48 protein-coding genes and 1 pseudogene are annotated in these 47,289 nt (G+C 65.1%); 26 read left to right on the forward strand and 23 right to left on the reverse strand.

The window, feature by feature from the left end; genetic code table 11:
- Window positions 1-219 (forward strand): transposase (locus METUNV1_RS15315; RefSeq protein WP_043360101.1); only part of this gene is annotated, 219 nt, incomplete at its 5' end.
- Window positions 220-394: 175 nt separating this feature from the next.
- Window positions 395-1,126 carry a tetratricopeptide repeat protein gene (locus METUNV1_RS15320; protein ID WP_206760080.1) on the forward strand — a complete coding sequence of 244 codons (732 nt, stop codon included), beginning with the start codon at window positions 395-397 and terminating at the stop codon, window positions 1,124-1,126.
- A gap of 527 nt (window positions 1,127-1,653) precedes the next feature.
- Here the strand turns inward: METUNV1_RS15320 and METUNV1_RS20245 are convergent.
- From METUNV1_RS20245 to METUNV1_RS15350, 7 genes are all read right to left on the reverse strand, one after another.
- On the reverse strand, window positions 1,654-1,887 hold the full coding sequence (locus METUNV1_RS20245; RefSeq protein WP_008063333.1) for a helix-turn-helix domain-containing protein: 234 nt from the start codon (window positions 1,885-1,887) through the stop codon (window positions 1,654-1,656).
- Window positions 1,888-1,992: 105 nt separating this feature from the next.
- On the reverse strand, window positions 1,993-2,484 hold the full coding sequence (locus tag METUNV1_RS15325) for an antitoxin Xre/MbcA/ParS toxin-binding domain-containing protein (protein WP_008063334.1): 492 nt from the start codon (window positions 2,482-2,484) through the stop codon (window positions 1,993-1,995).
- A 182-nt stretch (window positions 2,485-2,666) separates the two neighbouring features.
- Window positions 2,667-3,524, reverse strand: a complete 858-nt coding sequence (locus METUNV1_RS15330; RefSeq protein ID WP_139026389.1) for a hypothetical protein — start codon at window positions 3,522-3,524, stop codon at window positions 2,667-2,669.
- Window positions 3,525-4,092: 568 nt separating this feature from the next.
- On the reverse strand, window positions 4,093-5,190 hold the full coding sequence (locus METUNV1_RS20250) for a TniQ family protein (protein ID WP_081471376.1): 1,098 nt from the start codon (window positions 5,188-5,190) through the stop codon (window positions 4,093-4,095).
- A gap of 15 nt (window positions 5,191-5,205) precedes the next feature.
- Window positions 5,206-6,087: a TniB family NTP-binding protein gene (locus METUNV1_RS15340; protein WP_008063336.1), complete on the reverse strand. Its 882-nt coding sequence runs from the start codon at window positions 6,085-6,087 to the stop codon at window positions 5,206-5,208.
- Entirely contained in the window at window positions 6,084-8,018 is a 1,935-nt protein-coding gene (locus METUNV1_RS15345) for a Mu transposase C-terminal domain-containing protein (RefSeq protein WP_081471377.1), read from the reverse strand. Before METUNV1_RS15345 ends, METUNV1_RS15340 begins: the two co-directional genes overlap by 4 nt.
- Window positions 8,000-8,668 carry a TnsA endonuclease N-terminal domain-containing protein gene (locus METUNV1_RS15350; RefSeq protein WP_008063337.1) on the reverse strand — a complete coding sequence of 223 codons (669 nt, stop codon included), beginning with the start codon at window positions 8,666-8,668 and terminating at the stop codon, window positions 8,000-8,002. Before METUNV1_RS15350 ends, METUNV1_RS15345 begins: the two co-directional genes overlap by 19 nt.
- A 100-nt stretch (window positions 8,669-8,768) precedes the next feature.
- Here METUNV1_RS15350 and METUNV1_RS15355 point away from each other — a divergent pair.
- A pseudogene (locus METUNV1_RS15355) lies at window positions 8,769-9,443 on the forward strand (ATP-binding protein); the annotation flags it as partial.
- A gap of 24 nt (window positions 9,444-9,467) precedes the next feature.
- On the opposite strand, the gene METUNV1_RS15360 reads toward METUNV1_RS15355, so the two are convergent.
- Window positions 9,468-10,094, reverse strand: coding sequence for a hypothetical protein (locus METUNV1_RS15360; RefSeq protein ID WP_008063341.1), 627 nt, complete (start codon window positions 10,092-10,094; stop codon window positions 9,468-9,470).
- Between the two features lie 43 nt (window positions 10,095-10,137).
- Window positions 10,138-10,755, reverse strand: a complete 618-nt coding sequence (gene pyrE / locus METUNV1_RS15365; protein WP_008063343.1) for an orotate phosphoribosyltransferase — start codon at window positions 10,753-10,755, stop codon at window positions 10,138-10,140.
- 53 nt (window positions 10,756-10,808) lie between these two features.
- Between pyrE and METUNV1_RS15370 the strand changes: the two genes are divergently transcribed.
- From METUNV1_RS15370 to METUNV1_RS15400, 7 genes are all read left to right on the forward strand, one after another.
- Window positions 10,809-11,603, forward strand: coding sequence for an exodeoxyribonuclease III (locus tag METUNV1_RS15370; protein ID WP_043360107.1), 795 nt, complete (start codon window positions 10,809-10,811; stop codon window positions 11,601-11,603).
- 32 nt (window positions 11,604-11,635) lie between these two features.
- Window positions 11,636-12,664 (forward strand): SGNH/GDSL hydrolase family protein, encoded by a 1,029-nt coding sequence (locus METUNV1_RS15375; protein WP_008063347.1) that lies wholly within the window; start codon window positions 11,636-11,638, stop codon window positions 12,662-12,664.
- 62 nt (window positions 12,665-12,726) lie between these two features.
- Window positions 12,727-13,047, forward strand: a complete 321-nt coding sequence (locus METUNV1_RS15380) for an ElaB/YgaM/YqjD family protein (protein WP_008063351.1) — start codon at window positions 12,727-12,729, stop codon at window positions 13,045-13,047.
- A gap of 7 nt (window positions 13,048-13,054) precedes the next feature.
- A complete protein-coding gene (locus METUNV1_RS15385; protein WP_008063352.1) occupies window positions 13,055-13,435 on the forward strand; it encodes a phage holin family protein in 381 nt (126 codons plus the stop codon).
- The gene (locus tag METUNV1_RS15390; protein WP_008063353.1) at window positions 13,432-13,719 is read left to right on the forward strand and encodes a YqjK family protein; all 288 of its coding nucleotides are present in this window, start codon (window positions 13,432-13,434) and stop codon (window positions 13,717-13,719) included. Before METUNV1_RS15385 ends, METUNV1_RS15390 begins: the two co-directional genes overlap by 4 nt.
- Before the next feature lie 194 nt (window positions 13,720-13,913).
- Window positions 13,914-14,768, forward strand: coding sequence for an HDOD domain-containing protein (locus METUNV1_RS15395; protein ID WP_008063354.1), 855 nt, complete (start codon window positions 13,914-13,916; stop codon window positions 14,766-14,768).
- Window positions 14,769-14,844: 76 nt separating this feature from the next.
- Entirely contained in the window at window positions 14,845-16,227 is a 1,383-nt protein-coding gene (locus tag METUNV1_RS15400) for an AmpG family muropeptide MFS transporter (protein WP_008063355.1), read from the forward strand.
- A gap of 49 nt (window positions 16,228-16,276) precedes the next feature.
- On the opposite strand, the gene metW is transcribed toward METUNV1_RS15400, so the two are convergent.
- From metW to METUNV1_RS15420, 4 genes are all read right to left on the reverse strand, one after another.
- The gene (metW, locus tag METUNV1_RS15405) at window positions 16,277-16,879 is read right to left on the reverse strand and encodes a methionine biosynthesis protein MetW (protein ID WP_008063356.1); all 603 of its coding nucleotides are present in this window, start codon (window positions 16,877-16,879) and stop codon (window positions 16,277-16,279) included.
- 7 nt (window positions 16,880-16,886) lie between these two features.
- On the reverse strand, window positions 16,887-18,029 hold the full coding sequence (gene metX / locus METUNV1_RS15410) for a homoserine O-succinyltransferase MetX (protein ID WP_008063357.1): 1,143 nt from the start codon (window positions 18,027-18,029) through the stop codon (window positions 16,887-16,889).
- A 187-nt stretch (window positions 18,030-18,216) separates the two neighbouring features.
- Window positions 18,217-18,534, reverse strand: coding sequence for a heavy metal-binding domain-containing protein (locus METUNV1_RS15415; protein ID WP_008063358.1), 318 nt, complete (start codon window positions 18,532-18,534; stop codon window positions 18,217-18,219).
- 18 nt (window positions 18,535-18,552) lie between these two features.
- Window positions 18,553-19,284, reverse strand: coding sequence for a YebC/PmpR family DNA-binding transcriptional regulator (locus METUNV1_RS15420; RefSeq protein ID WP_008063359.1), 732 nt, complete (start codon window positions 19,282-19,284; stop codon window positions 18,553-18,555).
- A gap of 143 nt (window positions 19,285-19,427) precedes the next feature.
- Here METUNV1_RS15420 and METUNV1_RS15425 point away from each other — a divergent pair, with 143 nt between their 5' ends.
- The 6 genes from METUNV1_RS15425 to METUNV1_RS15450 all read left to right on the forward strand — a co-directional run bounded on the left by METUNV1_RS15425 (window position 19,428) and on the right by METUNV1_RS15450 (window position 27,212).
- Window positions 19,428-20,705, forward strand: a complete 1,278-nt coding sequence (locus METUNV1_RS15425) for a porin (RefSeq protein WP_008063360.1) — start codon at window positions 19,428-19,430, stop codon at window positions 20,703-20,705.
- Window positions 20,706-20,712: 7 nt separating this feature from the next.
- Window positions 20,713-21,138, forward strand: a complete 426-nt coding sequence (locus METUNV1_RS15430; protein WP_008063361.1) for a type 2 periplasmic-binding domain-containing protein — start codon at window positions 20,713-20,715, stop codon at window positions 21,136-21,138.
- Window positions 21,128-22,726, forward strand: a complete 1,599-nt coding sequence (locus METUNV1_RS15435) for a diguanylate cyclase domain-containing protein (RefSeq protein WP_008063362.1) — start codon at window positions 21,128-21,130, stop codon at window positions 22,724-22,726. The genes METUNV1_RS15430 and METUNV1_RS15435 overlap by 11 nt, the downstream gene beginning before the upstream one ends.
- A gap of 85 nt (window positions 22,727-22,811) precedes the next feature.
- Window positions 22,812-24,344 carry a helicase HerA-like C-terminal domain-containing protein gene (locus METUNV1_RS15440; RefSeq protein WP_008063365.1) on the forward strand — a complete coding sequence of 511 codons (1,533 nt, stop codon included), beginning with the start codon at window positions 22,812-22,814 and terminating at the stop codon, window positions 24,342-24,344.
- Entirely contained in the window at window positions 24,344-25,240 is an 897-nt protein-coding gene (locus METUNV1_RS15445) for a DMT family transporter (RefSeq protein ID WP_008063367.1), read from the forward strand. Before METUNV1_RS15440 ends, METUNV1_RS15445 begins: the two co-directional genes overlap by 1 nt.
- Window positions 25,241-25,310: 70 nt before the next feature.
- The gene (locus METUNV1_RS15450; RefSeq protein ID WP_008063368.1) at window positions 25,311-27,212 is read left to right on the forward strand and encodes a M48 family metallopeptidase; all 1,902 of its coding nucleotides are present in this window, start codon (window positions 25,311-25,313) and stop codon (window positions 27,210-27,212) included.
- 3 nt (window positions 27,213-27,215) lie between these two features.
- Here the strand turns inward: METUNV1_RS15450 and METUNV1_RS15455 are convergent, their stop codons facing one another.
- From METUNV1_RS15455 to METUNV1_RS15495, 9 genes are all read right to left on the reverse strand, one after another.
- Window positions 27,216-28,802, reverse strand: a complete 1,587-nt coding sequence (locus METUNV1_RS15455) for a sensor histidine kinase (protein ID WP_008063369.1) — start codon at window positions 28,800-28,802, stop codon at window positions 27,216-27,218.
- Window positions 28,802-29,170 carry a response regulator gene (locus tag METUNV1_RS15460; protein WP_008063370.1) on the reverse strand — a complete coding sequence of 123 codons (369 nt, stop codon included), beginning with the start codon at window positions 29,168-29,170 and terminating at the stop codon, window positions 28,802-28,804. The genes METUNV1_RS15455 and METUNV1_RS15460 overlap by 1 nt, the downstream gene beginning before the upstream one ends.
- On the reverse strand, window positions 29,167-32,136 hold the full coding sequence (locus METUNV1_RS15465; RefSeq protein ID WP_008063371.1) for an ATP-binding protein: 2,970 nt from the start codon (window positions 32,134-32,136) through the stop codon (window positions 29,167-29,169). Before METUNV1_RS15465 ends, METUNV1_RS15460 begins: the two co-directional genes overlap by 4 nt.
- Before the next feature lie 82 nt (window positions 32,137-32,218).
- Window positions 32,219-33,247, reverse strand: a complete 1,029-nt coding sequence (locus tag METUNV1_RS15470) for a septal ring lytic transglycosylase RlpA family protein (protein WP_008063372.1) — start codon at window positions 33,245-33,247, stop codon at window positions 32,219-32,221.
- A 5-nt stretch (window positions 33,248-33,252) separates the two neighbouring features.
- The gene (gene rodA, locus METUNV1_RS15475; protein ID WP_008063373.1) at window positions 33,253-34,413 is read right to left on the reverse strand and encodes a rod shape-determining protein RodA; all 1,161 of its coding nucleotides are present in this window, start codon (window positions 34,411-34,413) and stop codon (window positions 33,253-33,255) included.
- Window positions 34,394-36,283, reverse strand: a complete 1,890-nt coding sequence (mrdA, locus tag METUNV1_RS15480; protein ID WP_008063374.1) for a penicillin-binding protein 2 — start codon at window positions 36,281-36,283, stop codon at window positions 34,394-34,396. Before mrdA ends, rodA begins: the two co-directional genes overlap by 20 nt.
- A gap of 100 nt (window positions 36,284-36,383) precedes the next feature.
- On the reverse strand, window positions 36,384-36,908 hold the full coding sequence (mreD, locus tag METUNV1_RS15485) for a rod shape-determining protein MreD (protein WP_008063375.1): 525 nt from the start codon (window positions 36,906-36,908) through the stop codon (window positions 36,384-36,386).
- Window positions 36,905-37,825 carry a rod shape-determining protein MreC gene (gene mreC / locus METUNV1_RS15490; RefSeq protein WP_043360110.1) on the reverse strand — a complete coding sequence of 307 codons (921 nt, stop codon included), beginning with the start codon at window positions 37,823-37,825 and terminating at the stop codon, window positions 36,905-36,907. The genes mreD and mreC overlap by 4 nt, the downstream gene beginning before the upstream one ends.
- A 103-nt stretch (window positions 37,826-37,928) precedes the next feature.
- Window positions 37,929-38,972 (reverse strand): rod shape-determining protein, encoded by a 1,044-nt coding sequence (locus METUNV1_RS15495; protein WP_008063379.1) that lies wholly within the window; start codon window positions 38,970-38,972, stop codon window positions 37,929-37,931.
- 265 nt (window positions 38,973-39,237) lie between these two features.
- Here METUNV1_RS15495 and gatC point away from each other — a divergent pair, with 265 nt between their 5' ends.
- Genes gatC through gatB form a run of 5 tightly spaced genes read left to right on the forward strand, consistent with a single transcriptional unit; the run spans window position 39,238 to window position 43,285 of the window.
- Window positions 39,238-39,525: an Asp-tRNA(Asn)/Glu-tRNA(Gln) amidotransferase subunit GatC gene (gene gatC / locus METUNV1_RS15500; RefSeq protein WP_008063383.1), complete on the forward strand. Its 288-nt coding sequence runs from the start codon at window positions 39,238-39,240 to the stop codon at window positions 39,523-39,525.
- 8 nt (window positions 39,526-39,533) lie between these two features.
- A complete protein-coding gene (gatA, locus tag METUNV1_RS15505) occupies window positions 39,534-40,985 on the forward strand; it encodes an Asp-tRNA(Asn)/Glu-tRNA(Gln) amidotransferase subunit GatA (protein WP_008063385.1) in 1,452 nt (483 codons plus the stop codon).
- A 3-nt stretch (window positions 40,986-40,988) separates the two neighbouring features.
- Window positions 40,989-41,300 (forward strand): hypothetical protein, encoded by a 312-nt coding sequence (locus METUNV1_RS15510; protein ID WP_043360111.1) that lies wholly within the window; start codon window positions 40,989-40,991, stop codon window positions 41,298-41,300.
- Between the two features lie 2 nt (window positions 41,301-41,302).
- On the forward strand, window positions 41,303-41,809 hold the full coding sequence (locus METUNV1_RS15515) for a hypothetical protein (RefSeq protein WP_008063388.1): 507 nt from the start codon (window positions 41,303-41,305) through the stop codon (window positions 41,807-41,809).
- Window positions 41,810-41,827: 18 nt separating this feature from the next.
- Window positions 41,828-43,285: an Asp-tRNA(Asn)/Glu-tRNA(Gln) amidotransferase subunit GatB gene (gene gatB / locus METUNV1_RS15520; protein WP_008063390.1), complete on the forward strand. Its 1,458-nt coding sequence runs from the start codon at window positions 41,828-41,830 to the stop codon at window positions 43,283-43,285.
- A 47-nt stretch (window positions 43,286-43,332) separates the two neighbouring features.
- On the opposite strand, the gene METUNV1_RS15525 is transcribed toward gatB, so the two are convergent.
- Entirely contained in the window at window positions 43,333-44,340 is a 1,008-nt protein-coding gene (locus METUNV1_RS15525; protein WP_008063392.1) for an integron integrase, read from the reverse strand.
- Between the two features lie 146 nt (window positions 44,341-44,486).
- Here METUNV1_RS15525 and METUNV1_RS15530 point away from each other — a divergent pair, with 146 nt between their 5' ends.
- From METUNV1_RS15530 to METUNV1_RS15550, 5 genes are all read left to right on the forward strand, one after another.
- Window positions 44,487-44,819: a barstar family protein gene (locus METUNV1_RS15530; RefSeq protein ID WP_008063394.1), complete on the forward strand. Its 333-nt coding sequence runs from the start codon at window positions 44,487-44,489 to the stop codon at window positions 44,817-44,819.
- Window positions 44,820-44,891: 72 nt separating this feature from the next.
- Entirely contained in the window at window positions 44,892-45,173 is a 282-nt protein-coding gene (locus tag METUNV1_RS15535) for a hypothetical protein (protein ID WP_008063395.1), read from the forward strand.
- Window positions 45,174-45,271: 98 nt separating this feature from the next.
- Window positions 45,272-45,799, forward strand: a complete 528-nt coding sequence (locus METUNV1_RS15540) for a hypothetical protein (protein WP_139026390.1) — start codon at window positions 45,272-45,274, stop codon at window positions 45,797-45,799.
- A 515-nt stretch (window positions 45,800-46,314) separates the two neighbouring features.
- Window positions 46,315-46,863 (forward strand): hypothetical protein, encoded by a 549-nt coding sequence (locus tag METUNV1_RS15545; RefSeq protein WP_008063399.1) that lies wholly within the window; start codon window positions 46,315-46,317, stop codon window positions 46,861-46,863.
- Window positions 46,864-46,955: 92 nt separating this feature from the next.
- Window positions 46,956-47,289: IS5/IS1182 family transposase (locus tag METUNV1_RS15550; RefSeq protein WP_043360130.1), on the forward strand; the 334-nt coding region annotated here is incomplete at its 3' end.

The following is a 47,289-nucleotide window of genomic DNA, read 5'->3' on the forward strand; positions in this document are numbered from 1 at the left end:
AGCGCCGTCGATGGACGCACCGCGCGTGGCAAGGGCTACGCGATGAGTCTGCGCAGGCGAAAGATGATCGAAGAGGCCTTCGGCTGGATCAAGACGGTGGGTGGTCTGCGCAAGACGCGGCACAAGGGGCTGGAGAGGCTCTCCGGTCAGGCGCTGTTTGCGTTCGCGGCGTACAACCTGACTCGAATGCTGAGCCTGATGCGAACGGCTGCCGCGTAGAGGGATAGATGCGTCCGCTGCCTGGCGAGCAGCCGAATACGAGGGTGAGAGAACCCCGAATCACACGCCACGGCGCACTTCCGGTGCCGGAAAAAACGAGCGGAAGGACATGATCCGGAAGGATTCAAGGGTTTCTCACCAGCCTGCTAGCGTTTCCAGCGCAGCCGAACCGACAATGAAGGAAGCCGCGATGCTGAACGTCAAGCTTGGCGACATGATCGTTCAGCAACGTGAAGGGACCTGGACAGCCTTCAAGGTACTTGCGGTAGACAACTGGGCCGATGGCACGCATACGGCACATTGCATGGCGTACGAGCCAACAGTGATCGAGCCAACCCCGGAAGCACTGAAGGGGGGAAAGGTACGTGCATGGCATGTTCCAATTGACGCTCGGACCTTCCGTGATGGTTGGCAACTCATCAGCAACGAATTGCCTTCGGCGCACGAGCTGGTGGGCTTTCACGAGTACTTGAGGCTAACTGACTTTCCGCGTTACCTCACTGTCACTGGAAAGGACGTCGACACGATCATCGGCGCGGCAAACGAACACTACAAGCGGGCGTACGCTCTGGGCGACGCCGGCAAACGTCGGGAGGCGATCATGGAGTACGACAAGGCCATTGACCTCTTCCCGCTGTTTTACGAGGCTATCGACAATCGAGCTTTCACCTACATGGAACTCGGTGATTTGAATACGGCACTTAAAGACTTCGAAGAGTCCTTGCGCATCAATCCCATCGGCGTTACCGCTTTTTTCTCAAGGGGTGAATGCCTCTTGAAGCTAGGACACCTGGAAAGGGCTGAGGCGGTTTTCGAGGAGGGAATCTCCAAGTTCCCAGAACAGCGAGACCTGTTTACCCGTTTTCGCGAAGTCGTTCGAAGTCAGAGACGTGTTCAGCCTCGCTAGCAGTCCGAAGTGTGCAAGACACACACAATGAACGCTGTTGTCAGCTGCGTGCGCGGAGACTTACCGTAAGGACGTGCCGGCCAATGAGGGCGAGAGAATCGACATCCACTTGAGGATCACGTATCAGCGGCCTCTGCGCGACGGCTATTCCTGTAGAAGCGGTCAGACGACGTGTGCGACTGCGCATATGTCTCGTGCTCCACCAGCAAAAGCAGCTGCCTCCCAAGCTCTCAGCATTTCACCCTTCGAGGTAAGAAGCTGGCGCCTTCATGGCAAGAGCGCAGCGCAAGAACCAAGCCCAATCCACCGACCCCCATCTAACTCTTCAGCGAACCTCGCCCGAACAACCGTCCCTCAGCCATCACCAACGGATCAACCATAGACAGGCGCTCCGAGCTTCTAATACCGAGTCACGCGCCCCTCGATCTTTGGTACCCAATCGAAGTGCGCGCGAGACCCACGGTCTAGACCATAGCGCAACCGAACCCACTACAGCCTCGCGGCAGTTAACGTAGCAACTCACTCCGTTACCTCTTGACGACCCTCGCCGCCAGCTTGCCCAAGAGCTTGTCGTCAACCAAGCCTTCGGCATACGCGAGAACCAGCATCGCAATAGGAGCCGGAAGCCCCCTTCCTGACTCATACCGACTTCCGCCCGACTGCGTGACCAGGAAGCGAGACCAGAACTGCGTCTGGTTCTCGCCTAGCGACTCTCGATACGCCCGAAGGTTCTTTAGCGGATTCTTCACTGCTTTAGCCATCTCATCCCCCACCTGCTGGTTTTGGCGACCTCGCCAATATTCGTCTGACGAGGCAGCATGAGTCTATATCATGCCGAAGTCATGTTTGGATGGCGTGAAGCCAGATCAGAGATAGATGCCATGCTCCAACGCACCGAGTAACCCCTTTACCAACGCGAAGCCTTCAAGTGTGTCAAAACACGATGCCGGCGACCGACCTCCGAGTGAAGGAGCAGGGGCAAGTAGCCAGGTCCCCAACCAGGCACACACATCGAAGTCCTCAGGCGCTCCTGCACGCTCTGCAATGCGTTCTGCTGCTGCCAGCAGGTCGACGAGGGCAAGCAGACGTTCGGACTGAGAAGCATTGAGTTTCTCGCCATTGGAGATCTTCTTGCGCACCGTGGAGAGTGGTAGCGCCATGGTCTGTATCAAGCGCGCCTGCGACCAGCCGAGCTTCGGGGCCAGAATAGGGATGACACGAGCTGGGATGCCCTCGCGAAGAAGGCAAACACGCGACCAAGTCGTTGCCTTGTGTGCTTGCATCAACTCGGGCAAGGAGACGTTGATTCGCCTCTGCCCTAGGGTGTCCACCTGGGTATGTGATTGCTGGCGGTGCATCTGACGCCCCTCTGTTAGATGACGGGTGGATGGATCGTAGCGCTACGTTGGCGTTGTCACTGTTCGACGACAGCTCGACATCATGTTACGTCCGGCAGTCGCCAAGATGCCCTTGCCCGGGACAAGCCGGACCGCGTCGACAAGTTGGCCAGCTGTGCGGGTTTGGCAACCTCAAACGAATATCAGGGACCACTGTTTGCTGCCCGGCCGACAATCGGCACCCAGTACTCGTCCCCTTTCCATTCAACCAACAGTCCTCCATCTCGCCTGCTGATCTGCTCAAGTTTCACCGCTCTCGCGACTGCAGCGTCCAGTCCATGAAAGTACGATAGGGCCGCCCCCAGCCAGCGTCGCGTACTGACCGCGTCAGTCAGCGGTTTATCCATGAGCCGCAACACCCTCCGTTCCTGACGGCGCCTCTTGAGTTGGTGCGCACGCGCCGGATTTGTCGGTGGAATCTGCATCTCAATCGCCGTGTGCTCAACGAGATACCGAACGAAGCGAGTCACCGCCGCCCGCTGGCCTGGCGTCCTGGTCAGATAGCTATCGAGCACCGCTTGAGTCGGCGGCATCAACTTCATCACAGACGCTCTCCTGAGCATTCCCGCTGCTGCTGTCATTGACAGGCGCACCGTCCGCATCGATGTGCCTTGAAGTTGCTGCTCGGCGATCATGACGTTGTGGAATCCGCTCAGAAGCGCGAACCCATGCGACGACCGATCAAACATCGCTAGCGTAGTCAGAATGCGTCGTCGATCAGAGCCTTCTCGCTTGACCTTCTCATCGACGACGAGGCGTCCGGTCTCCTCCATCCAGCGCAGAGCCAGCAAAGACCGACGAAGGCGAACAACTCCAAAGGCTGCCACCAGTTCTGCATAATTGGGGATATCGCCCCACCTCTGTTCGATGTCCAGAAAGAGGGGAAGAAAGCGCTCCAACTTCAGCGCGGTCTTCTGCGCTCCTGTTGTCGCTACCAACCAGGAAGTGAAGTCCTCAAATCGCTTCGCCATATGCGGCGAGGAGAAGGAATCCGCGAACACCTTGAGACGAATGGCGACGGATTTTCCCCAACCACAGCCTTCACAAAGAGCACCTCGTCCAGCAGGAGTGATACTCCCACACTGCAGGCAGGTAGTCTCAGAGCCTGAGCAGCATCTCCTGCAAACCTCCTTGCCGTCGGCATCTCGGATCAACAAGCGACTTCGACGGCAGGATGGACAGGTGCGGTGATCGGCCCGGGCGCACTTGGGACACAACCTGCGAGCGTCGCCCAGGCGGCGCACGCGTGACAGCCTGTTGGAAGAAGCGCCACAGCCCTCACATCGTTCCGGGCTGCGAAAGTAGGGCGCGCAGCTATTGCAGACAGGTCCTGACGGCGTCAGCTTGCCAATCGGTCGGCCTTTACGGGTGCATCGAATGCAGGGTCTTGCGCTTTCGCAGGCGCGACACATCGCAGATGCAATGTTGTTGGGTAACCTAGTCGAAACACCGCAATTCGGACACGGCGCGGATTTGAAGACACGCGCATAGCAGGTGGAGCAATATCGATGGCCCCGATAGACTCGGTGCGCCTTGGCGATGAGGCGCCCGCACTCATCGCAGCCAGGTTCAGGATAGGACATCAACCTTCTGAACTCGTCGTTTCCGCTCGAGCCGCGCGAACATTCTCATGACGGCTTGACGGGACCTGGGTCCGGAGGAGGCGGTAGGGGATCGCCTTCTCTTCACAGAACGTTCCGGCAGTCGATCAAGAACTTCTACGATTACTCCCTTCAGGCTCTGTCGTTCATCCACCAGCTGACTCCGTACGAGCCCCAGAGAATTCGCCTGGGACACAAACTCATCAGGGCCAACCGACAACATCGTCCAAGCAAGCGACAAAAGGGTTGTTCTTTCAGTTACCGGCAACATCTCGAGGGACAACCCTGTTGCACAACGTGCCTCTGCATGACTAGCGATACCCATTCGCTCGACAAGGCTGCGTACCGCCTCACTGACGCGCCGCTCGCGGTTCCGCAGAATCGCTATGAAGAAGCGAGCCGCATTCAGCCAATCGAAGACCGATACTTCGCGACCGCCATACGTTGTCGTTCCTCGATCGAGTGCCTCGTCAGTGACCTCCTGAAAGCGAAGCGCGTCCCGGTTTGCTGCCTCTCCTGCAACAGATCGCAAGTCGTGACGACAGGTTGCGCAGATGCCCAGATGAACATCGGAGGCATGCAACCGATGCGGTTCAAGAGGAGAGGCGCACGCGGTGCATCGATCAACGAGTTGAATCCCATGCTTGACACAGCATGTATGCCAGGCGAACCGCCACTTTCTGCGGTAGTAGGGATCTCGATCCTCCGAAATGCATCTTGGACAGTACTGGAGTCCGCCCGTGCGAAGGCGATTTCGAGATCCAATAGACAGCACCCATGGCCAAGATAAGTTCGACCTTAGTGGCGTCTCGACGTATCGCGAGACCAATTGCCTCAAGCAGGTTTGTTCTACGACAGAGCCCGTGACGCCCGTCACCTCACACAGCGGGGCGATATCCTGCTCCGTTAAACCTCTGTCCACGTCGAGCGTCCAAACGCGTTTGGCTGGCCAAAGCCACCCGGAGAGGATTAAGGGATCGCATCCCTGAGCCATAGCCAAGCGCAAAAGCCAAGACGAAAGGGACTCGTCGTAATTCGGCTCTACGGTTACAGGCCACGAGCGCACGTCTCTGTCTCCGGCTTACCGGCTGCCGAGAGCAAGTCGCGACTCGCGATCACGTACTTCCTTAATGAGGTTGACGTCTATGACCTCGGCACCCGTCTGAATGGCGTGCTTGGCACACTTCCTGAGAAACCTATGAAGATCCCCGAGATTTCCTTTGCAGAGCTCGAAGAGGAGCTCAGCAGAACCGCCATTTTTTAGATTCGAAGCATTCCTAAGGGGAAGCGTCTGCTCAAATCCGCTTAAGAGCTTCTGGAAATCCCTATTCGCCTCCCACCGTCTAAGACGACGCGTCTGAAACCTCGATTCCATTTGCTTATCGACACTCAGGAACGATTCGACATCGGACGTCCCGACCCCGACAATAGGAAGAGATAGAACGTTGCAGAGCGACTTGATGATGTTCAGAGCTTCCTGCTTTTTTAGCGGTGACCCTCTTCCCATCGAGTGAAACTCATCGATGATAAGCATTTTCACTTTGCATCGCGCGAACAGGTTCTCAACTTGATATTTGAGTTTCTCTCTGTTATCACGCCCGCTATAGGGCGCCTTCATACTTTCAAGGATCGCCATCAGCAACCCCTTCTCGCTTGGTGTTGCTGGCGATTCAACGAGAACAACCGGGAAGATCGTCTCGTCACCAGCCACATAGGGCTGCCCGTGCTCCTTAACGAACTGCCTTATCAACTGAGTTTTACCGATATTGGACTCCCCCACGATGACGAGGCAATCCATCTTGTTCCGTCGAGGCATCCTTAAAAGCTCTACGAGTTCATCGACGATCTCCTTCGCAGCAGAATAGGGAACCCATCGATCCTCATCGATGAACCTCATTCGATCTTCGTCGGGCATATTAAAGACGTATTGAAAGGCCCCTGCCACGTGAGGGTACTCGTTCACCTTACATCCTCCGGAGGCTCAATCAGAGAGTCGTCGACAAAATGTGAGCCCGCTGTCTTTGAAGCGCCAACAGGCGCCGAAATCGGTGCCAGCACCGTCCTTCTAACGACCGATTTCTTTCGATCCACTGATTTCTGTTGTTCAATTCTAGCGCTTTTCTTTTTCGCCTGAGAATCCTCAACCAACCTTCGATTTCTTTCAACGCTTAAATCTATTTTCTCAACGAAATCGTGGCTATCAGCCTCTGCGGCGAGCTCCTTCCTGGACCGATCGTACTCGGCCAGGCTGGTGCCGTGCTTTATCTTTGGAAACGATGGAATCTGAATATATTTCCTGGTCTTCTCGCAAAAGAACCATATATGCGATATATCAGCGATGTCGTATCTAAACAAGGATTTTATTTTCTCTTTTCCTTTCGGATCTGTTTGGTTTATGAAAGGATCGAGCACATCATGATAGTACGTCACATTATTAAGCGAGACCCCGGTCCGCTTAACGACCCGGTAAACAGAAGGATAGAAGTCTAACCTCAGCGTCTGGCTGTCTGCGATCCTATTTTGCATGCCAAGCGGAGGCTGGTTCTTTCCTCCGAAAATTCCAAACTTCCATTGCATGTACGGCGGAACCCCAAGCTCTGAATGTCGAGAAAGGTGGTACTGGTTACAAATGAAGTCGACTACCCACCGTTCAAACTCCGTCCTCGTCATACTGGCGTTTTTTTCCGGGTCGTCGTCACCTTTCGAAGTGTGCTTCGACCCAGTTCTGCCGGGCAGAGATTCTACATTCTGTGCAAGCGTTCTAAAGAATCGCTCAACGTGCCCGCCGTAGTGGGGTCTCTTTACAGGCCGAAATTCCAGATTAATTCCGTAGTTCTCGCATGAGCGCATAAAGCTAGTCGAGCGGAAATCCGATCCGTTATCAGCGTGAATAGTCTTCGGCTTCCCCCATACGGGCCAGTCCGCCTCCACTCCAAGCGCTTCAAGCAGTTTTTCTTTGGGCAAAATTGAAGTCGCAATACACTGCCCCACAGCATACTCCGAAGGGCTGTCCATAGAGAGGAACCAGCCCGTAACCATTCGACTGAACACGTCGATTGACAATGTCAGCCACGGTCGCCCGATCGGGAGTCGAAGATCATCGCTGACAAGTTGGATATCCATGAGATGGTGATCGATTTCAACCACTGCCAATGGAAAGGTGGCATTCGGAAATGTTCCGGGGACAGCGGCAAATTTATTGCGAGCCTTTTCTGAGAAACCTCTTTTTTGGAGCTTTTTCCTCTCTGAAATCTGGTCAATCCGCATTCGGACCGTCATATGTGACGGCGGCTCGATCTTTTGGGCTCGACAGCGCAGTTCTACTTCCCGAATCGCTTTGGCGGTCGAATGCCTTTCAGATGTCAAGTAGTAATCTTCGATTACGCCTTTGATAATGTGCTCGACTTCCGGTGAAATGCGACTAGCGCCCTTCTTCCACCCTCGCTTCTTGGGTACGAGTGCGAGTACAGTTCCGAATCGCTCGTACCTCGTAAGCCACCGATATAACGTTGACGGATCCATCTTCAGACTTTGAGCCCTCAGAACGACATCCTTTCGGGATCGATTGGGCTTGTCGGTCAAAGGCCTTATCGCCTCGAACCGCTTGTTGGCCTTCTCCCAATAAGCGTTTTCAATGAGAACCAGCTCTTCGTTCGTACCCTCACGAGATGCCGCGCCGGGCTCGGGGACGGGTTCGAGGCTATCAATCTTAAGGACCTCCTCCTCGGAACTGCTCGTATTCCGTCCAATGACGTTACTTAGATTGACGACGTAAACAATCTGATAGGTCGCCTCACCTGACTTTACGAACGATCCGACGCTCAACGGCACAGAAGACCGATCGATCTCAATCCGTTTGATCTCGCCTCGTTTTTTCACGACTCTGTTCTCCATACCGTGAGACCCAGATCCAATGGATCGAGTGGTTCGTTGACGTCGAAGTCAAGCGTCCGTATCGCTATCAGATGAAGGACCACATGACGGGGATGCTCATCAAGAAGGCGCCCTATAGAGATCTTTTGATGAACGGGAACAGAGCTCAGAACTGGTTCTGTCGTGTCAGGCGGAACTGTCATCGCCTTGTATCTCTCGAGGTAGCGCGCGTTCTCAAAGACTACGTCGTGAATGCGACTTTCATCGAAGATGCGAAACCGCCAACCTTGCTGTTTGGCATATCGCCTGGCGGCCTTCCATTTTGACTTCCACTTGCGCCAGTTCTGGCTCCACTCTGCATAAGACTTCACCTCGTAGAGTTCTGTCTGTGCGAGACCTCGTCGGTACCTGACGAGAAAGTCGGGCGTGTATGGAAACGTCCGGCCTTGATGACCAGTAAACGGGATCGTTACCGGCTGTGACCTAAGACCGTCGACCGCAAGGATGAACTCCATGCGGATGATGAAGTCCCGCTCAAGCGTCGACTCAAACGCAACCCCCTTCTTCCCTCGGAAAACGTACTGCCCAGAAACGCTTCGGCGCGTCGGGCCGATCTTTCGCGCCGGCGGGGCGTTGTCCTCCGTATGGCAGTCGTCTTTATTGATAGTCACTGTGTTGACAATCGGTCTTATTGATGTAACAGCTGATGCATTAATTTCTATATATTACTACGTAAGTTGTTGTTTTGTCTACTGTAGAGTTTTCTTTAATTCTTTATGTTACAGCGGCGCGGTGCCGCGGCCAGGCGAAGTTTCGCTGGCGCACAACGGCGTGCTCTTTCTCGACGAACTGCCCGAGTTCGACCGCCGGGTGCTGGAAGCACTGCGCGAACCGCTGGAAACCGGTCAGGTGACGATTTCGCGCGCCGCCCACCGTGCCGAGTTCCCCGCCCGCTTCCAGCTGGTGGCGGCGATGAATCCCTGCCCCTGCGGCTATCTCGGTCACCCGTCCGGCCGCTGCCGCTGCACGCCGGACCAGGTGGCCCGCTACCGGGCCCGGCTGTCCGGCCCGCTGCTCGACCGCATCGACCTGCAGGTCACGGTGCCACCGCTGCCGGAACAGGCACTGACCGGCGGCCCGGGCGAAAGCAGCGCGGCGGTACGGACGCGGGTCGCCGCGGCCCACGGCCTGCAGCAGGCGCGCCAGGGCAAGGCCAACCGGCAGCTGGATGCGGCCGACATCGACCTGCACTGCCCGCTGACCGACGCCGCCCGCGCGCTGCTGGGGCAGGCGATGGCGCGCTTCACGCTGTCCGCGCGCGCCTATCACCGCTGCCTGAAGGTGGCGCGGACGATTGCCGATCTGAATGGGCGGGAAGTGATTGCCGACGGCGACGTGGCCGAGGCCGTCAGATACCGGCGACCGCTGGACGCGGCGGCTGGCTGAGCTGCGGATTCCGGCGCGGGGCGCTCAGCGGCTGCCGGCCAGTTCGCGGAAGCGGGCGCGGTCCTCTTCGAAACGCTTGCGCGTGTCCACCAGATCGCGCTCCTTGGCGGCAATGTTCTCGGTGATCAGGCGCAGATCCTCGCTGGTGGTGTCCAGCCTGTCCTTGAGGTGGGACGGCACGCGCTTGTTCTTGCCGGTGAAGGCGGCGGCATCTGTTTCAAGCTTCTTCTGACGCTCGGTCAGCGTCTGTTTCTGCTCGCGCAGGCGGGACAGCAGTTCCTCGATATCCGCCACACGCCGGTCGCGCGCCACGTCGATCTCGCGCTCGCTGGTGTAGGTGTTGAGCAGCGTGGTGTCGCGCCGGCGCTGTTCCTGACGCAGCCGGTCGTCATCGGCCGCCTTCTTCGCGTCGGCGTCGCGCTTGGCGCGCTGGGCGTCGCTCATCGGCGCCTCGACCTGCTTCACCGTCGCGCCCTGGCTGTTCAGTTCGCGATAGCTGCGATCGGCGCAGGACGCGGGCAGCACGTCGCCGCACACCTGCTGGCCGCGTGCGTCCTTGCAGCAGTAGACGCGCGCCTCGACCGTGGCGGCCGGCAGCAGGCCGGCCGCACAGAGGGCGAGAACAAGGTAACGCGGCAATCCAGCTTTCATGTTCGGCAAATGCCTTTCAGTGGTGAGGCACGGTCTGCTGCATTCAGCTCACACCGTACTGCGCGCGATAGGCGCGTACTGCATCAAGATTGGCCTGCAGCGACGGGCTGTCCTGCAGATAACCCAGCAGGTCTTCCAGCGTCGCGCAGGCCACGACCGGCATGCCGTACGAACGCTCGACCTCCTGAACCGCTGACAATTGTCCGGTACCGCGCTCCATCCGGTCGAGGGCAATCGCCACACCGGCCGGTTCGGCACCGGCCGCCCGGATCAGCTCGACCGATTCGCGCACCGAGGTGCCGGCGCTGATCACGTCGTCGATGATGAGTACCCGGCCCCTGAGCGGCGCACCGATCAGCGTGCCGCCTTCGCCGTGGTCCTTGGCTTCCTTGCGGTTGAACGCGAACGGCAGGTCCCGGCCGCGCTGCGCGATCTGCATGGCGGTGCCGGCCGCCAGCACGATGCCCTTGTAGGCCGGGCCGAACAGCATGTCGAACTGCGGCGCCCGCTGCAAGATGGTATCGGCATAGAAGCTGCACAGCTTGAGCACCGAGGCGCCGCTGTTGAACAGGCCGGCGTTGAAGAAGTACGGCGACTCGCGCCCCGCCTTGGTGGTGAAGCTGCCGAAGCGCAGCACACCGGTTTCGACGGCGAACTTCACGAATTCACGTCTAGAATCCACGGGCTTTTCCAATCAGAACGGACAAACCGGCCATGTTACGTATCGTGTCGCTCAACCTCAACGGTATCCGCTCGGCCACCACCAAGGGCGTGTGGGACTGGGTGGCGAGCGAATCGCCCGACATGCTGTGCGTGCAGGAGCTGAAGGCCCAGGCGGCCGACCTCGACGCCACGATGCGGGCGCCGGCCGCCATGGGCGGTGCGGACGGCCACTTCCACTACGCGCTGAAGAAGGGCTACAGCGGCGTAGGCCTGTACGCCCGCCGCACGCCGGCGCGGGTGATCACCGGTTTCGGCGTGCAGGAATTCGACGACGAGGGCCGCTACGTGGAAGCGGATTTCGGCGACCTGACCGTGATTTCGCTCTACCTGCCGTCCGGTTCCAGCGCGCCGGAACGGCAGGAAGCCAAGTTCCGCTTCCTCGACCGCTTCCAGCCCCACCTCGCCGCACTGCGCGCGAGCGGCCGGGAAATCGTCGTGTGCGGTGACTGGAACATCGCCCACCAGGAAATCGACCTGAAGAACTGGAAGGGCAATCTGAAGAATTCCGGTTTCCTGCCCGAGGAGCGCGCCTGGATGACCGCGCTGCTGGGCGAGGGCGGCTGGGTGGACGTGTATCGCACGCTGCACCCTGACGCGACAGAGGACTGCTACACCTGGTGGAGCAACCGCGGCCAGGCCCGGGCCAAGAACGTGGGCTGGCGCATCGACTACCAGATCGCCACACCGGGCATCGCGGCTAAGGCCCGCGCGGCGCGGGTCTACAAGGAGGTGCGCTTCAGCGACCATGCTCCGCTCATTGTCGACTACGATGTCGACATTGCCTGAAGTCCGCTGACCGCCTCCCCGAAAGGACTGCCATGAACGCGCTGCGCCGCCTTGCCTTCGCTGCCGCCGTCGTCACCTCGCTGCCGGTTTCGGCGGCCTACAGCGAACTGGTCGTGTTCGGCGACAGCCTGTCGGACAACGGCAACTTCCTGGCACTGACCGGCGGACAGTTTCCGTCGCCCACTTTCGGCTATGCGACCGGACGCTTCTCGAACGGACCGGTCGCCGTCGAATACCTGGCGGCCAGCCTCGGGCTGACGCTGCACAACTACGCGGTCGGCGGCGCCCGCACCGGTACGCCGTACGGCGGCGGTTCGGACAACTACGTCGATGCGAGCGGTCAGGGCGCCGAGCTCGGCCTGCCGCCCGATTACTTCAACGGCACCGGCGTGCTGGCGCAGATCAGCCAGCGCGTGGCGGCCGGACCGCTCGACCCGAACGCGCTGTATCTGGTGTGGGCGGGGCCGAATGACTACTTCCTGACCGAATCGCTGCTGTCGCCGAACACGGTGCCGAACGCGATCGGCCATCTGGGCAGCGGTCTCACCCAGCTGTACAACGCGGGCGCCCGCAATTTCCTGGTGCCCAATATGGCCAATCTCGGCCTGACGCCCGCGCTGCAGGCCGAAGGTCCGCTCGCCGCAGGGCTGGCCACGCTGCGCTCGGCCGAACACAACGCCGCACTGGCCCAGCTGCTGGGCACGCTGGACCAGACGCTGGCTCTGGCGGATTTCCGCACGGTCGACGTGTTCGGTCTGCTCAACAGCGCGGCTCTTAATCCTGATCAATACGGACTGAGCAATACGGATACACCGTGTCAGACGACACCGGGCTGTGCCGGCGATCCGGCCGGCTACCTGTTCTGGGACGGCGTGCACATCACGACGGCGGGCCATCAGGTGGTCGGAGCCGCCTTCGCTGCGGCGCTGGTGCCGGAAGCCGAAAGCTGGGCCATGCTGGTCGCGGGTCTGGGCGTGCTGGGCGTAGCCCGCCGCCTACAGGCAACCGGCGTGCGGCGCGATAGGCTTGCCAGGTGTCGTGCAGCACCGGAACGCACGTAATTATTTACCCGGCCCATGCGCGGATTGACTGCCGGGCGGGCCTCTCAAAAAGGAGAAATGACATGTCCGACCTGATCGATCAGAACACCGTCACCAAGGAAAAGCTGGTCAGCGACCTCAAGGTGGTGATCGCCGACGCGGAAGAACTGCTGCGCGTAACCGCCAATCAGGCCGGCGAGAAAGTCGGCGAACTGCGCGTACGCATGCAGGAAAACCTGACTTCCGCCCGCCATAAGCTGGCCGATGCGGAAGCCGCACTGAAGGAAAAGTCGCGTGAGGTGGCGCGTGCCACCGACGACTACGTGCACGAGCACCCGTGGAAGTCGATCGGCGTGGCCGCTGGCGTCGGCCTGCTGGTCGGCCTGCTGATCGGCCGCCGCTGAGCGTCCGATGGCCGCTACGCCCCGGCCTGAGCGGCTCGGCGCATCGCTGAAGGGCTTCGTTTCCAGCCTGATCGAGATCGTTCACGTCAGGCTAGAACTGATCACCGTCGAAGCGCGCGACGAAGCGCTGCGCCTGACCGAACTGCTGGTCTACGGCGCGCTGGCCATTGCCTTCCTGACCTTCGGCATCGCCTTCCTCGCGGTGCTGCTGACGGTGCTGCTGTGGGACAGCCACCGGCTGCTGGTGCTCACGCTGTTTTCGACGCTGTTCATCACGCTGGGCGCGGTGGCGGCCGTCATCGCGCGCGCGCGCATGGCGGAAGGGACCCGGCTGTTCGCCTCCACCCTGGATGAACTGAAGCGCGACCAGGACGCGCTGAACCGGTGAACGAACGCCGTCTGCGCCTTGCGCTGGCGCGCGAGCGCCTGGTTGAGCGTTCGCGCCGGCTGAGGCGGGAAGCGGCCGACCAGTCCGCAGTGCTGGATCCGCTTTTCAATACCTTAGACAGCGTGCGCGACGGCGCTGTCTGGGTACGCGCTCACCCGCAGGTGCTGGCCGCGGCCGTAGTCGGCTTCGCGCTGGTCCGCCCGCGCCGCGTATGGCGCTGGGGCATGCGGCTGTGGGGTGCGTGGCGGGTGCTGGGTGCGCTGCAGCACCGGCTGCAGCGCTGAAGCGCGGCCTCAGCGGGGCGGACGGCGCCCTGAGCAGGGCGCGGCAGGCTAGAATGCATCCCGTCGTCATTTCCGGACGCTGAAGACATGCACCGGAACAGAAGCGGGACGAATGCCCGCGCCCGCAAGGTTTCCTCAAGTTTTCGGGCAGGCAGCCGAATTCAGCAGGACACGCATCCGCACCCGACACGATCATGACTCATTCCGCGCAGGACCTGGCGCAGCGAACGACCGAACTGGTTACGCTCCCCGCCATCTATCACCGCGTCAAGCAGGTGATCGACGATCCGGACGGCTCGGTCATCGAGCTGGCCAAGGTGGTGGCCGCCGATCCTGGCATCACCATGCGTGTGCTGCGGGTGGTGAACAGCGTTTTCTACGGCTTCCCCGGCAAGATCGAAACCATGTCGCGCGCGGTCAGCGTGCTCGGCATGCAGCAGGTGCATGACATCGTGCTGGCCACCACGGTGACCGCGGTGTTCGCCGGCATGCGCCCGGAGCGCATGGACGTGCATCGCTACTGGCGCGCTTCGGCGATGCGCGGCCTGCTGGCCCGTGCCGCTGCCAAGAGCTGCGGCCTGCTGGACGCAGAACGGCTGTTCGTCGGCGGCATGCTGGCCGACATCGGCCACATGGTCATGTACATGCACACCCCGCAGGAAGCCGAACAGGCACTGGTCGAGCACCGCACCTCGGGCGCCGCGCTGGACGAGCTCGAGCGGAACATCGTCGGCTGCGACTACGCCGCGGTCGGCGAGGCACTGCTGACCGAATGGCGGCTGCCGCGCAGTTTTGCCGTGTCCATCGGCGCCCAGATCGACCCCGCCCGCGGCGCGCCGCACGAATTCGAGGCGTCGCTGCTGCACCTGGCGCGGCATGCCGTGAACTACGACGCCCAGCTCGAGGAATCGGCGCGCATCGTCGCCAACGCCTCGCCGGCGGCCTGGCAGATCACCCGGCTGGAACCGCAGGCCTTCGAAGGCGCCTGCGCCGAAGCCTCCAGCTCGCTGGCCGCGGTGATGGGCCTGTTCTTCCCGGAATACGCCTGACCCGTCACCGCCGGGCCGCCGCAGGCCCGCCCCGGCTGGTATCTTCGCGGGCAACACCGACCTTCGCCCGCCTCCGATGTCCGCTTCCTCCGGCTGGTTAGCCAGCCTCAAGGTGTACGCGCACCCGCGCGTCGCCGGCATGTTCTTCCTCGGCTTTTCGGCCGGCCTGCCGCTCATCCTGGTACTGGGCACGCTGTCCTACTGGCTGCGCGAAGCCGGCGTCGATCGCTCGACCATCGGCTATTTCAGCTGGATAGGGCTGGCCTACGGCTTCAAGTGGGTGTGGTCACCGCTGGTGGACCGGCTGCCGCTGCCGCTGCTCACCCGGCTGTTCGGCCGCCGCCGCGCCTGGCTGCTGCTGTCCCAGCTGGCGATCGCGGCCGCGCTGGTCGGCATGGCCGGCACCGATCCGGCCCAGACTCTGGAACGCATGGCCTGGTGCGCGCTGGCGGTGGCTTTCGCCTCGGCCACCCAGGACATCGCGCTCGACGCCTACCGCATCGAGGCGGTGGAACAGCGGCTGCAGGGCGCGATGGCCGCCACCTACCAGGGTGGCTACCGCATCGCAATGATCGTCGCCTCGGCCGGCGTGCTGTGGCTGGCAGCGTCGGTGGACCTGACCGACACCGTCTACGAGCACGGACCCTGGCGCTTCGCCTATCTGGTGATGGCGGCCTGCATGGGGGTGGGCGTAGTGACCACGCTGCTCATCCGGGAACCGGATGCGCCGGTGTCCGAGGACACGGTGCAGCGCGAGGCGCGCACCCGCGAATGGCTGGCCCGCGAAGGGCTGCACGGCCCGCTGCTGGCGCTGGCGGCCTGGGTGCATGGGGCGATGGTGTCGCCCTTCGTCGATTTCGTGCGCCGCTACCGCTGGCAGGCGGTCCTGCTGCTGGCACTGATCGGCAGCTACCGCATTTCGGACGTGGTGATGGGCATCATGGCCAACGCCTTCTATGTGGACATGGGCTACACCAAGGACGAAGTGGCCAGCGTGGCCAAGGTGTATGGCGTAGGGATGACCATCGCCGGTGCGGCGATCGGCGGCGTGCTCACCGCGCGCATGGGCGTCATGAAGACGCTGTTCCTGGGCGCCCTGCTGTCGTCGGCCACCAATCTGCTGTTCGTCTGGCTGGCCGGCCGAGGCCACGATGTGAACGGCCTCATTTTCGCGGTGTCGGCGGACAACCTGTCGGCCGGCATCGCCTCATCGGCTTTCGTGGCCTATCTGTCCGGACTGACCAATGTGGCCTACTCGGCCACCCAGTACGCGCTGTTCAGCTCGCTGATGCTGCTGCTGCCGAAATTCGTCGCCGGCTTTTCCGGCGTCTATGTGGACGCCCACGGCTATGAAGCCTTCTTCACCGGCACCGCGCTGATCGGCCTGCCAGTGCTGGTGCTGGTGCTGCTTGCCGCACGGGCGAGGGGCAGGGACCAGGGAGGAGGGGCCAGGGGCTAGCGAATTCCGGGCGGCGCAGCCGCCCGCAGCTTCCCCTGGCTCCTGACCCCTAGCCTCTGGCCCCTCCCAACCGATACAGCGCAAAACTGCCGAGGAAGTTCGGCTCGTCCTGCACCGGCTGTCCTGCGTCGTCGAGCACCAGGCGCTCGCGGATCGCGATGCCCAGCTTTTCGCACAGCGCCTCGAAATCCGCGATGGTGAAGAAGCGCACGTTGGGCGTGTCGTACCACTGGTAGGGCAGGCGGTCGGACACCGGCATGCGGCCGTCCATGATGGCGACGCGGTGCTTCCAGTAGGCGAAGTTGGGAAAGCTCACCACCGCCTCGCGGCCGACCCGCAGCATTTCGGTCAGCAGCTTTTCGGTGCGGTGCAGGGTCTGCAGCGCATTGGAAATGATGACCAGGTCGAAGCTCTGGTCGACGAAGTCGTACAGTCCTTTTTCCAGGTCGATCTGCAGCACGTTGATGCCGTTCTTCATGCCGGCGATCACGCGGTCGATGTCGATCTCGACCCCGTAGCCGGTGGCGCCGCGGCTTTCCTGCAGATGGCGCAGCAGTGCGCCGTCGCCGCAGCCGAGGTCGAGCACGCGCGCGCCCGGGCTCACCCAGCCGGCGATCACGTCGTAGTCGATGCGTCCGTCCAGTGCAGTCATGTCGGCCTCACACCGTGATGTTGTCGAAATACGCGCGCAGCACCGCGTGGTAGTGCGGGTCGTCGAGCAGGAAGGAGTCGTGGCCGGCCGACGATTCGATCTCGGCATAGCTCACGTTACGGCCGTTGCGCATCAGCGCATCGACGATTTCCCGCGAGCGCGACGGTGCGAAGCGCCAGTCGGTCGAGAAGGACACCAGCAGGAAGTCGGCAGTGGCCGGCGCGAACGCTGCCGCCAGATCGCCACCGGCGTCGTGCGCCGGGTCGAAGTAGTCCAGCGCGCGGGTGGCCAGCAGATAGGTATTGGCGTCGAAACTGCCGGCGAACTTGTCGCCCTGGTAGCGCAGGTAGGACTCGACCTCGAATTCCACCTCGAAACTGAACTTGCGGCCGCCCTCGCGCAGCCGGCGACCGAATTTCTCGGCCATCAGATCGTCCGACTGATAGGTGATGTGGCCGAGCATGCGCGCCAGCCGCAGCCCGCGGCGCGGCAGCGTGTTGTGCTCGTAGAAGTGGCCGCCGTGGAAATCCGGATCGGTGATGATGGCCTGGCGCGCCACTTCGTTGAACGCGATGTTCTGCGCGGTGAGCTTGGGCGCGGAGGCGATCACCAGCGCGTTGCGCACCCGCGACGGGTGGTGGATGGACCAGCTCATGGCCTGCATGCCGCCCAGGCTGCCGCCGATGATGGCGGCCCAGCAGTCGATGCCGAGGCGGTCTGCCAGCAGCGCCTGCGCGGCCACCCAGTCTTCCACCGTCACCACCGGAAAATCTGCGCCCCAGGGCTTGCCGGTGTCCGGGTTGATGCTCATCGGGCCGGTCGAGCCATGACAGCCGCCGAGGTTGTTCACCGCGATGACGAAGAACCTGCGGGTATCGAGCGGCTTGCCCGGACCGATCAGGTTGTCCCACCAGCCGGTGTTCTTCGGCGCGTCCGCATGGATGCCGGCGGCGTGGTGGTGGCCGGACAGGGCCGGACACACCAGCACCGCGTTGGATCGGGTCGCGTTCAGTTCGCCATAGGTTTCGTACATCAGTTCGAAACCCGGCAGCACCGCGCCGCTCTTCAGCGTCAGCGGCGTGTCGAAGCGCGCGCACAGCGGGCTGACGATGCCTACGCTGTCTTCAGGAATTGCAATGTCGTTGGCCATGAAAAAACCCGGTTGACCAAAGCCAGGACCGGGTTCGCCCTCGCTTTAGCCGCATTTGTAAGGGAGTCCGGCAAGACTGCTGCCGTGGAAACCCGGGCGCCCGCAAGCTGAGACAAATCGGCGCCGTGAAACCCTGAAACTGTGCCCCATTCTCGCGAATCGGGCGGGAAAGTCAATCTGCGCCGCGTCAGACCGTGACCGCGGTCCCGCTGACGCAGACCATGAGCATGCCGTTGTCGGCACCCAGCACCTCGTAATCGATGTCTATGCCGACGATGGCGTTGGCGCCCAGCTTCGCCGCCACCTCGCTCATGTCCTCCATCGCCGCGCTGCGCGCGTCGGCCAGCGTGCTTTCGTAGGCTCCGGCCCGGCCGCCCACCACGTTGCGTATGCTGGCGAACAGGTCCTTGAAGATGTTCGCGCCGATGATGGCTTCGCCGGTCACCACGCCGTGATACTGGCGGATCGGGCGACCTTCGAGCGTGGGCGTGGTGGCGAGCAGCATCGGTGTTCTCCGGGTGGGTTACTCGGCGTCATCCATGACGGCGGTGGTGTAGACCTCCTGCACGTCATCCAGACCGTCGAGCACGTCGAGAAGTTTCTGCATCCGGACCGCATCGTCGCCGGCCAGCGGGCTTTCGTTCAGCGGCTTCATGGTCACTTCGGCGAATTCGGCCTTGAAACCGGCCTTTTCCAGCGCATCCTTCACCGCGACGAAATCGGCCTGCGAGCTCAGCACCTCGATCGAGCCGTCCTCGTTGGTCTGCACGTCCTCGGCGCCGGCTTCCAGCGCGGCGTCCATCAGCGCGTCTTCCGAAGTACCGGGCGCGAAGATGAACTGGCCGCAGTGCTTGAACATGAAGGCCACCGAGCCGTCGGTGCCGAGATTGCCGCCGTACTTCGAGAAAGCGTGGCGCACGTCGGCCACGGTGCGGGTGCGGTTGTCGGTCAGGCAGTCCACCATGACCGCCGCGCCGCCGATGCCGTAGCCCTCGTAGCGCACTTCCTCGTAGCTCACGCCTTCGAGTTCGCCGGTGCCCTTCTTGATCGCGTTGTCGATCTTGTCCTTGGGCATGTTGACCGCCTTGGCCTTGTCGATGGCCATGCGCAGACGCGGGTTGAAGCCGGGATCACCCCCGCCCATCTTGGCGGCAACGGTGATTTCCTTCGCCAGCTTGGAGAAGGCGGCACCGCGCTTTTCGTCCTGACGGCCCTTGCGATGCTGGATGTTGGCCCATTTGGAGTGACCGGCCATGAGCGACTTCCCTTAACTTGTGTAAAAGAAAGCGATTTTAGTCGACCCGGAGGCTGCTCGGGCTCAAGAGCGCGTGGCAGGCGTCGTAAGAAGATAACCGTCATAACATCGACCGATCGCGGCCGTCGCGAACAGACCGCAGCATGACTCCGAATACGCCCCAGAACCGCTATACGCTCCGCACTCCCCTTCAGCGCCTGTCCGCACTTCTGGCCCTGTGCGCCAGCCCGCTGCTGCACGCCCAGTCTGCGCCGCAGGAAGCTGAACCGACCTGGCATTTCAGCGGCTTCGGCACGCTGGGTGCCGGCTATCACGGCACCGACGGCGTGCAGGTGAGGCGCGACCTCGACCAGGCACGCGGCTACGAAGGCGACAAGCTGGGCTTCCGCGCCGATACCCGGCTCGGCGTGCAGGCTACCGCACGCTTCGGCCCGGCCTGGGGCGTCACCGTCCAGGGCCTGAGCCGGCTCTCCCGCGACAACGACTGGGCGCCGGAAGTCACCTGGGCCTTCATCCGCCATTCGCCGACCGACTGGCTGGACCTGCGCGTGGGCCGGCTCGGCGTGGACATCTACCCGAGCGGCGATTCCCGCCACGTGGGCTACGCCTTCACCGCCGCGCGTCCGGCACCGGAGGTGTATGGCATGGCCACCGACGACCGCTTCGACGGCGCCGATGTCACGCTGAGCCAGCCGGTCGGCAGCGGGATCGCTTCGTTCAAGGTCTATGGCGGGCGTGGCCGCGGTGGCTACTACCTCTACGGCCAGAGTCTGGCCAATGAAAGCCCGGTCACCGTCGGTGCCAACGCGCAGTGGAGCAGCGAAGCGCTGACGCTCAAGGCCGCGTGGGGATCGACCTACACCGCGAAGGACCCCTCGCTGCAGCCGCTGGCGAACGCCTTGCGTCAGGTACCCGCGGTGGTATCGCCGATGGCCGGCGTGCGCGCGGCGGAGATCGGTATCTCCCACCACGTGAATTTCGCCAGTCTGGGCCTGCTGTACGACCAGGGGCCGCTCACCGTGGAAAGCACGCTGGGCTGGGAGCGTTTCACCGCCTTTCCGCGCTACGAGGGCTGGGCCGGCACGGTGCTCGCCGCCTGGCGCATCGGCGCCTGGAAACCCTATGTCGGCTACGCCCGAAACCGCTTCACGCCGGACGACAAGCCGCTCGCGCTGCCCGCGCTGAACCCGCAGCTGGTGATGCTGCAGAGCGTGTACGACCGCGTGGTGGACCGGCTGCGCATCGACCAGCGTACGGTCACGCTGGGGGCGCGCTACGACTTCGGCGGCAACTACGCGCTGAAATTCCAGATCGATCACACCGACGCCGCCGCCTCGACCCTGTTCCTGGATCGCGCCGGCATGCCGGTGAGCGACGTGAGCACGACGCTGTATTCGGTCGTGCTGGATTTCGTGTTCTGACGCCACGATGATGCGATACGCACATTCCATCGTGCTGCTCGTGGCGTGGCTGCTGGCGGGCGGCGGCGCGCACGCGGCCGGCCTGGCCGTCATCGTGCACGCCTCCAGCAGCGTCGAGGCCATGACCCGGGAAGAGGTGAGCCATCTTTTCCTCGGCCGCATCAAGACCCTCCCGTCCGGCGAAAGCGCGGTGGTGCTGGACTGCCTGCCGCAGCGCGACGCCTTCTACCGCAGCCTGGTCGGCAGGGGGCTGCCGGAAATCAATGCCTACTGGGCGCGGCTGCGATTTGCCGGTCGCACCCAGCCGCCGGAACAGCTGCAGGACGGCCGGGCGGTTCTGGAAAGGGTGGCCAGCGAACCCGGAGCCATCGGTTATGTCGACCCGGTACTGATAGACAGGCGGGTCAGGGCGGTACTGAAACTTGATTACTGAGGACCGACAGGCCGATGCCGGGCCGATCCGCAAGGTGAGCAGCAGCGTGGTCAGACGTACCACGCTGCTCATCCTCTTCTTTGCCGGTCTGGTCGGCATCATGGTGGCCATGGGCAGCACCGTGCTGGTGGCGCGTGAAGAGCGCCAGCGCCTGCAGCAGAACCTGGTCGAGCTGATGCAGACGGTGGAGCGCACCGCGAGCATCGCCGCGTTCGCCCGCGACGAACAGCTGGCATCGGAGGTCGCCCAGGGCCTGCTGCGCAACCGCGCGGTGGCGCGCGTCGTCATACGCGAAGGGGGGCGCACGCTGGTCGAGCACGGCCACGACGCCGAACAGCGACCCAATCGGGTGCTGCCGGTGCTGACCCGCCCGCTGATGTCGCCGTTCTCACCGAAGGAACAGGTCGGCGAGCTCGAAGTGTGGCCCGCGATCGCCAAGATCGAGCAGGACGCCGGCGCCTATTCCCGCTTCATCGCCATCATCCTGGCGCTGCAGCTGGTGTCGGTGGTCGCCTCGGTGGCCTGGGTGGTGCTGAACGTGGTCACCCGGCCGGTCAAGAAGCTGTCGGACGAACTGCATCACCTGCGCATCGGCTCGGGTGAGCTGATTCCGCTGCCGGCCGGCCACGGCCACGACGAGATCGGCCGGCTGACCGGCGACATCAATGCCCTGATCGCCCGGATGGAGGGCATGCTGGGTGCCGAGCGCGAACTGCGGGCCGAGCGGGAGGAATCGGAGCGCAAGTTCCGGCTCATTTTCGAAAGCGCGGAAACCGGCATCTTCACGCTGGACAGCAGCGGCCAGCTGCACGACTGGAATCCGTGGATGGCCCGCCGGCTGGGGCTGGCACCCGACGGCCGCAGCGGCCCCCGTTCGCTGCGCGACATCCTCGGCGATCAGGCCTCCCGGCTGGATGCGCTGATGGTGCGGGTACTGGCCGACCAGCGGCCGGCCGGTGCCGACTTCGCGCTGACCCGGCGAGGCACCGGCACGCTGTGGCTGCAGCTGGTGCTCAATCCGCTGCCCGGCAACCTGATGCAGGGCATCGTCAATGACGTGACCGAACAGAAGCAGGCCGAAGCGCATGCGATCGCGATGGCCGAGCGCGACGCGCTGACCGGCCTGCTGAACCGCCGCGGCATCGAGCACCGGCTCGGCGATGCGCTGCGCGCGCTGGACGGCCAGAGCCTGGCGCTGATGCTGCTCGACCTCGACGGCTTCAAGCAGGTGAACGACACGCTGGGTCATGAAGCGGGCGACCGCGTACTGGCCACGGTGGCGCGTCAGCTGGAAAGCGTGGTCCGGCGCACCGACCTGGTGGCCCGCCCGGGCGGCGACGAATTCGTGGTGGTGCTGCAGTCGCTGGAAACCGTGGACACCGCCCGCTTCATCGCCGCCAAGATCGTCAGCACGCTGTCGCGTCCGATCGATCTGGGCGATGGACAGCGCGCGCAGATCGGCGCCAGCATCGGCATCGCCTACACCGAATCGCGGCAGGACAGCGGAGACGCGCTGATGCGGCGCGCCGACGAGGCGATGTACGAAGCCAAGCGCGCCGGCAAGTCGCAGTACCGCTTCGCCTCCTGAGCCGTACACCCCCACGGTTGTCCACACTGTCCGCCGGCGGCGACGCTGGTAGCATCGTCGCATCTCCGCTCACAGGACAGACGACATGGCCGAACCGCTCTACGTCGCCCGCGCCGGCGACCTCTCGCTCGCGCTGCTGCCCAATATGGCCAACCGCCACGGCCTCATCACCGGCGCCACCGGCACCGGCAAGACGGTGACGCTGCAGTCGCTGGCCGAGCGCTTTTCCTACATCGGCACGCCGGTGTTCATGGCCGACGTGAAGGGCGACCTGTCCGGCATGGGCGCCGCCGGCAGCGTCAGCCCCAAGCTGCAGCAGCGGCTGGACCAGCTCGGAATCACCGATTTCGTGCCCTACCCCAGCCCGGTGCGCTTCTGGGACGTGTTCGGCGAATCCGGGCATCCGGTGCGCGCCACGGTCAGCGACATGGGGCCGCTGCTGCTGGCGCGCCTGCTCGGCCTGAACGACACCCAGGCCGGCGTGCTCACCATCGTGTTCAAGGTGGCCGACGACCACGGTCTGCTGCTGCTCGACATGAAGGACCTGCGCGCGCTGGTGCAGCACGTCGGCGACAACGCGGCGCAGTTCAAGACCCAGTACGGCAACATTTCCACCGCCTCGATCGGCGCCATCCAGCGCGGCCTGCTGCAGCTGGAGGAACAGGGCGCGGACCGCTTCTTCGGCGAGCCCATGCTGGACATCGCCGACCTGATGACCTTCGACGAGCACGGCCGCGGCACCATCAACATCCTGGCGGCCGACCGGCTGTACAACTCGCCCAAGCTGTACTCGACCTTCCTGCTGTGGCTGCTGGCCGAACTGTTCGAACAGCTGCCTGAAGTGGGCGACATGGACAAGCCCAAGCTGGTGTTCTTCTTCGACGAGGCCCACCTGCTGTTCAACGAGGCGCCGCCGGCGCTGCTGGAAAAGATCGAACAGGTGGTGCGGCTGATCCGCTCCAAGGGCGTCGGCGTGTATTTCGTGACCCAGAACCCGCTGGACGTACCGGACAGCGTGCTGGCCCAGCTCGGCAACCGGGTGCAGCACGCGCTGCGCGCGTTCACGCCGCGCGACCAGAAGGCGGTCAAGACCGCGGCGCAGACCATGCGCGCCAATCCGAAGTTCGACGCCGAACAGGCCATCCTCGAGCTGGGTACCGGCGAGGCGCTCATTTCCTTCCTCGACGAGAAAGGCCGGCCTTCGGTGGTCGAGCGCGCCTTCGTGCTGCCGCCCGCCTCCCGCCTCGGCCCGCTGACCGCGCAGGAACGCGCGGACATGATCCGGCAGTCACCGCTGCACGGCCGCTACGAACAGGTGCTGGACCGCGAATCGGCCTACGAAATGCTGACCGCCTCGACCGCCGCCAGCCCGCAGGCCACCGGCAAGCCGGTACCGGGCGCCGCACAGCCGGGCGTGCCCGGCGCGCCGGGTGGCGACGGCGGCCTGCTGGGCGGGCTGCAGGATCTGGTATTCGGCTCCACCGGCCCGCGCGGCGGCCAGCGCGACGGTCTGGCCCAGACCGCGGCCAAGACCGTGGCGCGCACCATCGCCAGCTCGATCGGCCGCGAAATCGTGCGCGGCATGCTCGGGTCCATCCTTGGCGGGCGAAAGCGCTAGTGGGGGCATCCCAAGGCAACGATGCGCGCTTCGGCATCTGGCTGGCGGTCATCGCGTCGGCCGGTTTTTCGCTGAAGGCGATTCTGGCCAAGCTGGCCTATCCGCACGGCGTCGATCCGGTCACGCTGGTCGCACTGCGCATGCTGCTGGCGGCACCGGTCTTCGCGGTAGTGGCCTGGCGCGAAGCGCAGCGCGGCCAGCCGCTGACCGGCCGCGACTGGGCCACGGTCACCGTGCTCGGCCTGTTCGGCTACTACGGCGCCAGCATGCTGGATTTCTACGGCCTGCAGTACATCTCGGCCGGGCTGGAACGGCTGGTGCTCTTCACCTACCCGACGCTCACGCTGCTCATCGGCTGGATTGCCCACGGCCGGCGCATCACCCGGCGGGAGACCGTGGCCAGCCTGCTGTGCTACGGCGGCATCGCGCTGGCGGTGGTGCACGACATCGAGGTGAGCGGCGACAGCGCCCTCATCGCGCTGGGCTGCGCGCTGGTGTTCGGCTCGTCGCTCAGTTTCGCGCTCTACCTGACCGGCGCCGCGGCGCCGATACGCAAGCTGGGCGCCACCCGCTTTTCGGCGCTGGCCACCCTGGTATCCACGGTTGCGGTCATGCTGCATTTCGTCGCGGTGCGCCCGTTCGACGCGCTGGCACAGCCAGCGCCGGTACTGTGGCTGGCGGTGGCGATGGCCGTGTTCTCGACCGTGCTGCCGGTCTTCCTGCAGTCGGCAGCGATCCGCCGCATGGGCGCGCAGACCGCGGCGCTGGTCGGCAGCACCGGGCCGGTGATCACCGTATTCCTCGCCTGGTGGATGCTGGCCGAACCGGTGTCGGCGCTGCAGATCGCCGGCACCGTGCTGGTGATCGGCGGCGTGATGTGGGTGGGCAAGCGCTGACCGGACAGTCACGGCCGAGACATGCGAACGTGATATTTTCAGTGCCTTTTCCGGCGTACGGAGACAGGGCATGGATGTATCGCGTTTCGAACAGCTGATCCACCGTCTCGAAAGGGTGGCGGAGCGCAATCCGGCCGGCTACCGCCGGCGCGTGGCGGCGGTCGCGCTGCTCGGCTTCGTCATCCTGGCAGCGGTACTTGGCATCGCCGTGCTCATGGTGGCGGCGATGGCCGGCCTCGTACTGCTGCTGTTCAAGGGCGGCGGCGTGGTCGCGCTGGTCGCCCTCAAGCTCGGCAAGGCGCTGCTGCTGCTCGCGCTGCCCTTGTGGATGCTGTTGAAAACCTCCTTCCGAATGCTGCTGGCCCGCTTTCCGGCGCCGCAGGGTCTGGAGATCACCCGCGCCGATGCCCCCCGGCTGTTCGGGCGCCTGGACGACATGCAGCAGCGCATGCAGGGCCCGGCCTTCCACCACGTGCTGCTGGTCGACCAGCTCAATGCGGCGGTCGTGCAGCATCCGCGGCTCGGCCTGTTCGGCTGGAACCGGCACTACCTGATACTCGGCCTGCCGCTGCTGCAGACGCTGGATGAGGACGAGGCGCTGGCGGTGGTCGCCCACGAATACGGCCACCTCGCCGGCAACCACGGCCGCTTCGGCGCCTTCATCTACCGGCTGCGCAGTGCCTGGGGGCAGATGCAGTCACTGGCGCAGGGCTGGGACGACTGGGGCAGCCGTCTGGTCGCCCGGCTGTTCGGCTGGTACGCGCCCTGGTTCAACGCCTATTCCTTCGTGATGGCGCGCGCTGACGAGTACCAGGCCGACCGCTCGTCGGCCGAACTGGTCGGCGCCGGCGCTGCGGCCCGCGCGCTGCAGCGGACAGGCATCGCCGCCCGCTTCGAGGCACAGGCCTTCTGGCCCGGGATCGACCGGCTGGCCGGCAGCCAGGCGGAACCGCCAGCCGCGCTGAGCGGCGAATGGCGGCGCGCCCTGTCCGCGCTGGATGCAGCGCAGGCCCTGCGCCATCGTGACGAGGCGCTGCAGGAAACGACCGGCTACGGCGACACCCACCCCAGCCTGAACGACCGCCTGCGCGCACTGGGCGAAGCACCGGCCGAGACGCTGCCGGCTCCCGCCGTCACCGCAGCCGAAAGCTGGCTGGGCGAGGCACTGCCGCGACTGGCCGGCCAGCTGGACGCGCAATGGTCTGCCGGCGTGCGGGAACGCTGGCAGGAACGCAACCGTTATCTGACGCAGCGCCACCAGCAGTTGCAGACGCTGCGGGCACAGCCTGAACCGCTCAGCACCGACGACGAATGGGCCCTGCTGCAGTTGGTGGCGGAACTGGAGCCGGAAACCGACCGGCGGCCGGCGATCGAGGCGCTGCTCGCCCGCGCACCGGATCATCTGGCGGCGCGCTTCGCGCTCGGCGATCTGAAGCTCACCGCGGACGACGAAAGCGGCATTGCCGATATCGAGGCGGTGATGCAGGCCGACCCGGACGCCATCATCGCTGGCTGCGAAACGATCTGGCGCTGGCTGAATCCGCGCGATCCGGTACGCGCCGAGCTGTACCGCGCACGCTGGGAAAAGCGGCAGGCCCACCTGGCAACGGTGCAGCAGGAACTCGACACGCTGGACCCGAAGTGCGAACTGGGGCCGCACGACCTGTCGCCCGAGCAGGAAGCCGCCATCGCGGCGGCCATCCAGCCGCACGCCGGCCGGATCGCCACGGTCTATCTGCTGCGGCGGCCGATTGCCACCGATCCGCGGGCCCGCGCCTACGTACTCGCCTTCGAGATGACCCGCCGCTGGCTGCGCAGCGAGGATGCACTGATCAAGCTGGCCCGCACCCTCGCCGCCGAAAACTATCCGGTCGGTCTGCACGTGGTGCCGATCGGCGCAAAGGCCTTCCGCCGCTGGCGCAAGCGCATACGGGCACTCGGCGTCGCGGCGCTGCCGGCGGGCGGGCGCTGACGCTCAGGCGGCGATCGACGGCTGTTCGGCTTCGCTTTCGCCCAGCGTGAAACAGAAGGTGGCGCCCTTGCCCGGTTCGGCGCGCGCCCACACCCGGCCGTTGTGGCGGCGTATCACCCGCTGCACCAGCGCCAGCCCGATGCCGGTGCCGTCGAACTCGCCCTCGCGGTGCAGACGGATGAAGGGGTTGAACAGCTTGTCGGCGTGCGCCATGTCGAAGCCGACGCCGTTGTCGCGCACATAGATCACCGCCTGCTGGCCGCGCCCTTCGGCACCGACCTCGATGCTGGCGTGCGGTACCGGCGCGGAGAACTTCCACGCGTTGCGCAGCAGGTTGTCGAGCGCGATGCGCAGCAGGCCGACGTCGCCAGCCACCAGCATGCCCGGCTGTATCACCACCAGACAGTCACGGCCGGGGTCGCCGGCGCGCAGCGAATCCACGATGTCCTGCGCCAGCACGCTGAGGTCGACCGGCTGGCGCTGCAGCGGCAGCCGGGTGACGCGCGACAGCTCCAGCAGGTCGTCGACCAGATGTTCCATGCGCAGCGCGGCACGCAGGATGCGCGACAGCGCATCGAAAGCCGGCGCGCCGAGGCCGTGCACGTCCGGCCGGATCATTTCCGATTCGAGCACGCTGGCGAAGCCGTGAATCGCGCGCAGCGGGCCACGCAGGTCGTGCGACACCGAGTAGCTGAAGCTTTCCAGTTCCTCGAACGCGGCCTTCAGGCTGGAGGTGCGGCTGCGCACCCGCTCGTCCAGTTCGTGGTTGAGCGCGCGCAGATCCTCTTCCGCCCGCACCTGGCGGCTCACGTCGCGCGCGCTGCCGCGGTAGCCGCAGACGCGGCCGGAGGCGTCGCGCCAGGGCCGGCCGGACAGCGCCATGATGCGCACCCCGCCGTCCTGCTGCCGCCAGTCGATCACCACGTCGCGGAAACTGCGGAATTCGCGGGTGAGCAGCGCCAGATCGTCGTGCCGCTGCGGGCCGGGCCGGCGCATCGCGAACAGCGCGGTCAGCGTGAGGCCGCGCAGCGGCCAGGCACCGTCCGAGGTGTAGACGATGACGCCGTCGCCATCGCTTTCCCAGAACCAGTCGGCGGCCGCCTCGGCAAAATCGCGCAGCCGGGCACGCTCGCCCTCGAGTTCGGAAATCTTCTTGTCCAGCTTGTCGCGCAGCCGCTCGGCGTAGAGCGCGTCATTGCCGCCCAGCGGCGCTGGCGTCGCGGCGCGGCGGCCGGCCAGCGCTTCCAGCTCGCTGATCAGGGTGGTGATTTCGCAGGGCTTGACCAGGAAGCGGTCGGCGCCGAGCTGGTAGGCCAGTTCCTCGTCGCGCCGGTCGGTGAAAGTGGCGGTGTAGAAGGCGAAGGGCGTTGTGGCCAGCTGAGGGTGGGCACGCACCGCGCGGCACAGGCCGTAGCCATCGAGTTCGGGCATCAGGATGTCGGACACGATGAGGTCGGGCGGCTGCGCCTTGGCCAGGTCCAGCGCTGCCCGGCCGTCGGGCGCGGCGCGCACCGCATGACCGCGCGCTTCCAGCGCGGCGCTGAGCATCAGGCGCGAGTTCTCGTCGTCTTCAGCGATCAGGATATCCATCAGGCTTGGGCCAGTACGTCTTCGATCTGGGTCATCACCCGCAGCGGGTCGATGGGCTTTTCGATGTAACCGTTGCAGCCGGCCGCCAGCACCCGCTCGCGGTCGCCGGCCATGGCGAACGAGGTGATGGCGATGATGGGCACCGGCGGCCAGCCTTCGGCGGCACGGATGCGCCGGGCCACCTCGATGCCGTCGATGTCCGGCAGCTGGATGTCGAGCAGGATGAAGTCCGGCCGCTCGCGCAGCGCCTCGGCCACGCCGTCCAGACCGGTCACCGCACTGCGGGTGGCGTAGCCGCGCGCGTGCAGGATGAAACTGATCAGTTCCAGGTTGTTGTCGTTGTCCTCGATCACCAGGGCGGTCTTCACGGACGGACGCCCTCCGCCGCGCGGCCCGAACCTTCGCGCGGCACGCTCAGCGTGAAGCGGCTGCCCACGCCTTCGGTGCTGCGCACGTCCACGCTGCCGGCCAGCAGTTCGGTGGCGATCTTGCGGGTGAGATAGAGGCCGAGGCCGGTGCCCGGCGTTTTCACGCGGAGCTGGGAATCGATGCGCTCGAAGGGCTGGAAAAGGCGGGCCAGACCGGCTTCATCCATGCCGATCCCGGTGTCTTCGACGCTGATGTCGAGCCAGCTGCCACGCACGCTCGCCTCCACGGTAATGGTCCCTTCGACCGTGTACTTTACCGCGTTGCTCATGAAATTCAGTATGCATTGGAGCAGGCGGCGGCGGTCCGCCTGCACCAGCAGGCCCGGCGGCTGATGTACCTGGATGAACAGATCCTTCTCGCGCGCGGCCTGCGCCACCGACTGCACCGCCTCGTCGATCACCGACGCCACCTCGAAACGCTCCTCGAACACGTCGATGAAGCCGGCTTCGATCTTGGAAATGTCGATCACGTCGGTGATCAGCGCCAGCAGATGGCGGGCCGAGCCATAGACCCGGGTCAGCTGGTCGTGCTGGCGGGTGTTCAGCTCGCCGGCCATGCCGGCCAGCACGACGCCGGTGAAGCCGATGATGGAATTGAGCGGGGTGCGCAGTTCGTGCGACATCGAGGCGATGAACATCGATTTCAGACGGTCGAGATCCTTCAGGCGCTCGTTGGCCCGCGCGAGTTCCGCGGTACGCTCCTCGACCCGCAGTTCCAGCGTTTCATTGGCTTCGCGCAGCGCCAGTTCGGTGCGCTTGATGCCGCTGATGTCACGCAGCACGCTGGAAATGTACTGGACCTGACCGTCGGCGTCGCGGTGCGCCACGCGCACCGCCGACATGGGCGTGCTGCCGCCGTCCGGCGTGCGCAGCGCAGTTTCGCCGACCCAGATGCCGTCACGCAGCACCGCCGGCAGTTCCACCTTCAGGTAGTGGCTGTAGGCCTCGGGTGGATAGAGGTCGCCGACCAGCAGGTCCGGCAGCAGCGTCGTGCCGGCCAGACCCACGGTGCGCCGGGCGGCCAGATTCAGATAGGTGATGCGCAGGTCGGTATCCACCGTGGACACGTAGTCCGGCGTCGCGTCGAGGATGGCCGACAGCCGGGCCTGCGCCGCCCGGGCGCGCCGGCGCTCCAGCGCCACCAGGTAGCGGCCGATCAGCGTGGCCAGTTCGCCGGCGAAGCGCTGTTCGTCGTGCAGCCACTCGCGCCGGCCTTCGGTGTGTTCGAGACAGATGACGCCGGCCAGCCGGCCGTCGAGGAAAACCGGCGCATCCAGCATGGCGGTCACGCCATGGCTGTCGAGATAGCCGCGCCGGAATTCGTGCGCCTGGACGTCGCTGCGCGCGTCGGCCACCGCCAGCGCACGGCCGCTGCGCATCAGCGCAAGGTAGTGCGGGAAGTCCTCCGGGTCGATCTGGTCGCCGGCGGCGTGGCCACCGGCCACCTCCTGCCGGCGTGCGTCGTACAGGTCCAGACAGCGCAGCCGGCCCTGTTCGGGCTCCAGCCGCCACACGCTGACCCGTGGCAGGGACAGCGCACCGGCCACCACTTCGGTCACCGTGGCGAGCGCACCGTCTTCGCCGGCGGACAGCGCCTGGTCCACGCCCAGCCGCATGATGGCCGACAGCTGCTTCTCCTGCCGTTCGAGCCGGCCACGCTGTTCGCGCCGGGCGCGCAGGTCGTCGGTCACGTCGATGAAGGTGGCCTGGATGGCATTTGCGCCGTCCCACTGCACCTGGCGGATGACCGAATCCAGCGTGCGGCGCTCGCCGTCGGCGCGCAGCACGTCGGCCTGCATCGGGAGCACCCGTCCGGCGGCCAGCAGGCGGCGGTTGCTGTCGCTGGCGATCACCGGCATGTCGTCCGCCACCACCATGGACGCCAGCGAACGCTGCGCCATCAGGTCAGCCACCGACGGGAAACCGAGCAGCTCGGCCGCCCGCCGGTTGGCGTACAGCGGCTTGAACTCACGGTGGATCAGGATGCCCTGGATGGAGCCGTCGAACAGGTCCAGCAGCTGCGCTTCGCGGATGCGCGCCCGGCGCGACGCGGCCGCGCGCTCGTTCAGCGTGATGGCGAGCGCGTAGGGCGCGATCGAGAAGGTGACGATGAAGGCCTGCAGCAGCATCAGCGCGGCCAGCGGCGCTTCGTTGCCGAAAGGCCCCAGCCGCGCCTGCGTGCCGTACAGCGCGGTGGCGTGCATCAGCACCAGCAGCAGGCTCATCCAGCGCACCTTGAGCTGTATCGCCGACCACACCAGCACCGCCGGCAGCAGCAGCATCCACGGTTCCGGCCCATCGAGCACCCGCAGGAAGGGTTCGGCGGTCATCAGCAGCGTGAGCAGCAGCCAGGGCAGCGCCTGACCGAGATCGCCGGGCAGGCCGCGCCAGTTCAGATGACCGGTCCAGCCGGCGACCAGCTGCACCATGAGCAGCGTGCCGGCGAAACGGCCGGCGGCGTGCAGCGTCCAGTCCGACACGTAGAAGGGCGCACTCGGCGTCCAGGCATCGGCCGCGCCGCTGCCGACCGACACCGCCAGCGCGGCGGCGATGAACCAGCCGTAGTGATCTGCCCGCATGCGCGGAAAGGGCTGCAGCGGGAAGGTGCGCAGTGCCTGCACCGCCAGACAGACCAGCAGCGCATCCAGCCCGGCCTGCAGCAGTGCCGGCAGCGGCGCCACGCCCTGCAGCACGGCCGCCACTACTGCCACCAGCAGCGCCGGCACCGCATGCAGGTAGCCGAACATGAGCACGCAGGCGAACAGCACGCCGGGCGCGAGCTGCAGCACTGGCGGCTGACCGTCGGACAGGCCCAGCAAGGGGTCGAGCGCCGACGCGGCGGCACAGCCGGCGGCGGTCAGGAACAGGGAGAACGGTTGCAGCCGGGTGTGCGGGGAAGCGGACACGGTGTGCTGCGGACTATGAACGTGCGCGCATCTTAGCCGCAGCGGGCGACGGGGCGGTATCGGCCCTTGGTCGGATGCGCGTTCAGCGCGCGATCAGCAGCGCGTCCAGCCCCAGCCGCTCGCGCAGCTGGCGGGCCACGCCTTCGGCGGCGTCGCGGCTGGCGAAGGGGCCGGCCTGCACCCGGTGGCGGCTGCCGTCGCTGTTCACCCGGACCCGGTCGGCGAGATCGGCCAGCGTGTCGGCCACGCGCCGGCTCAGCGCCTGCGCGTTGTCGAGTGCGCTGAAGGCGCCCAGCTGCAGCCAGTGGCCGGGCTCGGCGGCAACCGCCGGGGCGACCGGCGCAGCCGCCGGCGCGAGATCAGTGGCGAGCGCGGCGATCGGATCGTCGCTGGCGGGTTTCGGGACTGGCCGCTGCAGTTCGGGCCGGCCGGCGGCGCGGCGGGCCAGCAGGTCGGCCGGACTGCCTTCCGGGAACACCGCCTCGACCTCGACATCGGCGCTGCCATCGTTCACGTAGCCCAGCTTGGCGGCGGCGGTCCACGACAGGTCGATCACCCGGCCCGGCTTGAACGGCCCGCGGTCGTTCACCCGCACCACCACCGAACGGCCGCTGGCCAGATGGGTCACCCGGGCGTAGCTCGGAATCGGCAGCGTGGCGTGCGCGGCGGTCATGCCGTACATGTCGTACACCTCGCCGCTGGAGGTCTTCTGGCCGTGAAACTTGCGGCCGTACCAGCTGCCGCGGCCGCGCTGGCGGAAAGGCTTCGCCTCGGTCATCGGCACGAACTGCATGCCGAGCGCGCTGTACGGCCGGTTGGCGAAGCGGTGCAGCGGCTCGTCGCGCGGCACCGCGTCGGGAATGGCGGCGAGCGCCGCGGCGTCCGGCGCGTTGTCGCCCGGGCCGTCGTCCAGATAGAAGCCACCGCCGCGTTTCGTGACCGGCGGACGCGGCTGTTCGCCGCCGGCGGGCGCGGAGCGGGCGGACGGCGCCGGATCCGGTTCCACTTCGGTCACCGTCGGCGCGCCGGCACAGCCGGCCAGCAGCGCCGCCAGCGCGCACAGCGCAGGCAGCCCGCGCGCAGGCGTGAAGCGGAGCGGACCGGCCGCCATCACCGTTACCTCTGCCGGCGCCGGCGCTGCGCCTCGATCGACATCAGCAGGCCGAGGCCGATGCACAGCGTCACCAGCGCGGTGCCGCCATAGCTCACGAAGGGCAGCGGCACGCCCACCACCGGCAGCAGGCCGGTCACCATGCCCATGTTCACGAAGGCGTAGGTGAAGAAGGACAGCGAAATCGCGCCCGCCAGCAGGCGGCCGAACAGCATGGGCGAACGGGCCGCGATCATCAGGCCGCGGCCTATCATCGCTATATATATGCAGAGCAGCACCACCGCGCCGGCCAGCCCGAACTCCTCGGCCATCACCGCGAAGATGAAGTCGGTATGCCGCTCGGGCACGAACTCCAGATGGGTCTGGGTGCCTTCGCGCCAGCCCTTGCCGAACACGCCGCCGGAGCCGATGGCGATGCTGGACTGGATGATGTGGAAGCCGCTGCCGCGCGGGTCGGTGGTCGGGTCGAGCAGCGTACATACGCGCTGCCGCTGGTAGGCCTTGAAACCGGGCCAGTCCACGCCGTCGGCGCATATCGCGTCGCCTTCCGCGGCGAGCGCCGCGATGGCAATGACGCCCACGGTGAGCACCGGAATGATGAGCTTCCACGACAGCCCGGCGAAGAAGATGACGAACACGCCGGCCGCCAGCACCAGGATGGCGGTGCCCAGATCCGGCTGATGGAAGATGAGCAGCACCGGAATGAGCAGGATGACCGCCGCCACCAGAAAGTCGCGCACCCGGAGTTGGGCCTCGTGCCGGTGAAAATACCAGGCCAGCATCAGCGGCACCGAAATCTTCAGCATTTCCGACGGCTGGATGCGGGTGAAGCCGATATTGAGCCAGCGCTGCGCGCCCTTGGACGTTTCGCCGAACAGCTCGACGCCGATCAGCAGCACCACGCCCACCGCGTAGAAGGGCAGCGCCAGCTGCATCAGCCGCAGCGGCGGAATCTGCGCCACCACCAGCATGACGCTGAGCGCCACCGCGAGGTTCACCAGGTGGGCTTCGAAGCGGTACATGAAGTCGGCGGTGGCGCTGCCCATGACCAGCGTGGCCAGCGACAGCAGCAGCACGGTGATGGCCAGCAGCGGCGGGTCGAGCGCCGACAGCACGCCGCCGATGCGCTCGCGCACCGCCGACCACTTACTCGCTGTCAGTTGCATCGCTGTCCTCCGGGGCCGGACCGGCCGGCTTGTTGCCGAGCAGATAGTAGTCGAACACCTGGCGGGCGATCGGCGCCGCCGACTGCGCACCGAAACCGGCATTCTCGACGATGACCGCGAGCGCGATCTTGGGGTCGTCCGCCGGCGCGAACGCCACGAACAGCGCGTGGTCGCGCAGCTTTTCCGCCAGCTTGCCGCCGCGGTACTGCGCGCCGCGCAGCGAGAAGGCCTGTGCGGTACCGGTCTTGCCGGCGGCGACATAGGGTGCGCCGGCGAAGGCGCGGGCGCCGGTACCGGCCTTGTTCACATCCACCATGGCCTGCTTGATCACCGCGATGTGCTCCGGCTTCAGGTCCACGGTGCGGACGGGCTTGGGCTCGACCTGCCGGGAGGCGCCGGTGCGCACGTTCTCGATCTGCTTCACCAGATGCGGCTTGAACACCACGCCGTCGTTGGCGAGGATGGCCACCGCCTGCGCCATCTGCATCATGGTGTAGGCGTTGTAGCCCTGACCGATGCCCACCGAAATCGTTTCGCCGGCGTACCACTTCTGCTGTTCCGGCCGCTTGAAGCGCTTCTTCTTCCACTCCGGCGACGGCAGCACGCCGGTGGATTCGCCCTCGATGTCGATGCCGGTGCGGCTGCCCAGCCCCATCTGCGACATGAAGCCGGCGATGCCGTCTATGCCCCAGTCGGCCGCCAGCCGGTAGTAATAGGTGTTGCACGACACGACGATGGACTTGTGCATGTCCACCGAGCCGTGGCCGCCCACCTTGTCGTCGCGGAACAGGTGGCCGCCGTACTCGAAGTGGCCCGGGTCGGCGATGGCGAACGAGGGCGTGCGCTTGCCGGCGGTCAGCGCGCCCAGCGCCATGAAAGGCTTGAAGGTCGAGCCGGGCGGGTAGGCGGAATAGATGGCGCGGTTCAGCAGCGGGTGGTCGGCCGAGGTGTTCAGCGCCTCCCAGTTGGCGGCATCGATGCCATCGACGAACAGGTTGGGATCGAAGGTGGGCTTGCTCACCAGCGCCAGCACGCCGCCGGTCGAGGGCTCGATCGCCACCAGCGCGCCGCGCCGCTCGCCGAAAGCCTGCTCCACCACGCGCTGCAGGCCGGCGTCCAGCGTGAGCCGCAGGTTGTTGCCGTTCTGCGGCGCGGTGTGCGACAGCACGCGCACCGCGCGGCCGGCCGCGGTCACCTCGACCTGCTCGAAGCCGGTCACGCCGTGCAGTTCGTCCTCGTAGAACTGTTCCAGCCCCGCCTTGCCGATGTGGTCGGTACCGCGGTAGTTGTCGGCCACGCCGGCCTCGTCGATGCGCGCCGCGTCCCTGCGGTTGATGCGGCCCATGTAGCCGAGCACGTGCGACGCCAGTTCGGTGTTCGGATACTGCCGGAACAGCCGCGCCCGCACCTCGACGCCGGGGAAGCGGTAGCGCTGGCCGATGAAGCGCGCCACCTCCTCGTCGGTCAGCCGGGTGCGGATGGGCAGGGTGTCGAAATTGCGCGACTCCTCCATCAGCTTGCGGAAGCGCTTGCGGTCGCGCGCCTCGATATTCACCAGCTTGGCCAGCTCGTCTATCGTGTGTTCGAGATTGCTCACCCGCGACGGCTGGATTTCCAGCGTGTAGGCGGAGTAGTTGCGCGCCAGCACCTCGCCGTTACGGTCCAGGATGAGGCCGCGGTTGGGCGTGACCGGCAGCAGCGCGATCCGGTTGTCCTCGGCGCGGGTGGCGTAATAGTCATGCCGCACCACCTGCAGCCAGAAAAAGCGCGCGAACAGCAGCGAAAAGCACACCAGCACCACCGCCCCGGCGAAATACACGCGGCGGCGGAAGCGGATGAGCTGGATTTCCGGGCTGTGCAGATCGGTCATGGAGCAGCCCGCTCACCCGCCGGTGCGCCGTCCGAAGGACCGCCCCGAGGACGCGCGCAGCCCCCTCGGGGGGCAGCGAACGAAGTAAGCGTGGGGGCCTTCATATCGGTCTGTTCTCGTCCTTCTCTTCCGGCCGGTACTGCGGCAGCAGCAGCAGGATGCCCACCGGATACCACAGCAGCGTGGCGATCAGCGCGCCGGCGAAGTAGATGAGGCCGGGGAATTCGGCGTCGGCCACCAGCCGCACCAGCAGCATGACGGTCTGCGCGCCGACCAGCATGGGCAGCACGTGCAGCGACTGGCGCAGCGGGCCGAACCAGAGGATGCGGCGCGAGAAGGTGGTGGCGGCGTAGGCGAGCAGCACGTAGGCCAGCGCGTGCTGGCCCATCAGGCTGCCGTAGCCCACGTCCATCACGATGCCCAGCGCGAAGGCCGTGCCCATGCCGACCCGCAGCGGCTCGCGCACGCACCAGAAGCACAGCACCAGCGCCAGCCAGTCCGGCAGCCAGAAGGCGCGGCCGAGCGGCATCAGGTTCACCAGCAGCGCGCACAGCAGCGAGAAGGCGATGAACCACGGGCTGACCGGCCGCAGGATGCGGCGCGAGCTGAAAGACGGCTGGTTCATTTCTTCGGCGCCTTGTCGGCCGGTTTGTCGGCGGCCGGCGCTGTGCCTGCCGCAGCGGTGTCCGGGTCCACCGGCTTGCCCGGCTTCAGAATGAGCACGGTCGAGTGCGCCTCGACCCCGGCCACCGGCACGCACAGGATGCGCACGAAGCCGCCCACGCCGTCGCGGTCCACCGACTTCACCGCAGCCACCGGCAGGCCGGGCGGGAACACGCCGTCCAGCCCGGAGGTGACGATGCGGTCGCCTTCGCGCAGATCGACGTCAGCGGCCAGATAGCGCAGTTCGAGCAGACCGCTGCCGGCGCCGAACATGACCGCGCGCACGCCGGTGCGCGCCACCTGTACCGGCAGCGCCTGGTCCTTGTCGGAAATGAGGGTGACTTCGGCGTTCAGCGGATAGACCCGGGTGACCTGGCCGATGATGCCGAGGTCGTCGGTGACCGGGCTGCCGGGCTCGACGCCGTGGGTGAGGCCCTTGTCGATCACCACCCGGCGCGAGAAGGGGTCGCGCACCGCGTAGATCACTTCGGCCACGCGGGCGTCGATCTGCACCCGTTCGCGCATGTCGAGCAGCGCGCGCAGGCGGGCGTTTTCCTGGTCCAGCTGTTCCTGGCGCAGCCGTATCGTCGCCAGTTCGGTCTGTTCGCGGCGCAGGCGGGCGTTTTCGTCCTGCAGGTGGGCGAGGTCGGCGAAGTATTCACCGGCCGAGCGCACGCCCTTGACCGGCATGCCGGCGGCGACCTGCAGCGGCGTGGTCATGACCGACAGCCCCTGGCGCACCAGTTCGAGATAGTGCAGCCGGTGGTCGACCACGATGAGGGTGAGCGAAGCGCTCACCAGCAGCACCAGGCGCACGAGCGGCGCCGGGCCGCGCCGGAAGAACGGCGGAGGTTGATGACCGGCGACCGGTGAAACCATGAATCAGTAAGTCGTCAGGCAGCGGCCGCGCACGAGGCACGGCGGGCGCCCCGCCGCGCGGGCCTTGAGCGGTACGCGGGCGGGCGGGGCGACACGGGGCGGATCACTCGTTGGCGAAGATGTTGCCGAGCTGGTCCATCTTTTCCAGCGCGGTGCCGGAACCGCGCACCACGCAGGTGAGCGGGTCGTCGGCCACCACCACCGGCAGGCCGGTCTCTTCCATCAGCAGACGGTACAGGTCGCGCAGCAGCGCGCCGCCACCGGTCAGCACCATGCCGCGTTCGGCGATGTCGGCGCCCAGTTCCGGCGGGGTCTGTTCCAGGCCGCTCTTCACCGCCGACACGATCTGGTTCAGCGGCTCGGTGAGCGCTTCCAGGATTTCGTTGGACGAAATGGTGAAGCTGCGCGGAATGCCTTCGGCCAGGTTGCGGCCCTTCACTTCCATCTCCTTCACTTCGGAGCCCGGGAAGGCGGAGCCGATTTCCTTCTTGATCGCCTCGGCGGTGGTTTCGCCGATCAGCATGCCGTAGTTGCGGCGAATGTAATTGATGATGGCTTCGTCGAACTTGTCGCCACCGACCCGCACGCTGCCGGCGTACACCATGCCGCCGAGCGAGATCACGCCCACTTCGGTGGTGCCGCCGCCGATGTCCACCACCATGGAGCCGGTCGCTTCCGACACCGGCAGGCCGGCGCCGATCGCCGCGGCCATCGGTTCCTCGATCAGGTAGACCTGGCTGGCACCCGCGCCCAGGGCCGATTCGCGGATCGCGCGGCGCTCGACCTGGGTGGAGCCGCAGGGCACGCAGATGATGATGCGCGGGCTGGGCGAGAACAGGCGCGAGTCATGCACCTTCTTGATGAACTGCTTGAGCATCTGCTCGGTCACCGTGAAGTCGGCGATCACGCCGTCCTTCATCGGGCGGATGGCGGTGATGTTGCCCGGCGTCTTGCCCAGCATGAGCTTGGCCTGAAGGCCCACCGCCTGGATGGTCTTCTTGGCGTTGGGGCCGCCTTCGGTGCGGATGGCCACCACCGACGGTTCGTCCAGCACGATGCCCTGGCCACGCACGTAGATCAGCGTGTTGGCGGTGCCGAGGTCGATGGCCAGATCGTTGGAGAAATAGGAACGCAGGAAACCGAACATGGAATGTCTTTACGCAAGCGGCCGCTTTGGGCGGCCGGAACAGGAAACGGGTCGGGTGTGGTCAGGGTCGGACTGCGGGCGACCCGGCGGCAGCTTGCGTCGGACCCGGGCCGCCAGAGGCAGCTGGCGGCCGGACGTGCGGGCCGGCTGCCGGGCGGGCAGCCTGAATGGTTCATAATGATAACCCATGCGGGCATTAGCCTCTTGAACCGAAACATCTTTGTACGTGGGCGCCGCCGCGCCTGACACCCCGGATCGTCATTCCATGTCCCTGACCGACCAAGAAGTGCGCCATGTCGCGAAGCTGGCGCGCATCGAACTGCCGGACGCCGAACTCGAGCGTACCCGCAGCCACCTGAACACCATGCTGGGCCTGATCGAACAGCTGCAGGCCATCGACACCACCGGCGTCGAGCCGATGGCGCACGCCACCGAACTGGTGCTGCGCCTGCGCGAAGACCGCGTGACCGAGCCGGACCGCCGCGACGCCTGTCAGGCGGTCGCCCCGGCGGTCGAGAACGGTCTCTATCTGGTCCCGAAAGTGATCGAATGAGTGATCGAATGAACGCTCCTGAAACCGTGAAGTCGCTGGCCGCGAAGCTGGCGGCAGGCGAGGCGTCGGCGGTCGAGCTGGCGCAGGACTATCTGGCCAAGATCCGCGCCGCCAATCCGGCGATCAACGCCTATGTGGAAACCAATGAAGACGCCACGCTGGCCGAAGCGCGCGCCGCCGATGCGCTGCGCGCCGAAGGCCGGGCCGGCCCGCTGACCGGCGTGCCGCTGGCGCACAAGGACATCTTCTGCCAGACCGGCTGGCACGCGCGCTGCGGCTCGAAAATGCTGGAAAGCTTCGCCGCGCCCTACGACGCGGGCCTGATCGAGCGCTCGCGCGCCGCCGGCCTGGTCACGCTGGGCCGCACCAATATGGACGAGTTCGCGATGGGCTCGACCAATGAATCGAGCTTCTACGGCGCGGTGCGCAACCCGTGGAACACCGGCCACGTGCCCGGCGGCTCCAGCGGCGGTTCGGCCGCGGCCATCGCCGCCGGCCTGGCGCCGGCCGCCAGCGGCACCGACACCGGCGGCTCGATCCGCCAGCCGGCCGCCTTCTGCGGCATCAGCGGCATCAAGCCCACCTACGGCATCGTGTCGCGCTGGGGCATGATCGCCTACGCCTCCAGCCTGGACCAGGGCGGCCCGATGGCCCGCACCGCCGAAGACTGCGCGCTGCTGCTGAACACCTTCGCCGGCTTTGACGAACGCGATTCCACCAGCCTGCAGCGCCCGGCCGAGGACTACACCCGCGCGCTGGCACAGCCGCTGGCCGGCCTGCGCATCGGCCTGCCGAAGGAGTTCTTCGGCGACGGCATGGCCGACGACGTGCGCGCCGCGGTCGACGCGGCGCTGGCCACCTTCCGCTCGCTGGGCGCGGTCACCGTCGACGTGAGCCTGCCGCGCGCCGGCATGTCGGTGCCGGCGTACTACGTGATCGCCCCGGCCGAAGCCAGCTCCAACCTCAGCCGCTACGACGGCGTGCGCTACGGCTACCGCGCCCCCGAGTACGGCAACCTGGACGACATGTACGTGAAGACCCGCGCCCAGGGCTTCGGCGCCGAGGTGAAGCGGCGCATCCTGATCGGCGCCTATGTGCTGTCGCACGGCTATTACGACGCCTACTACCTGCAGGCGCAGAAGGTGCGCCGGCTGATCGCGCAGGACTACGAAGCCGCCTTCGCCCAGTGCGACCTCATCATGGGGCCGACCACGCCGAACACCGCCTACCGCATCGGCCAGAACGACGAAGACCCGATGGCCATGTATCTGGGCGACATCTACACCACCTCGGTGAACCTGGCCGGCCTGCCCGGCATGAGCATTCCGGCCGGCTTCGGCGCCGGCGGCCTGCCGGTCGGCCTGCAGATCGTCGGCCGCTGGTTCGACGAAGCCCGCATGCTCGGCGCCGCTCACCAGTTCCAGCAGACCACCGACTGGCACCTTCGCATTCCGGGATAAGTCATGAAGGCATTGCGCTACAGCAGCACGCAGCTCCAGCTGATTCTCGATCAGGCCGGCATCTACATGTGTGCCTGTCCCGCCCAGCTTGCCGCGCAGATGATGGAACTGCGCACGCTGCACGCCTACCAGCTGAACTGCATGAGTGAAATGCCGGACATGGCGGAAAGCCACCGCATCATCGCGGACGCGTGCGAACGCGCGCATCTGCTGCTGGAAGAGGCCTTCGACCGGGTGCTCGAGATCGAAGGCTGGGACAAGCGCACGCTGACCATGCCGGAAGGACTGCGACGCAAGCGGGACGACCTGCTGTGACGGTGCGCCGTACCCTGCCCCTGCTCGGGGCCCTCACGCTGCTGGCCGCCTGTGCGCCGATGAAACCGCAGACACCGGCCGAGGCCGGCAAACCCGCCGCTGACGTACCCGCGCCGGCCGCTGCGCGTACGCCTCCTCCGGTGCGCTCGACCAAGCCGCTGCCGATTCCGGCGCGCGCGCTGCAGGCCAAAGCCGACTGCCGCTACCGCGACGACATCGGCACCGAAGGCAAGCTGGTGCTGGACGTGAAGGATTCAAAGGTCGAGCGCTTCGCGTCGGACATCGACATGGGCCGCCGCGGCCGCTGCAGCTTCGACCTGACCGCCTTCACCCAGACCCGCTTCGACCACACGCCCACCCTGGTCGCCGGCGCCTGCACGGTCAGCCTGTGGGAACAGAAAGACGAAGTGACCGTGTCCTACCGCAACTGCGCCGCGCACTGCACGCCCGGCGCGCACGATTACCTGTGGCCCACGCTGGTGAGCCGCAAGACCGGCAGCTGCCGGTAAGCCGAGAGAGAACGCAACATGAGCAGAGCGAACTGGGAAGTCGTGATCGGGCTGGAAACCCATGCCCAGCTGAACACGGCCTCGAAAATCTTTTCCGGCGCATCCACCGCCTTCGGCGCGGAGCCCAACGTGCAGGCCAGCCCGGTGGACCTCGCGCTGCCCGGCGTGCTGCCGGTCATGAACCGCGCCGCGGTCGAGCGCGCCATCCGCTTCGGTCTGGCCATCGGCGCCACCGTGGCGCCGCGCTCGGTGTTCGCGCGCAAGAACTACTTCTACCCCGACCTCCCGAAGGGCTACCAGATCAGCCAGTTCGAACTGCCGGTGGTGCAGGGCGGCACCCTCACCATCCGCGTGGGCGAAGGCGAAAAGGCCTATGAAAAGGTGGTGCGCCTCACCCGCGCCCACCTGGAAGAAGATGCCGGCAAGAGCCTGCACGAAGACTTTCATGGCATGTCCGGCATCGACCTGAACCGCGCCGGCACGCCGCTGCTGGAAATCGTCAGCGAGCCGGACATGTCCTCCAGCGCCGAAGCGGTGGCCTATGCGCGCGCGCTGCACGCGCTGGTGCGCTGGGTCGACATCTGCGACGGCAACATGCAGGAAGGCAGCTTCCGCTGCGACGCCAACGTGAGCGTACGCCGCCCGGGCGAGCCGCTGGGCACCCGCCGCGAAATCAAGAATCTGAACAGCTTCCGCTTCCTGCAGCAGGCCATCGACTACGAAATCCAGTGGCAGATCGAACAGATCGAGGACGGCCACAAGATCCAGCAGGCCACCGTGCTGTTCGACCCGGACACCGGCGAAACCCGCATGATGCGCAGCAAGGAAGACGCGCATGACTACCGCTACTTCCCCGACCCCGACCTGCCGCCGCTGGTGATCGCCGCCGAGTGGATGGACGAGGTGCGTCGCGCCATGCCCGAACTGCCGGGCGCGCTGGCGGCACGGCTGCAGAATGACTATGGCCTGTCCGCCTATGACGCTGCCGGCCTCACCGCCAGCCGCGAAACCGCCCGCTACTTCACCGACGCGCTGGCCATCGCCGGTGCAGCCCAGGCCAAACCGCTCGCCAACTGGATCATGGGCGAACTGGCCGCACGGCTGAACCGCGAAGAACGCGACCTCGCTGACAGCCCGGTCAGCCCGGCCCAGCTCGCCGGCCTGGTCGCCCGCATCGCCGACAACACCATTTCGAACAGCATCGCCAAGAAGGTGTTCGACGCGCTATGGAACGGCGAAGGCGCAGACGCCGACGCCATCATCGAAGCGCAGGGCCTGAAGCAGGTGACCGATGCCTCGGCCATCGAACCCATCATCGACGAAGTGCTGGCCGCCAACCCGAAATCGGTCGAGGAGTACCGTGCCGGCAAGGAAAAGGCCTTCAACGCCCTGGTCGGTCAGGTGATGAAAGCCAGCAAGGGCAAGGCCAGCCCGGCGCAGGTGAACGAGCTGCTGAAGAAGAAGCTGGGCGGCTGACACCGGATGTGTCAGGGCGCGCAAAGCGCGCGCCGCTGCCAGCCCGGTCAGGCGGAAGGAGCCAGCAGCGCGTCCAGAGGGCTGCGCACGCCGCCGCCCCCGACCTTGAGCACATGCGTGTAGATCATGGTGGTCGACACGTCCGCATGGCCGAGCAGATCCTGAACCGTGCGGATGTCGTAGCCGGACTGCAGCAGGGCCGTGGCGAAGGAATGCCTCAGGGTGTGCGGCGTCGCCGGTTTGTGCAGCCCCGACCGTTGCGCCGCGCGCTGAAAGGCCCGCTGGAAGGTCTGGTCATACATGTGGTGACGGCGCACCACGCCACTGCGCGGATCCACCGCGTGGGTCGCCTGAGGAAACACCCAGAACCAGGCCCAGGACGCATCGGCGCGCGGATACTTGCGTGCAATCGCGTCCGGCATATCGACACCGGCGCGCCCGGAGCGTCTATCGTCGTCCCACAGCAGCCGGGCACGAACCATCTGGTCATGCAGCGGCTTCACCAGCGACTGCGGCAGCATCAGTGCGCGGTCCTTGCGCCCCTTGCCTTCACGCACGATGATCGTGAGGCGCTCGAAATCGACATCCTTTACCCGGAGCCGCAGACCTTCGGTCAGCCGCATTCCGGTTCCGTAAAGCAGTTGTGCGAACAGTCGGTGCTCTCCGTCCAGCCGCTCGAAAATGCGTTTCACCTTTTCGGGCGACAGCACGACTGGCAGGCGGCGCGTCGTGCGCGGCCGACCGATCTCGCTCATCCACGGAAGATCGATGCCAAGCACCTGCTTGTAAAGAAAGAGCAGCGCCGACAGCGCCTGCTTGTGGGTCGACACCGCAACGCTGCGCTCACTGGCCAGCCACGACAGAAATGCCTCGATCTCCGCCCGCCCCATCGAGGACGGGTGACGCAGCCCATGAAACCGGACAAAGGCCTTCACCCAATGCACATAGGTCTTCTCGGTGCTTATGGTGTAATGCAGATAGCGTATCCGTTCGCGCAGCTGATCGAGCAGGCGAACTGATTTCAAGGGTGGAAGTGAAGGGGTGAGGTTTTTCATCGCCGTTTAATGCTGTATGAATATACAGCATAGGCAGCTGAAAGCCTGATGGCAAGGTCGTTTCCGGACCATCACCCCAGCCTGTTTATCCGGCAGCTTCCGTAGTTATGGCGCAAAACTGCGCCAGAAAACAAAGTTGAACCGCAATGAAGACAGTCACACTCGACGGAGCCGCCGTAAAGGACGAGCCTTCCTTTCACGCGGAGTGCCAGCGCGTGTTCGGCTTCCCCACCTTCTATGGCGGCAACATGAGCGCATGGGTCGATTGCATGGGCTACCTGGATGAGCCTGACGCGGGCATGTCCGCAGTTTCAGTACAGCTGGGCGAAATTTTGGTTCTAGAAGTCAAGAGCGCTGACGCATTTAAGAGTGCTGCTCCCAGCCTTTGGTTGGCATTTCTGGAGTGCGTCGCCTTCGTCAACTGGCGGCGAGTCGAGGCTGGGGCAAGGCCTATCCTTGCGGTATCAGCCTATGCCTAGCAGCCCATTCCGGTTCAACTGGTCGCTCGAGCGGACGGCTACGCCGCCCGCTCAGCTTCGACGTTAGCCATCATGGACACTCAAGCCGCATTGCTCATCGCCGAAGCTCGCGAATGGTTGGACAAGCAACCGCCAGCGGAGGCGAACTCGGCTCGCTGGTATTCGCTCGGGAACTTCCAATCATTCATTGCAGCAATAGAAGCGGACAGCTCACCGCAATCTATTGAGCGCGCCTCGTGGTCCTTGGGGCACCACATCACGGATCAACTGGATTGGTCGTCTGACTACTGCAAGACCATCTCGTCGTTCCTCCAGCGCGCGAGGAGCATCTTGCATGACATGCAAAATGGCTAACCCGGCAATCAACCCGACGCTGCGCGATAAAGCCGCGCAGCGCGGGTTATCTCCACGTTATGCGCCGGACCCGTTACGCACTAGGGAGGTAACTGAGAATGACTGATTGCTCAGTTGAAATTGCTTCTGCCATCGCTGCGGTAGTTAGCGCTGTCGGTGGCGCCTTCGCCGCAGTCGGTGCTATGCGCTCGGCCACTTTTGCGCGTCATGCCCAAGAGGCTATGGAGCGTTCGGAAAAACGCACTGCTCTTCGCGAGTTGGTCATTTCCGGCAACGAGCTGCACGTTGAACTTCAGCGCGTTGCCTCACGAGCAACGGAGCTAAGAACCGCCTATCGATCTCTCTTTGTATTCTCCGGTTCGTCCAATCATTCAAGCGAAAAACTTCTTCTCGCCGCTCTCGAAGAGAAGGTTGGCTCCGCTCAGAAGTCTGCTGAGGGTATGGCGCAACTTTCAACAGATGTTACGGTTCTCTATGATGCAGCGCTTGATGACATCAACAAGCGCCATGCCCAGGTTGAGCAATCGCTATTCTTGGTTCGCTCCGTAAGAGAGGACATCGAGCGTGAGTACTCATCCGTTGAGGCTCAGTGTGCTGCATACCGCGACCGAGCACTTCAGCGGTGACCATCCGCCGCATAACCTTGCGCTCAACCGGACCTGCGCGAAAAGCCGCGCAGGCCGGTTAGCTCCACGTTGGGCGTCATGAGCATCGCGGCACGAAAACATAATCAGCGTGCCAGCAATCCACGTTGGTGGAAGCGCTATTTTTGGTCGCAGCATGAGTTTTGGGCCAAGCACGCGGTTAACAGAGCCGCTCACCGTGCCAAGGTGTCACGCATGGACGGTGACGGGCAGTATTTCTTCTGGTGCCAGGTCGTTCAGCGCGCGGCCTCGTTTTGCAGCGTTCAGTACGGGCCCGTTCCGGAACTTCTCCTCCATCGTCCTATTGCCCGTAGTGTTTTTGCTCTTTCCTCGCGGGAGGTTTCGTCGTGGCTTCGTGTCCAATCGCCATATCGCAATCGGGGCGTGCGTTCATGTCTCAAGTAGGTTGCACCGTCACGCCCAACAATGCGCTCCAGCCGACCAGCAAAAAGCGGGGCTTTTTGCTGTCGGCTGAGCTTGGTCGTTAGGCTGCACAGATGGCGCTTTCCGCACAGCTAAGTTCTCCTGCGGCGCTGTACCGCAAGCTCGAACGAGAGGCGTATCGGGCGTATCACGCTCCGACTGCTTTGCAGAAGGCCGATCACTTCTTCAATTTCTGCGTCACGGCATCATCAATGCGGGACTACTGCCTTGAGCATCAAGGAATGCTCACGCGGGCGCAGCGAAAGCCATACGACAGTGCATGGTGGAGTGTTCCGCTTCTGGTTGCGGCCATAGAGATCGGAAATTCAGCAAAGCACTTCGTCCTGCGTGACCTCAATACAGGCGCACCGAAAACGGTCCTAACACGAACAGCGCGAATGAAGAAGGCGAAGTTCGTAGACATCTATGCAGATCAATCTGGCTCGATCAAAGCAGTCCCAGTTGAGCGCACCGAAGTGACGGTAACCCTCTCTGATGGGCAGCGGCTTGAGCTGTTCCTTTTCACTCGGGGTTTGCTTGACTATTGGAGGAGCTATCTCAAATCCATTGGCATCAACGTTCGAAAGCAGTCACATGCACAACTTGCTCGCAGTGCAGCCTAACAGGCTGGTGAGAAACCCCGCTCGCTGCTCGTGGCGCGGGTTTTAAGGCAGACTCCCGCCCCGAATCGTCTTCCTACTTTTCCCGACTGTCCATGCGCGGCCAAGAGAATCCCCAGGCGTTGATGTTCAGCTACGTGAGCCTGGAACAACGCGTGCCGAAGGACCACCCGCTGCGCTCCCTGCGCGCGCTGGTCGACGGCATTCTCGCCAACATGAGTGCGCTGTTCGATGAGCGTTACTCGCATACCGGCCGTCCGTCGATTCCGCCTGAGCAGTTGCTGCGTGCGCTGCTCGTGCAGATCCTCTTCACGATCCGCAGCGAACGCCAGCTGGTCGAACAGCTCGACTACAACCTGCTGTTCCGCTGGTTCGTTGGCCTGGGCATGGACGATGCGGTGTGGGACCGCACCGTGTTCAGCATCAATC

The sequence above is a fragment of the Methyloversatilis universalis FAM5 genome (assembly GCF_000214035.2).
Lineage (GTDB): Bacteria > Pseudomonadota > Gammaproteobacteria > Burkholderiales > Rhodocyclaceae > Methyloversatilis > Methyloversatilis universalis.

Bases quoted from the DNA above. Each gene is read 5' to 3' on its own strand.
- METUNV1_RS15540 (WP_139026390.1), top strand. From the start codon at position 45,272: ATGACTGATTGCTCAGTTGAAATTGCTTCTGCCATCGCTGCGGTAGTT.
- METUNV1_RS20245 (WP_008063333.1), bottom strand. From the start codon at position 1,887: ATGGCTAAAGCAGTGAAGAATCCGCTAAAGAACCTTCGGGCGTATCGA.
- metW (WP_008063356.1), bottom strand. From the start codon at position 16,879: ATGACTGCACTGGACGGACGCATCGACTACGACGTGATCGCCGGCTGG.
- METUNV1_RS15420 (WP_008063359.1), bottom strand. From the start codon at position 19,284: ATGGCCGGTCACTCCAAATGGGCCAACATCCAGCATCGCAAGGGCCGT.
- METUNV1_RS15440 (WP_008063365.1), top strand. From the start codon at position 22,812: ATGGCCGAACCGCTCTACGTCGCCCGCGCCGGCGACCTCTCGCTCGCG.
- gatC (WP_008063383.1), top strand. From the start codon at position 39,238: ATGTCCCTGACCGACCAAGAAGTGCGCCATGTCGCGAAGCTGGCGCGC.
- METUNV1_RS15370 (WP_043360107.1), top strand. From the start codon at position 10,809: ATGTTACGTATCGTGTCGCTCAACCTCAACGGTATCCGCTCGGCCACC.
- METUNV1_RS15535 (WP_008063395.1), top strand. From the start codon at position 44,892: ATGGACACTCAAGCCGCATTGCTCATCGCCGAAGCTCGCGAATGGTTG.
- METUNV1_RS15430 (WP_008063361.1), top strand. From the start codon at position 20,713: ATGATGCGATACGCACATTCCATCGTGCTGCTCGTGGCGTGGCTGCTG.
- METUNV1_RS15320 (WP_206760080.1), top strand. From the start codon at position 395: ATGAAGGAAGCCGCGATGCTGAACGTCAAGCTTGGCGACATGATCGTT.
- mreD (WP_008063375.1), bottom strand. From the start codon at position 36,908: ATGAACCAGCCGTCTTTCAGCTCGCGCCGCATCCTGCGGCCGGTCAGC.
- rodA (WP_008063373.1), bottom strand. From the start codon at position 34,413: ATGCAACTGACAGCGAGTAAGTGGTCGGCGGTGCGCGAGCGCATCGGC.
- METUNV1_RS15395 (WP_008063354.1), top strand. From the start codon at position 13,914: ATGACTCATTCCGCGCAGGACCTGGCGCAGCGAACGACCGAACTGGTT.
- METUNV1_RS15380 (WP_008063351.1), top strand. From the start codon at position 12,727: ATGTCCGACCTGATCGATCAGAACACCGTCACCAAGGAAAAGCTGGTC.
- METUNV1_RS15425 (WP_008063360.1), top strand. From the start codon at position 19,428: ATGACTCCGAATACGCCCCAGAACCGCTATACGCTCCGCACTCCCCTT.
- METUNV1_RS15345 (WP_081471377.1), bottom strand. From the start codon at position 8,018: ATGGAGAACAGAGTCGTGAAAAAACGAGGCGAGATCAAACGGATTGAG.
- METUNV1_RS15415 (WP_008063358.1), bottom strand. From the start codon at position 18,534: ATGCTGCTCGCCACCACGCCCACGCTCGAAGGTCGCCCGATCCGCCAG.
- METUNV1_RS15360 (WP_008063341.1), bottom strand. From the start codon at position 10,094: ATGAAAGCTGGATTGCCGCGTTACCTTGTTCTCGCCCTCTGTGCGGCC.
- METUNV1_RS15450 (WP_008063368.1), top strand. From the start codon at position 25,311: ATGGATGTATCGCGTTTCGAACAGCTGATCCACCGTCTCGAAAGGGTG.
- METUNV1_RS15455 (WP_008063369.1), bottom strand. From the start codon at position 28,802: ATGGATATCCTGATCGCTGAAGACGACGAGAACTCGCGCCTGATGCTC.
- mrdA (WP_008063374.1), bottom strand. From the start codon at position 36,283: ATGACCGATCTGCACAGCCCGGAAATCCAGCTCATCCGCTTCCGCCGC.
- gatA (WP_008063385.1), top strand. From the start codon at position 39,534: ATGAACGCTCCTGAAACCGTGAAGTCGCTGGCCGCGAAGCTGGCGGCA.
- gatB (WP_008063390.1), top strand. From the start codon at position 41,828: ATGAGCAGAGCGAACTGGGAAGTCGTGATCGGGCTGGAAACCCATGCC.
- METUNV1_RS15510 (WP_043360111.1), top strand. From the start codon at position 40,989: ATGAAGGCATTGCGCTACAGCAGCACGCAGCTCCAGCTGATTCTCGAT.
- METUNV1_RS15530 (WP_008063394.1), top strand. From the start codon at position 44,487: ATGAAGACAGTCACACTCGACGGAGCCGCCGTAAAGGACGAGCCTTCC.
- METUNV1_RS15525 (WP_008063392.1), bottom strand. From the start codon at position 44,340: ATGAAAAACCTCACCCCTTCACTTCCACCCTTGAAATCAGTTCGCCTG.
- METUNV1_RS15385 (WP_008063352.1), top strand. From the start codon at position 13,055: ATGGCCGCTACGCCCCGGCCTGAGCGGCTCGGCGCATCGCTGAAGGGC.
- METUNV1_RS15545 (WP_008063399.1), top strand. From the start codon at position 46,315: ATGGCGCTTTCCGCACAGCTAAGTTCTCCTGCGGCGCTGTACCGCAAG.
- METUNV1_RS15400 (WP_008063355.1), top strand. From the start codon at position 14,845: ATGTCCGCTTCCTCCGGCTGGTTAGCCAGCCTCAAGGTGTACGCGCAC.
- METUNV1_RS15470 (WP_008063372.1), bottom strand. From the start codon at position 33,247: ATGGCGGCCGGTCCGCTCCGCTTCACGCCTGCGCGCGGGCTGCCTGCG.
- METUNV1_RS15325 (WP_008063334.1), bottom strand. From the start codon at position 2,484: ATGCACCGCCAGCAATCACATACCCAGGTGGACACCCTAGGGCAGAGG.
- METUNV1_RS15375 (WP_008063347.1), top strand. From the start codon at position 11,636: ATGAACGCGCTGCGCCGCCTTGCCTTCGCTGCCGCCGTCGTCACCTCG.
- metX (WP_008063357.1), bottom strand. From the start codon at position 18,029: ATGGCCAACGACATTGCAATTCCTGAAGACAGCGTAGGCATCGTCAGC.
- METUNV1_RS15495 (WP_008063379.1), bottom strand. From the start codon at position 38,972: ATGTTCGGTTTCCTGCGTTCCTATTTCTCCAACGATCTGGCCATCGAC.
- mreC (WP_043360110.1), bottom strand. From the start codon at position 37,825: ATGGTTTCACCGGTCGCCGGTCATCAACCTCCGCCGTTCTTCCGGCGC.